Annotated in this window: 44 protein-coding genes and 2 tRNA genes (1 of these 46 running past the window's edge); 21 read left to right on the forward strand and 25 right to left on the reverse strand. The window is 39.4% G+C overall.

Annotated elements, in window-relative coordinates; translation table 11 throughout:
* A partial coding sequence (locus P1K33_RS00005; RefSeq protein ID WP_284650737.1) for an OmpA family protein occupies positions 1–425 on the forward strand: 425 nt, incomplete at its 5' end.
* Between the two features lie 68 nt (positions 426–493).
* On the opposite strand, the gene P1K33_RS00010 is transcribed toward P1K33_RS00005, so the two are convergent.
* From P1K33_RS00010 to P1K33_RS00040, 7 genes are all read right to left on the reverse strand, one after another.
* A complete protein-coding gene (locus P1K33_RS00010) occupies positions 494–1576 on the reverse strand; it encodes a PA0069 family radical SAM protein (RefSeq protein WP_284650738.1) in 1083 nt (360 codons plus the stop codon).
* Positions 1577–1777: 201 nt separating this feature from the next.
* The gene (locus tag P1K33_RS00015) at positions 1778–2455 is read right to left on the reverse strand and encodes a hypothetical protein (RefSeq protein WP_284650740.1); all 678 of its coding nucleotides are present in this window, start codon (positions 2453–2455) and stop codon (positions 1778–1780) included.
* A complete protein-coding gene (locus tag P1K33_RS00020; RefSeq protein ID WP_284650742.1) occupies positions 2433–3455 on the reverse strand; it encodes an adenylate/guanylate cyclase domain-containing protein in 1023 nt (340 codons plus the stop codon). The genes P1K33_RS00015 and P1K33_RS00020 overlap by 23 nt, the downstream gene beginning before the upstream one ends.
* A 6-nt stretch (positions 3456–3461) precedes the next feature.
* Entirely contained in the window at positions 3462–3962 is a 501-nt protein-coding gene (locus P1K33_RS00025; protein ID WP_284650744.1) for a Pycsar system effector family protein, read from the reverse strand.
* A 101-nt stretch (positions 3963–4063) separates the two neighbouring features.
* Complete coding sequence (locus tag P1K33_RS00030; protein ID WP_284650746.1) at positions 4064–5065, reverse strand: helix-turn-helix transcriptional regulator; 1002 nt, start codon at positions 5063–5065, stop codon at positions 4064–4066.
* 3 nt (positions 5066–5068) lie between these two features.
* A complete protein-coding gene (locus P1K33_RS00035; protein ID WP_284650748.1) occupies positions 5069–7018 on the reverse strand; it encodes a DUF2779 domain-containing protein in 1950 nt (649 codons plus the stop codon).
* Positions 7019–7050: 32 nt separating this feature from the next.
* Positions 7051–7725 (reverse strand): hypothetical protein, encoded by a 675-nt coding sequence (locus P1K33_RS00040; RefSeq protein ID WP_284650750.1) that lies wholly within the window; start codon positions 7723–7725, stop codon positions 7051–7053.
* Between the two features lie 367 nt (positions 7726–8092).
* Here P1K33_RS00040 and P1K33_RS00045 point away from each other — a divergent pair, with 367 nt between their 5' ends.
* Both P1K33_RS00045 and P1K33_RS00050 read left to right on the forward strand, forming a co-directional pair.
* Positions 8093–8332: a helix-turn-helix domain-containing protein gene (locus P1K33_RS00045; protein WP_284650752.1), complete on the forward strand. Its 240-nt coding sequence runs from the start codon at positions 8093–8095 to the stop codon at positions 8330–8332.
* A gap of 18 nt (positions 8333–8350) precedes the next feature.
* Positions 8351–9064 carry a hypothetical protein gene (locus P1K33_RS00050; RefSeq protein ID WP_284650754.1) on the forward strand — a complete coding sequence of 238 codons (714 nt, stop codon included), beginning with the start codon at positions 8351–8353 and terminating at the stop codon, positions 9062–9064.
* Positions 9065–9683: 619 nt separating this feature from the next.
* Here the strand turns inward: P1K33_RS00050 and P1K33_RS00055 are convergent.
* From P1K33_RS00055 to P1K33_RS00065, 3 genes are all read right to left on the reverse strand, one after another.
* Positions 9684–9757: transfer RNA gene (locus P1K33_RS00055), tRNA-Asn, on the reverse strand.
* Positions 9758–9840: 83 nt separating this feature from the next.
* Positions 9841–11187: an RIP metalloprotease RseP gene (gene rseP, locus P1K33_RS00060; protein ID WP_284650756.1), complete on the reverse strand. Its 1347-nt coding sequence runs from the start codon at positions 11185–11187 to the stop codon at positions 9841–9843.
* Between the two features lie 77 nt (positions 11188–11264).
* On the reverse strand, positions 11265–13085 hold the full coding sequence (locus P1K33_RS00065; protein WP_284650759.1) for a M1 family metallopeptidase: 1821 nt from the start codon (positions 13083–13085) through the stop codon (positions 11265–11267).
* 273 nt (positions 13086–13358) lie between these two features.
* On the opposite strand from P1K33_RS00065, the gene serS reads away from it, so the two are divergent.
* The 5 genes from serS to mgtE all read left to right on the forward strand — a co-directional run bounded on the left by serS (position 13359) and on the right by mgtE (position 19109).
* Positions 13359–14630, forward strand: coding sequence for a serine--tRNA ligase (gene serS / locus P1K33_RS00070; RefSeq protein WP_284650761.1), 1272 nt, complete (start codon positions 13359–13361; stop codon positions 14628–14630).
* A gap of 81 nt (positions 14631–14711) precedes the next feature.
* Entirely contained in the window at positions 14712–16490 is a 1779-nt protein-coding gene (locus P1K33_RS00075) for a tetratricopeptide repeat protein (RefSeq protein WP_284650763.1), read from the forward strand.
* 184 nt (positions 16491–16674) lie between these two features.
* On the forward strand, positions 16675–16986 hold the full coding sequence (locus tag P1K33_RS00080; protein WP_284650765.1) for a DUF4286 family protein: 312 nt from the start codon (positions 16675–16677) through the stop codon (positions 16984–16986).
* A 1-nt stretch (position 16987) separates the two neighbouring features.
* Positions 16988–17767 (forward strand): 16S rRNA (adenine(1518)-N(6)/adenine(1519)-N(6))-dimethyltransferase RsmA, encoded by a 780-nt coding sequence (rsmA, locus tag P1K33_RS00085; RefSeq protein WP_284650767.1) that lies wholly within the window; start codon positions 16988–16990, stop codon positions 17765–17767.
* Positions 17757–19109, forward strand: a complete 1353-nt coding sequence (gene mgtE, locus P1K33_RS00090; protein WP_284650769.1) for a magnesium transporter — start codon at positions 17757–17759, stop codon at positions 19107–19109. Before rsmA ends, mgtE begins: the two co-directional genes overlap by 11 nt.
* Before the next feature lie 33 nt (positions 19110–19142).
* On the opposite strand, the gene P1K33_RS00095 is transcribed toward mgtE, so the two are convergent.
* Positions 19143–19222: transfer RNA gene (locus P1K33_RS00095), tRNA-Leu, on the reverse strand.
* 355 nt (positions 19223–19577) lie between these two features.
* On the opposite strand from P1K33_RS00095, the gene P1K33_RS00100 reads away from it, so the two are divergent.
* The 3 genes from P1K33_RS00100 to pth all read left to right on the forward strand — a co-directional run bounded on the left by P1K33_RS00100 (position 19578) and on the right by pth (position 22164).
* Positions 19578–20519 (forward strand): ribose-phosphate pyrophosphokinase, encoded by a 942-nt coding sequence (locus P1K33_RS00100; RefSeq protein ID WP_284650771.1) that lies wholly within the window; start codon positions 19578–19580, stop codon positions 20517–20519.
* A 185-nt stretch (positions 20520–20704) separates the two neighbouring features.
* Positions 20705–21313 carry a 50S ribosomal protein L25/general stress protein Ctc gene (locus P1K33_RS00105; protein WP_284650773.1) on the forward strand — a complete coding sequence of 203 codons (609 nt, stop codon included), beginning with the start codon at positions 20705–20707 and terminating at the stop codon, positions 21311–21313.
* Between the two features lie 284 nt (positions 21314–21597).
* The gene (gene pth / locus P1K33_RS00110; protein WP_284650775.1) at positions 21598–22164 is read left to right on the forward strand and encodes an aminoacyl-tRNA hydrolase; all 567 of its coding nucleotides are present in this window, start codon (positions 21598–21600) and stop codon (positions 22162–22164) included.
* A 50-nt stretch (positions 22165–22214) separates the two neighbouring features.
* Here the strand turns inward: pth and P1K33_RS00115 are convergent, their stop codons facing one another.
* Positions 22215–23486 (reverse strand): zinc-dependent metalloprotease, encoded by a 1272-nt coding sequence (locus tag P1K33_RS00115; RefSeq protein WP_284650777.1) that lies wholly within the window; start codon positions 23484–23486, stop codon positions 22215–22217.
* 119 nt (positions 23487–23605) lie between these two features.
* Positions 23606–26317 carry a zinc-dependent metalloprotease gene (locus tag P1K33_RS00120; RefSeq protein WP_284650779.1) on the reverse strand — a complete coding sequence of 904 codons (2712 nt, stop codon included), beginning with the start codon at positions 26315–26317 and terminating at the stop codon, positions 23606–23608.
* Between the two features lie 259 nt (positions 26318–26576).
* On the opposite strand from P1K33_RS00120, the gene P1K33_RS00125 reads away from it, so the two are divergent.
* From P1K33_RS00125 to P1K33_RS00140, 4 genes are all read left to right on the forward strand, one after another.
* Complete coding sequence (locus P1K33_RS00125) at positions 26577–27506, forward strand: bifunctional riboflavin kinase/FAD synthetase (RefSeq protein ID WP_284651190.1); 930 nt, start codon at positions 26577–26579, stop codon at positions 27504–27506.
* A gap of 114 nt (positions 27507–27620) precedes the next feature.
* Complete coding sequence (locus P1K33_RS00130) at positions 27621–28061, forward strand: hypothetical protein (RefSeq protein ID WP_284650781.1); 441 nt, start codon at positions 27621–27623, stop codon at positions 28059–28061.
* Between the two features lie 78 nt (positions 28062–28139).
* The gene (gene bioB, locus P1K33_RS00135) at positions 28140–29225 is read left to right on the forward strand and encodes a biotin synthase BioB (protein WP_284650783.1); all 1086 of its coding nucleotides are present in this window, start codon (positions 28140–28142) and stop codon (positions 29223–29225) included.
* A 105-nt stretch (positions 29226–29330) separates the two neighbouring features.
* Positions 29331–30191 carry a cupin-like domain-containing protein gene (locus tag P1K33_RS00140; RefSeq protein ID WP_284650785.1) on the forward strand — a complete coding sequence of 287 codons (861 nt, stop codon included), beginning with the start codon at positions 29331–29333 and terminating at the stop codon, positions 30189–30191.
* Positions 30192–30219: 28 nt separating this feature from the next.
* Here the strand turns inward: P1K33_RS00140 and P1K33_RS00145 are convergent, their stop codons facing one another.
* Complete coding sequence (locus P1K33_RS00145; RefSeq protein ID WP_284650787.1) at positions 30220–36168, reverse strand: RemA C-terminal-like gliding motility protein; 5949 nt, start codon at positions 36166–36168, stop codon at positions 30220–30222.
* Positions 36169–36633: 465 nt separating this feature from the next.
* On the opposite strand from P1K33_RS00145, the gene P1K33_RS00150 reads away from it, so the two are divergent.
* Positions 36634–37101 carry a regulatory protein RecX gene (locus P1K33_RS00150; RefSeq protein WP_284650788.1) on the forward strand — a complete coding sequence of 156 codons (468 nt, stop codon included), beginning with the start codon at positions 36634–36636 and terminating at the stop codon, positions 37099–37101.
* 128 nt (positions 37102–37229) lie between these two features.
* Here the strand turns inward: P1K33_RS00150 and P1K33_RS00155 are convergent, their stop codons facing one another.
* From P1K33_RS00155 to P1K33_RS00205, 11 genes are all read right to left on the reverse strand, one after another.
* The gene (locus tag P1K33_RS00155; protein WP_284650790.1) at positions 37230–38435 is read right to left on the reverse strand and encodes a beta-ketoacyl synthase N-terminal-like domain-containing protein; all 1206 of its coding nucleotides are present in this window, start codon (positions 38433–38435) and stop codon (positions 37230–37232) included.
* Positions 38436–38460: 25 nt separating this feature from the next.
* Positions 38461–39732: an adenosylmethionine--8-amino-7-oxononanoate transaminase gene (gene bioA, locus P1K33_RS00160; protein WP_284650792.1), complete on the reverse strand. Its 1272-nt coding sequence runs from the start codon at positions 39730–39732 to the stop codon at positions 38461–38463.
* A 90-nt stretch (positions 39733–39822) separates the two neighbouring features.
* Positions 39823–40461 carry a dethiobiotin synthase gene (gene bioD / locus P1K33_RS00165; RefSeq protein ID WP_284650794.1) on the reverse strand — a complete coding sequence of 213 codons (639 nt, stop codon included), beginning with the start codon at positions 40459–40461 and terminating at the stop codon, positions 39823–39825.
* Between the two features lie 6 nt (positions 40462–40467).
* Positions 40468–41646 carry an aminotransferase class I/II-fold pyridoxal phosphate-dependent enzyme gene (locus tag P1K33_RS00170; protein ID WP_284650796.1) on the reverse strand — a complete coding sequence of 393 codons (1179 nt, stop codon included), beginning with the start codon at positions 41644–41646 and terminating at the stop codon, positions 40468–40470.
* Positions 41647–41816: 170 nt separating this feature from the next.
* On the reverse strand, positions 41817–42098 hold the full coding sequence (locus P1K33_RS00175; protein ID WP_284650798.1) for a F0F1 ATP synthase subunit delta/epsilon: 282 nt from the start codon (positions 42096–42098) through the stop codon (positions 41817–41819).
* A gap of 13 nt (positions 42099–42111) precedes the next feature.
* A complete protein-coding gene (atpD, locus tag P1K33_RS00180) occupies positions 42112–43623 on the reverse strand; it encodes a F0F1 ATP synthase subunit beta (RefSeq protein WP_284650800.1) in 1512 nt (503 codons plus the stop codon).
* Between the two features lie 216 nt (positions 43624–43839).
* Positions 43840–45282 carry an SGNH/GDSL hydrolase family protein gene (locus tag P1K33_RS00185; protein WP_284650802.1) on the reverse strand — a complete coding sequence of 481 codons (1443 nt, stop codon included), beginning with the start codon at positions 45280–45282 and terminating at the stop codon, positions 43840–43842.
* Positions 45283–45310: 28 nt separating this feature from the next.
* Entirely contained in the window at positions 45311–48151 is a 2841-nt protein-coding gene (locus tag P1K33_RS00190; RefSeq protein ID WP_284650804.1) for a TonB-dependent receptor, read from the reverse strand.
* 283 nt (positions 48152–48434) lie between these two features.
* Positions 48435–50282, reverse strand: a complete 1848-nt coding sequence (gene glmS / locus P1K33_RS00195; protein WP_284650806.1) for a glutamine--fructose-6-phosphate transaminase (isomerizing) — start codon at positions 50280–50282, stop codon at positions 48435–48437.
* 11 nt (positions 50283–50293) lie between these two features.
* The gene (gene bamH / locus P1K33_RS00200; protein ID WP_284650808.1) at positions 50294–52075 is read right to left on the reverse strand and encodes a BamH family beta-barrel-assembly machinery protein; all 1782 of its coding nucleotides are present in this window, start codon (positions 52073–52075) and stop codon (positions 50294–50296) included.
* A 21-nt stretch (positions 52076–52096) separates the two neighbouring features.
* Positions 52097–52903, reverse strand: coding sequence for a glycogen/starch synthase (locus tag P1K33_RS00205; protein WP_284650810.1), 807 nt, complete (start codon positions 52901–52903; stop codon positions 52097–52099).
* 106 nt (positions 52904–53009) lie between these two features.
* Here P1K33_RS00205 and panC point away from each other — a divergent pair, with 106 nt between their 5' ends.
* The 5 genes in view from panC to radA are tightly spaced (at most 58 nt apart) and all read left to right on the forward strand, a layout consistent with a single transcriptional unit that may run on beyond the window.
* Positions 53010–53858, forward strand: coding sequence for a pantoate--beta-alanine ligase (gene panC, locus P1K33_RS00210; protein ID WP_284651191.1), 849 nt, complete (start codon positions 53010–53012; stop codon positions 53856–53858).
* A 14-nt stretch (positions 53859–53872) separates the two neighbouring features.
* Positions 53873–54223 carry an aspartate 1-decarboxylase gene (gene panD / locus P1K33_RS00215; RefSeq protein ID WP_284650811.1) on the forward strand — a complete coding sequence of 117 codons (351 nt, stop codon included), beginning with the start codon at positions 53873–53875 and terminating at the stop codon, positions 54221–54223.
* A 4-nt stretch (positions 54224–54227) separates the two neighbouring features.
* Positions 54228–55193: a lysylphosphatidylglycerol synthase transmembrane domain-containing protein gene (locus P1K33_RS00220; protein ID WP_284650812.1), complete on the forward strand. Its 966-nt coding sequence runs from the start codon at positions 54228–54230 to the stop codon at positions 55191–55193.
* Positions 55194–55251: 58 nt separating this feature from the next.
* A complete protein-coding gene (locus P1K33_RS00225; RefSeq protein WP_284650814.1) occupies positions 55252–56511 on the forward strand; it encodes an alpha/beta hydrolase-fold protein in 1260 nt (419 codons plus the stop codon).
* Positions 56512–56522: 11 nt separating this feature from the next.
* Positions 56523–57671: the 5' portion of a DNA repair protein RadA gene (gene radA / locus P1K33_RS00230; RefSeq protein ID WP_284650816.1), read on the forward strand. Its footprint extends 213 nt past the window's final position; the window shows 1149 of its 1362 coding nt (coding positions 1–1149); it begins with the start codon at positions 56523–56525; the stop codon falls past the right edge of the window.

Raw genomic sequence — 57671 nt, forward strand, 5'->3', positions numbered from 1 at the left:
CAGTAAACCCAAGCAAAGGGCCAACGGCGAAAGTAGACGCAGCCTTAAAACCAATCGAGGAGATTATCAAAATCAGCGAAGTGGTATTACAGCCAATCTATTTTGAATACGATAAGAGCAACATCACTCAGGCAGGAGCCTTTGAGTTAGACAAACTGGTTCAGGTGATGAAAAACAACCCGAAAATGGTTATCATGGCCAAATCACATGCGGATAACAGAGGAACGGACAAATACAACGAAAGATTGTCTGACCGAAGAGCCAAATCAACCAGACAATACATCATCTCTAAAGGCATTGATGCATCAAGAATCTCTGCCAAAGGAATGGGTGAATTGGAACCAAAAGTGGATTGTGGAGCGAATTGTACTGAAGAGCAACACGCTCAGAACAGACGTTCAGAATTCCTGATTGTAGCACAGTAATCATTTACTACTAAATATTAAAACCCCCAACTTTTTCAAGTTGGGGGTTTTGGTTTTAATCGTTCCGTTCAAAAAAGCAATTGTAGCTGCCCTCCTTTATACTGCTCATAGAGTGACGTGTTCAAGGCAGGGAACTGCTTTCCGGCAAAGAACTTCTTTCGCGCCAATTGCATTTGCGAACGGATCATCTGCGCCAGTTCACCTTCACCCCGCATGCGGTCGCCCCAGCGGCTGTCGCTCAGGTTTCCACCGTGGCAGGCTGCAATTTGGTTAAGGACTTTATCGGCCCGGTCCGGCATCGCCTTCCGAATCCAGTCGGTAAAGATTTCGCCGATTGCGCCATTCAACCGCACCACGGTATACGCCACCGACAAGGCACCTGCCTCAGACGCTGTTTTGGCAATAGGGAGAATCTCGTGGCTGTTGATTCCGGGAATGATGGGCGCAATCATCACATTGACCGGAATGCCCTTTTCAGAAAGCAGCCTCACGGTTTCAAAACGCTTGGCAATAGTCGCCGTTCGGGGTTCCAGAAGCAGCCTCGTCTTTTCGGTCAGCGAGGTAATCGAAATGTTGACACCCACGAGCTGGTCTTTGGCCAATTCTGAAAGCAGGTCGATATCGCGGGTAATCAATGCGTTTTTCGTGATAATGCCAACAGGATGCCTGTATTTCAGGAATACTTCAAGGCATTGGCGCGTAATTTCAAATTTACGTTCAGCCGGTTGGTAACAATCCGTGTTGCCCGACATGACAATGGTGTGGGCTTTCCAGTTTTTACTTTTGAGTTTTTCTTCCAACAATAACGGCGCGCTTTTCTTCACCAATATCTTGCGCTCAAAATCCAGCCCGGCACTATAACCCCAATATTCATGGCTGTTCCTAGCATAACAATAAATACAGCCATGTTCGCAACCCTGGTACATATTCATGGAATACCCCATGCCCACATCGGGGCTGTCCACTTTGTTGACGATGGTTTTGGGGAAAACTTCAAGATAGCTGGTCCGGTTATCATCTGCCTTGTCGCCCTCCACCGCACAATAGTTCAAAAAGTCATCGAGCATCTCCTGGGATTCTGCAAAAAAGCGGTTGTGCACATTTTTTTGGGCACCTCTTCCTTTAATATAGGGGTTTTGTTCGTTGGTCATAGTGCCTGTAAGTTACCCAATTCCTCTGCCAAATGAAAACGGGAATTGTTAAAAATGAGGGGATGTTGATAAAATTATAGTGAGGGTTTATCGAAGGGTAATAGGCGCTAGAACAGACGTTCTGAATTTGTTATTGTAGTGGAGTAATTGCTTAACTAAAATATATATATTAAAAACCCAACTTTTACAAGTTGAGTTTTTTTATTCTAAATTATGAGCAATTAAATTGTCTCGAATTTTTTTAAGGTTGCTTGTTATTTTTTCTCTTCCAAGACTTTTAATAGTTTCAATTTCTTTTTCATGACAATTTTTTATTTTTTCTCCACTACTACAAGGGCACATTCTATTGCGGGTAAGGTCTGCTTTGTTAAGTATCATTTCCAGAAAAACTAAAATGTTTTCGACAGTCGGGATTCTTAAATCTTCAAGATAATATTGAATTACACCATCTATGTGATGTTTATACTCTGCACCCGCATATACTTTTTCTTCTAACTTGAATAATTGATTAGCAAAATACGTATATACTTTTTCAGCAATAAAGTCCTTAATATTGATTCCAAGCCGACTCATAGCTAAAAGCTTATTATCCGAATCTACACAACATATTCCTTCTTTAGAAATATGCCAATCAATATCACGGGGTGTAATTTCACTACGCTCAAACACAACAGGAACACAATATGGATATGTTTCAGAAACTAATATCCCGATGTTAAAGGTGTTCCAATAATCACCTTTAACATCGCAAATATCTAATTCACCTGAAATTACCCACAACTTATCCTTCTTGATCCAGCCATAAACGAGTTTAGGAAAAGACTCTTTTACCTGAATAAAATCACGCTCAAATTGACTAATCTTCTTCGCTAAATCCATAAAACGGTTTGCTTTTAACTGCAATCGGGGCCAAATTATTTATATTTCGGTCATAAATTGGAGTTGATTTTTGTTTGAGATTTAGAACTCCTTGTAAGTCTGTAGTTATATAATCTTGCTTTTTGAGAAAAGGTAGCCAGGCAAAATCATATTGTGTATAGTTCCAATTTTCTTCTGGAATTCTAAAAATGTATCTGTCACTTTCGTTTTCGGTTCTCTGACATACTGGAACAAAAAATTCATTTAATCCAGGTACTTCATTTTTAACATGGTCACCTACAACAATCCCGTTACTAGGGGCGCTTGACTGCATTTTGCTCGCTAAACTAGTGTGCAAACTACAAGTTGTCACTTCACTTATCTCACCAATACCAGCCATTCCCCAAACTACATCACGGTCATACCCAAGGTCAATACCAATTCTAGTATATATATCTTCTATCCCTTGCTCATTAAATAATTCCTTGAGATCAGTTTTTACGAAATAAGTAAATATTGCTGAAAACTGTAAAGCTCTTTTTACTGCGGTTTCAGGAGATGTGTTTTTATCTCCAAAGTAAACAAATAAGCCATCTCCGTGAAGACGATGAACGTATCCTCCAAAAATTAAACAAGTATGAATGGCCGCACGTTGAATGGTATTAGTAATAATCCAAACAGTTTCAGGTTCATATAGTTTAAAAAGATTAGTAGAACCTTTGATGTCAACGAACATCGACACTATATAATTTTTCTCTATGTGGTCTGTGTGCTTCAGATGTGCATGATCTGGATGAAGACCAAGTTTTTGATCAAAGTTCGGTTTTAATCCTAGCTCAAGAGCAAAGGTTTCCAAACTTGGAAGTAGTCGTTTTTCCGGAACAGATTCGTTAAGGTTTATTGCACTAAATGGTCCATTGAGCCCACTCGCTTTACTTAAGCTATCACTTAGTTTTCTTGATTTAGGGTCAGCTGCCATAGCAGCTTTTACAGTCGAAAGGTAATCGTCATAAATTCTCATTAGTAGTTATTTTAAATTGTTTAATATTAGAATTAATAGGGGTATAAAAAGTATAAATTGAATTGCAAATAAATTACCGGCAATCTTAAGTTTCTTGAATTTTAAAGATAAGCCACAAGCTAACTGATGAACTTGTTTACGTAAGTCTTTAAGCTCGTCTTCTTCAGAAATAGAACTTTCCGATTTTGCACAAAACTCAATATGACTTAGACATGATATAGAACCAAAAAAATGCAGTGAATCAATTCCTGGAGAAAGAAATGGTGTAGCAGCCCGGATTACTATAATCATTATTATAATGCCTAAAAGAATAAGCATCATCATTAAGAAGCACATTAAAGGAGTACGATTTACTATTGAGGGAAGGGCAAAGTATCCTGTGACTAGACCTCCTACAATAAAAGTACTCAGACCTAAGAAAACTGAGCTCTTGTTGTTTACACTATCATAATATTGGTCGTATCGTCCAATGCAAAAATGCAGTCTCTCTTTTTCATTTGTATTCATTTTATTTGTGGTATTAAATATTTAACCCTACAAATAAATTACGAAATGACGCATCGGATATGCGTGCTCAAAAAAAAATGAAAATATTTTTAATTAACTGATTAATATTGACTTGCTGCGCTAAATAGAGAAGCTTTAATTTCATTTACAACTGTAGGTGGTGAGATGATTTTGGCTTGTTCACCATAACTTCTGATTTTTGAATAAAACTCATATGAAGGAATAACTCGAATTTGAATTTTAAATTCTTTAGTATTATCAATCAAAATCTCTTGAGTTGAATGAATCGGTAGTGTTCTTATGTAATTTCCTTGAGAAGGAGTGAAGGAGATAATCACATCGATTGGTTCTTCTTCAGGAACGGTTATCCCAAATGAATATTTAAAATATTCAACAGAATTAAAATTTATAGCCTCGAAGTTTTCTTTGGTAATATTTAGCGATTTAATCCTATCCAATGCTAAAGTCATTATCTTTTCGTATTTTACATTCATACCAACTATATACCACATTTGCTTGTCTTCCTTCAATAATATTGGTTTGAATTCATGAGTTTTGATTTCATCCCCGTCAAATCTTTGATACTCAATCATCAGAAGATTACAATTATGTATGGCGTGAAGTATATCAGGAATTAGCTCAATTCCTTTTAGTGGTAAATGTTTTTCAGTTTCTAAAAAAGTTTCTCGTTCGAAAAGCTCTTTTAAATTGTTTGAAATATTACTACTATCAATAACTTTCTTTATTGCTTTAGTCATTTCTGAAAAAATGGGATAGCCGCTATATTGGCTAATCGTCTTAGCATAAAAAAGCAGCGCAGTTATTTCTCCTTCCTCTAATTCAAGTAATGCAAATATTTCCTTTGGAATGCCATTTGAAAACCATTCTCTAGTTTTCTCATCATATTCAATATTCAGATTTCTTCCGAATATTGTATCATCATCCCTTAACTGATTCAAATCATTCTGAATCGTTCTCAATTTAGTTTCAATTCCGCTATTAACGCATGCTAAATGTATGTCTTTTGCTTTATGTCTACCAGATCGAGCTAACTTTCTTAATATTACTCTATATCTTGGAATTGCTAATTGATTTCTTGCCATGACCTATTTGATTAGTTCCTTAAAATGTTCATATATCATAACCATTGCTAAAGTATCTAATTCACAATATTTCAACAACGCGCTTGTTAATTCGGCAATTTCGGACTCTTCCATATCTGTATATTGCAACTTACCATAAGCAGTTAAAGCTGCTCCACCATTGTCTATGTTTTCTATTTCAGACAATGTGTTTTCAATATCTTCTTCACTCCACCCATCAAAAAGAGAAGGCAGCATTTTATAAGGGTTTTTTACAATGCTGTCTTCTATTTCTAACCAAATATGATTTTCTGAAAAGTTTTTACTTGTAACATCTATTTGATTAAGCGGCTTGGAATATTTTTCTTGAAGAAACTTACTAGAACCTAATGAAGCCGGCAAAACTGCCTTAATAGAATTAGACCCTTTAGTTGAAGGATTGTAATAATAGCGTTTTTCTACATCCCATAAATCAATCATGTCCCTATTGCCTTTCCATACAACGGCACTATCTGATTTGGAATGGGACACACTCTGGATAAACTTTATCAAATCCTCTTTATCTTTCTCATCAGATTCAACAAGTTGAACGTAGATTGCATTTAGAATTGTATTTTCATGATTAGAGTATCTGAAAATAGTTCCATTGTCTTTTCCCAAAGCTAATTTTAGAGCTCTTAAAAATTCGAAATTTGGAAATACTCCCGGAGTATTATTTATATATTCATTAGCATGTTCAATTTTACCATTTTCGTGATAAATATGATGGGAAAACTGAAAAGCTACTTGATCGTAAGGTTTTAACCCTTTATTAAATGGCAAAGCAACTGTGCTTGTTTCAAAATCTATGAAATGGAAAGGGAAGTTCCACTTATTCATTTCGTCTTTTAAACCATCTATATCAACATAGACGGATCTATCATTAATGACTTCTTTTTCTATTTGTAACCATTGTCTATGTGTAGTTGACAATTTATTAGCCTCAATTTTCAACCCTATCATATCTTCTGTTAGTTCATGTTTGAAGTAAACCCCTTCATCAAATAATTTGTTCCCTTTAGTAAAAAAATAAATGTCAAATATATTGGGCTTTGAAAAGTCACTTCCATTCCAATTATGTTGCTTGATAAAACATTCTTTATATCCTGATTTCAAATCATCAACATCGCTTTTAAATTCACATGATTTACAAGTATTGAATGAAGTTTTCCAGTTGGCATATTCATCATTTTGATAAAGTTCTTTAAACTTATTAATGGCTTCTACGAAAGTTAAACTATCGTGATATTTATATTCGTTCGATTCAATATCGGCAATAATTTGGGTTACATTTTTTCTTCCCAGAACTGAATCACCTGTTTCCTCAATAGTACTAACCCTCTTCAAAATACCAGTTCTATTCTCGCCTTTTTTACTGATTCTAAAAAGTTGATTTAATCCATTTATACTCGCTTTCTTTGTTTTATCAGCCATCATAATATAAGATTCAATGTTCCAATGAGGGAAACACAACTGCACAACATATTTTTGAAAAGCTATATCAAAAAGATAGGGTTTCCAACTGCTTACCATACCTCCTCTTTGTCCTATAAAAAGATGTTCGTTATCAGGAGTAAATGATTTCGCTTTGACTTCAATTAATTCAATATCATTTCCTTTCTTTATTAAAATATCTGTTCTGATGAATAAGCCATCTATTAAAAAAGCCGCTTCATAAATTGTTATATTTTCTTCTTTTAAAAGCTCTAGTGTTTGGTCCCATAAAAGTTGATAATCCCAATCATTGCCCTCAATTAATACTCCATTCGGATAATGCATTCTTGCTAATTCTTCAACTTGAAAACCTCCTTCTGCTAATGCTTCCAAAAAGGCATCCGCTTTTTTCGTGTCTGCATATTCTTTTTTATTTGTATAGAAAAGCTTGTTTGGACATTCCAATCCCAGTTTAAATCTTGATTTCGTCAATACTCTCATGTTTTGTTTTGTTATAATAAAAATATTAATACTTAAACATTAGGCCATATTCTCTTAATTTCTAAACACATTGTTTCAATATCTTCCAATGTCTTTTCAATATTCTCAGGAGCTGTAAAAAAACTCTCCGCGAACACATCAACAGACAAGCATAGTTGTGGTAACACGATAATACCTGAATTTTCGAATACTAAATCGAGATACTGATATAGACAGGTTGAAACATATTTTGCCTGCTCTCTATCGAAGATATCTCCCTTAGCAATATGTAACTTCACACCTCCCAGAAAAGCTTGTCCATCAATAAAAACCTTAATGATTAAATCTGCTGAAACGATTATTTCAACATCTGAAACCACAAACGAGTTGACCTTAGGCTTTTTTAAAACTTCGTAAACGTTATCGTTTAAAAAAGAAGGAAGTTTCATTTTAATAAATCGTTCCATTGCTTCAATGGAAACTGCTTTATCACTAATTGCCAATGGCGTTTCTGGATTTCTGCTTTTTAATTCTTGAATACCATCCAAAATTGGTTGAATGTTACCATAATTAGCAATGGCTTTTCGAATTCTAGCCTTAGCTAGGCCATAGCGAGCAACTAAAACCTTGGGAGGATTCTTTTGTTGTTTGACGATACTCCTTTTTTTATTGTCAGTGCTTTTAGAAAATCTCGCCAGTTGATTTATGGATATTTTATACTCAGCCATAATTATGAAATAATTTTAAATCGCGCAAATACACTCCCTTAGTTAACTAAAAAAGAGGCACGACAAATTTTTCCAAAAAAACTACTGTGGTATTTGTTTCATTGAAGTAAAGCTAAAATAAGAAAAAAGTTTATAATCATCTCATTTTGAGATTATAATTCAAATTAATCTCAATTAGCTATTAGCTAGTTCATGTTATGCCAACTCCCACCATATAAGGAGAGCTAAAAATGATTCCACTGTGGAATAAATTTCCTTCAAAATTATTTTGTAGGATAAAACACTTTATTTAGCTTAGCCTTAGATACCACAAAACATAAAGTAATAACCCAAAAGAGCCCAAAGCTCCTTTATAAATTGTTGTATCATGCCCCAAAACTTCCTGACCAAAATCACCGCCAAACGCCTCGAGAAAAACATCTCCCAACGCTATATGGCAGCCCGCCTCAACATTTCCCAAAGCTATTACAACAAACTCGAAAACGGCAAAATCGAAATGACCGTCAACACCATGCTCACCATATCAGAAATCTTAGATATCGACACAACCGAGTTATTTCCAACACCATCAATCATCAATCAAAAATTCGAAACTCATAATTCATAACTCATAACTCTAAAAACCATGGCATCAACTTCTGAAACCGGTCACGCCAAGAACGTGGCCAACTTTGAAACCCTAATCTCTTTTTGTACCGGTTATGGCCCTGCCTACAACCCAACCAATGCAACTCTGACTATTCCTGACCTTCAATCGAAGTTTGACAAAGCGAAAGCAAAAATCAAAGCCGTCAAAGACACCAAAGGACCCTTTGATGTGGCCACCGGCGAAAGACAATTGTTGTTTAAGCCGTTAAAACCCCTTGCCACTCGGGTCATTAATGCAATGGTGGCACAAAACGCAGCAGCACCAAACATCAAAGACGCAAGAACCATAATCAGAAAACTAAACGGCAAAAGAACAGGAGAAACCATAACCCCCGAAGAAAACCAGATATCAGTATCACAGCAAAGTTACGACCGCCTAGTCGACAGCTTCGAACAACTAATAGTGATTACTCAAAACGAACCACTATACAGTCCCAATGAAACAGAGTTGACAGTAGCAGCAATGCAAACGCTACTCACCCAACTTGCAGATAAAAACTCCGCCGTGAGAAACGCCTATGTTCCTTATAGCAATGCCATCATTGCTAGAAATCAAGAACTCTATGACGAAGATAACGCGTTAGTAAATACTGCCTTCGATGTAAAAAATTATGTAAAATCACTCTTTGGCGCCACCTCACCCCAATACCGTCAAATAAGTAGTTTAGTATTCAAACGCCCAAAAGAATAATCGTCCAAAATCAAATACCACAAAAAGCTTTCAGTAGAAAGCTTTTTTTTATTCCGCCCTATTTTTATTGGTGTTATTGAGCCATTGCTTTTCAGTGTTGGGAGAAGGAAAGCAACCCACATAGACGAGCGAAGCGAGCGACTCGGGTTGCGGCGGAAAAGAAAGGCATTGTGCGAAATAGACAATAAAAATCAGGCTTGATTTTTTTGGTTACTTTTTTCATCAAGGAAAAAAGTAATAAGAAATAGTGTTGAAGTACCCGCATGCAGTGTTGGAGAACCCGCTCATAGTGTTAGAGCATCTGCATAGAGCGTTAAAGCATCCGCACGGAGCGTTGAACAACCCGGCGAAAGCGTTGAACACCCCGCCGAGAGCGTTGAAGAATACGCACACAGCGTTGGAGCACCCGCCAAGAGCGTTGAAGCGTCTGCAAGGAGCGTTGAAGCACCAACTAAAAGTTTAAAGCTAATTTCAAACACGCTCACAGACGAACTAAAGTTCGTGTACCTGAAGCCCACCGGGCTTCCTCCTTTTAATTTCAAATCCCTCTTGGGCTCTTCTCGCCCAAAGAACTTATAAATAAAAAAGCCCGATACTTTCGTATCAGGCTTTTTGTTTGCTCCCCCTCTTGGGCTCGAACCAAGGACCCTCTGATTAACAGTCAGATGCTCTAACCAACTGAGCTAAGGAGGAAGATGTTATATCTTTTAAGCGGTTGCAAAGATAGAACGAATTTTATTTTTTGCAAATAAAAACGAATAAAATTTCAAAAAATATTACTTGCCGACAATTGCCTTGTAAATATCATTTCCGTTGGCAAACAATAACAGTGAAATAAGTAGTACAAAGCCAACCAGTTGGGCTCTCTCTAAGAACTTATCACTAGGCTTTCTGCGGGATATCATTTCATACAACAGGAAGATCACGTGACCTCCATCTAAGGCCGGAATCGGTAATAAATTCATTACCCCAAGCATGATGGATAATAAGGCTGTAATGCTCCAAAACGCTTCCCAACTCCAGGTATCCGGGAATACATTATAAATCGCCGCGAAACCACCAACGCCTTTGTAAGCACCGGTACTCGGGTTAAATATCAATTTCAATTGTTTCCAGTAGTTCCCCAATTGCGTAAATCCTTTGTCAATCCCCACCGGAATCGATTCAAAGAATCCAAAAGTCTCCGTACTGAATTTGTAATAGCCGATCTCTTCCAGCTTCTCACCACTGATGGCTGACGGCCCAACACCTATCTTTCCGGCATTGTTAACCACTAAGAGCACAGTTGTTTCTTTTCCGTCACGCAATACCACTGCCGGTATTTTGGTGCCTTTATGCGCTGCAAGAATGCCTTCCAACTGGTCAAAGTATTTCACCGGCTGACCGTTAACCGAAACCACGATGTCTTTTATTTTAAGTTGGGTTTTATTAGGGGAATCATCTGTAAAGCCACCTATCACAAAAGGCAATCTCAAGGAGATCAATCCTTTTTTATCGGCATCAATAAACTTCCCGATAAAGTTATTCGGAATGGTAATGTTTTTCTCCTCACCGTTTCTGTTAATCTGAACCGTTTTAGCGGTCAAAATATCCATATTCACAGAAGGCACAAACTTGGTTACCGCTTTTCCGTCAACAGCCACAATTTTATCTCCCGTTTGAATCCCTGCTTTTTTCAATTCGTCATTGCGAACCCAAACCCCATCCTTTACTTCGCTGTTCGCAATATATTCTTCTCCATAGAAGAAAGTCATTCCAATGTAAATGATAAACGCCAAAATAAAATTCACCGTTACCCCACCAAGCATAATAATCAAACGCTGCCAGGCCGGTTTCGAACGGAATTCCCAAGGCTCCGGGTCCTTTGCCATTTGCTCCGTATCCATGCTTTCATCAATCATCCCTGAGATTTTTACATAACCTCCAAGCGGTAACCATCCGATACCGTATTCGGTTTCGCCGATTTTCTTTTTGAATAAGGAATATTTGATGTCAAAAAACAAGTAGAACTTCTCTACCCTTGTTTTGAATAATTTGGCCGGAATAAAATGCCCCAGTTCGTGAAGTATAATTAGTATTGATAAACTCAGTAAAAACTGAGATAGTTTGATTGCAATTTCCATTTCTTATTTGTCGGTTTCTTTTAAACGCACAAAAGTAAGGTTTTCACCTTACTCGTGCATATAATATTCGTTTTAGATTATTTTTTTATGAATTTTTTATGATAAGTCCCTTCCGTAGTCTGAATTTCCATGTAATGAACCCCCGAAGACAAACTACTCACAGAGAAATCTAAAGTGCTATTCTCGGCTATTTTCTGCCCAAGGCTGTTGTAAATGGTCGCTTTCTCCAAAACCACCGAAGATGGCATCTGGATATGTAACACCGCATCACTCGGATTGGGGTACAAAACAATGGTATTGTCTATATCAAAGCTTTCATTACCCAGAGTCGCATTAGAATCTCTTGAGATAATGTGTTTCTCAGGGTCAAAATCAACACCGGTAATGGTAAAAGGAACATTCATGATAAACTCTTCTCCGTCAAAAGTGTTATCCAAAACCAAATCGGCCTGTTCTCCATTCGAACCATAAACCCTAACCGGAACCGGCATTTCAAAATAAGACACCGAAGCATCCGATTGCGACTGATTCACTACAAATTTGGCTTGACCTGTTCCCCAATTCTGAGCTGTAATCGTATAGGTAGGATAGCCCTGGTCGTAAATCCAATCTTGGAAAAACTCTGTTAAATCCTGTCCGTAAACGGTTTCCATATGCGTTTGAAAATCACTGGTCACTGCATATTTATAAGCTAAATTCGGGTCGGCCAGATAATTTCTCACGCCTTGGAAGAAAGCAGTATCACCCAATTTAAAACGCAGCATTTCCAAAACCATCGCGCCTTTATTATAACTCAAACGGCTGCTGAAAATCCTGCCGACATTGGTAGCCTGAATATCCGTTAAATAAACATTCCCTGTTGGCAATGCCGTGATATTATCAATCATGTTTGATTTTTGGGTAATAAAAGCATCCAGTCCATCCAGATTCTCGATAGTCAGAGCCGCTAAATAAGTAGCAAATCCTTCGTTCAGCCAAATATCATTCCAACTCCCGCAGGTGATTTTATCGCCAAACCATTGGTGCCCCAATTCGTGCGCAATCAATCCGCGACTGAATCCGCCCATAAAGGAAACGGTTGTATGTTCCATTCCGCCACCAAATCCACATTGGGCATGTCCGTACTTTTCGGCATGAAACGGATAGGTTTCAAATAGATTTTCAAAAATATCCATGATCTCCGGAGTTACAGATAACGAAGCAACAGAAGCGGCATAAGTCTCCGGATACAAATAGTTCACAATCGGAAAAGTATTCGGTTCCGTGCCTGCGGTTTGTGTAAACACCTGATAATTGCTTACCGCTATCGCTACCAAATAAGCCGGTATCGGATAGTTGTGGTGAAAATGAGTGGTTTTGTTAGCGCCAACAGTTACCGGTGCTTCCGGTTCAACGCCATTGCCCACACTTACGTATTGTGAGGGTGCTGTGATATAAATATCGATGCTCTCTACTTTATCATTCAAATCCTGTTTGCATGGCCACCAATCTCTGGCGCCAAAAGGCTCAGACAAGGTCCAGATAATGTTAGCGCCGTTATGCGTTGTTCTGGTAAAGGCATTTTCTCCGGTTGCAGGAGCACCAGAATAATTGATTTCTACCGTGGCAAAACTATCGGCGGTCAACGTACTTGGCAACGTGATAACCAATTCGTCATTGGCATTTTGAACAAAAGTCAAATTGGTTGCGCCTTGTTTTACCGAACTCACATTCAATTGATCTGTCAAATCAAAAGTAACGGTAGTCATATTGCTCAATGCCTTGAAAGTAGTTGTCACTTTACCAGTAATGAAATAGACTCCCGGATTTACCGTGAACTCCAGTTTATGATAAGTAACGTCATAATTTAACGTATTCGGATTGGCCTGAAAATCGATCAACTGTGACGCAGATTTCATTTCTGATTCGGCTATTTGTTCTATTTCTGACAGCCGCTGCTGGGCAAAAACAGAAGAAATTGTAAGGAAAAATATTAAAAAATAATGCTTTTTCATGGCAAGTGGTAGTTTTTTTGCGAATATAGCAATTATTGAATGATGTGACTGTCAAAAAAATGATAAATTACCGAGCATCATTTTGATTCTGATTCTTTTACAAAAAGGAAGTTTTTCAGCATCCGAAAGGTTTTATCAAACATTTCATTAAATTTGCGTGCTTATAAAGAAAATGACATGTTACAAATCAGTTACATCAGAGAGAACAAAGAAAAAGTGATTACCGCTTTGGCCAAAAAGCACATGGATGCTAAAGCCATCGTTGAGGAAGTAATCCAATTAGACGAAAACAGAAGAAGCACTCAGGTTGCTCTTGACAATACTTTAGCCGAAGCCAATAAATTATCGGCCGCTATTGGCGAAATGATGAAATCCGGTGAAAAAGCAAAAGCCGAAATCCTAAAACAAAAAACAAGTCAACTCAAAGAAACCAGCAAGGAATTGTCTGAGAAATTAGAAGCCTTTGCTACTGAATTGACACAAAAAATGTATTTGTTACCAAACCTTCCAGCCGATATCGTTCCGGAAGGAAAAACACCTGAGGAAAACCTCAACGTTTTCCAGGAAGGCGATATTCCGGTATTGCACGAAGGTGCGCAGCCACACTGGGAATTGGTTAAAAAATATGACATCATCGATTTCGAATTGGGTGTGAAAATCACCGGTGCCGGATTTCCGGTTTACAAGGGAAAAGGAGCTAAATTACAACGTGCTTTGATTTCCTATTTTTTAGATAAAAATACAGCCGCAGGCTACGAGGAAGTTCAGGTGCCCCATTTGGTAAACGAAGCTTCAGGTTATGGAACCGGACAATTGCCTGACAAAGAAGGGCAAATGTACCACGTAGGCATTGACGATTTATACCTAATCCCAACGGCCGAAGTTCCGGTAACCAATTTATTCCGCGATGTGATTTTACAGGAAAACGAATTGCCTGTTTTATGTACGGGTTACACACCGTGTTTCCGTCGTGAAGCAGGTTCTTATGGCGCACACGTTCGTGGTTTGAACCGTTTGCACCAATTTGACAAAGTAGAAATCGTTCGCATCGAACATCCGGATAAGTCATATGAAGCACTTGACGGCATGGTGGAACACGTGAAAAACATCCTAAAAGAATTGAAATTGCCTTACAGGGTATTGCGCCTTTGTGGTGGTGATATGGGGTTTGCTTCGGCATTGACCTATGACTTTGAAGTGTTTTCAACCGCTCAGGACCGATGGTTGGAAATCTCTTCGGTGTCTAACTTTGAGACATTCCAGGCCAATCGTTTGAAATTGCGTTTCAAAGGAAAAGACGGAAAAACCCAATTGGCGCACACTTTGAACGGAAGTTCATTGGCTTTGCCAAGAGTTTTAGCCGGAATCATCGAAAATTACCAAACACCGGAAGGTATCGTAATCCCAGAAGTATTGCGCCCTTACACCGGTTTTGACATCATTAACTAAATAAGTTAATCTTTAGCAAACGATGTACTAATTTGGCACAAAAAGTGTTACTTTAGTACATTGTTCGTTTTAATGTTAGACATGAAAAAATTACTCTCTATCCTGTTCATATTCGTTTCGCTTTGGGCCAATGCCCAGAACGAGCAGTTGGCCAATAATTATTTCGACCGTGGCGAATTTGAAAAAGCCTTAGTGAGTTATGAAGAATTGCTCAAAGCACAGGCCGGAAATTCCAATTATTTCCAGAGAGTGGTTGAATGTTACCAGCAGTTGCAACAGTTTGACAAAGCCGAAAAAGCCATCCAGGAAAGACTCGACAAATACAGACAGAGCAACCTGTTGATCGAATTGGGTTTCAATTACCAATTGCAGAAAAACCAGGATAAAGCCGAGAAATATTATGAGCAGGCCATAGACAAAATCAAAAAGAACGCCAACGAAGCTTATGGCATTGCTTATACTTTTGAAAAAAAAGCATTGTTTGACAAAGCGCTTTTGGCCTATAAAACCGCTATTGAAACCGATTCCAGATTGAGTTTTAACTTCCAGATGGCGATGCTTTACGGTCAGAAAGGCGAAACCGATCTGATGATTGAAACCTACTTACTTGAAGCCAGTCAAAACCCGCAAAACCTTCCGATTATCCAAAATCAACTGTCCCGATTCATGACCGAAGACAGCGATGTGGCTTTTAATGATGCACTGAAAAAGGCATTGCTTGTCAGAGCCCAGAAAACACAGGACGTCTTTTGGAATGATTTTCTGAGTTGGTATTTTGTACAGCTTAAAGAATATGGTAAAGCCTTTGTCCAACAAAAAGCCATCTATAAAAGAAACCCGGAATCTTTTGGGAATATTGTCAATTTGGGTGAAATGGCCATAGCCGATAACGATCAGGAATCTGCCAAAGAGATTTTGACTTTTGTCTTAGACAATACTAACGATTTAGAGCTGTTGATTCAGGCAAATTCCTATTTGATGGAAATGAAAATCAATCATGCCACCGACAAGGATTATGCGGCCATCACCGAAGAATTAGACAAACTCATTAAGGAATTTGGCGTAAGCCCCTATACTTTATCACTGCTCGAATTGGAAGCCAAGTTTACCGCATTTAACCTCAACAATCCAGAGAAAGCCAAAGTGATTTTGAAAAACGCGATGGAAATGCCTATCAATCGTTACCAGACCGCCGAACTCAAAATGCAGTTGGCCGATATCCTTTTGCTCGAAGAAAAATTCAATCAGGCTTTGATTTATTATTCACAGGTGAGTGAAGACATGGCCGGTGATGTGGTTGGTCAGGAAGCCAATCTGAAAACCGCCAAAACCAGTTATTTCAAGACTGATTTCGAATGGGCAACACACCAGTTAAAAGTATTGAAATCGGCCTCATCCCAATTGATTGCCAATGATGCTTTGGATTTATTCCTGATGATTAGCGATAACACCGTTGAAGATTCAACCCAGGTCGCTTTGAAGAAATTTGCCCGTGCTGATTTTCTTTTGTATCAAAACAAAAAAGCAGAATCTTTAGCGCAATTTGAATTGATTTTAAAAGAGCACAAAGGCGAAGAAATTGAACCGGTAACGCAGTTGCGCATTGGAAAAATTCATGAAAAAAAGGGTGATTTTGTCAAAGCTTTGGAAAGTTATGCCGCTATTATCACCAATCACAAGGAAAGCATTTACATAGACGAAGCGCTTTATTATTCGGCAGAGATTTACAACAGTAACTTAAGTGATCCTGAAAAGGCAAAGCCGCTTTATGAAGAAGTCATCTTCAAGCACGAAGACAGTATTTACTTTGTCGACTCGCGGAACAAATACCGAAAACTGCGCGGCGACACCAATCTTTAGAAATGGGTTATTTAGAAAATAGATGGATTAGGATCATTGTGAGTCTTTTTATAGGAGGAGCAATTTCGGAGCTTATCCACATATCTACAGGTGATCCGAACAGGCCAATGACCACTAACCTTTCTATTTTATACGCCGCAATAGTTTACATAACATTCTCAATTACGATTAAAAAAAACAAGAAATGATACTTTATAACGTTACGATAAACATACACGAAAGCGTTCACGACCAATGGATGAAATGGATGCAGGAAAAACACATTAAAGAAGTTTTGGCTACCGGAAAATTTTCATCGGCACGAATGGTCAGAGTTTTGGTCGAGGAAGAAATGGGCGGCACAACCTACTCCATTCAATACACCACAGACTCCAAAGAAACATTACAAAAGTATTACGACGAAGATGCGCCAAGGCTTCGCGAAGAAGGACATCGGCTTTTTGGTGACAAAATGTTGGCGTTTAGAACAGAATTGGAATTGATAAGCGATCATTAAGATGGACAAAGTAAAAGCCAAAAAACACCTCGGTCAGCATTTCTTAACCGATGAAAGCATTGCCAAAGACATCGCCGACACGCTGAATCTTGAAGGCTACCACAACGTATTGGAAATTGGACCGGGTATGGGTGTGTTGACCAAATATCTTTTGGAACGACCAGCCACGACTTATGTTATTGAAATTGATACCGAATCTGTGGAATATTTGAATGCGCATTACCCAAAGCTGCACGGAAAAATCATCTCTAAAGATTTCCTGAAATACAATATCAACGAGGTTTTTGAAGGCAAACCTTTTGCCATTACCGGAAACTTCCCTTATAACATTTCGTCCCAGATTGTTTTCAAGTGTTTGGAATTGCGCGAGCAGGTTCCGGAATTTTCGGGGATGTTCCAAAAGGAAGTAGCCGAAAGAATCTGTTCTAAAAAAGGAAGCAAGGTTTATGGCATTCTTTCTGTTTTAGTCCAGGCTTTCTATGATGCTGAGTATTTGTTTACCGTTCACGAACATGTTTTCAATCCGCCGCCAAAAGTGAAATCAGGAGTTTTACGCTTGCGCAGAAAGGCTGATTTCCATTTGCCCTGCAACGAAAAGTTGTTTTTCAGCGTGGTCAAAACCGGATTCCAACAGCGCAGAAAAACACTCAGAAACAGTCTAAAATCTTTTAACCTTTCGGATAATTTAAAAGAAGATACTATCTTTGACCTCCGTCCCGAACAATTGACTGTTGAACAGTTCATAGAACTCACTCAAAAAATAGAAGCCAATGCAGTTTAAAATCAGCAAAGAACTCTTAACGCAAATTGAGCAACTCATCCACGACAAAAACGACCAGGAGTTGGAAGTATTGTTGAATGACATGCACCATGCCGATATTGCGGAGATTTTTGAGGAACTGGAAACTGCCGAAGCCACTTATATCTTTAAAATCCTTGACAGTGAAATCACCGCCGAAATCCTTCCCGAACTGGAAGATGATTTGCGTGAAAAAATCCTTCAGGGTCTTTCTGCCAAAGAGATTGCAGAAGAATTAGATGAATTAGACACCGATGACGCTGCGGATATCATCGCCGAACTTTCGCAAAGCAAAAAAGAAGAGGTAATCTCGGAGCTGGAAGACATTGAACACGCCAAAGACATTGTTGATTTGTTGCGTTATGATGAAGACACTGCCGGAGGTTTGATGGGAAAAGAGTTGGTGAAAGTCAATGAGAACTGGAACGTACTGACTTGTGTAAAAGAAATGCGAATCCAGGCGGAACACGTGACCCGTGTGCATTCGATTTATGTAGTCGATGATGAAAACCGATTAAAAGGAAGATTATCACTCAAAGATTTATTGACGACTTCTACCAAAACGCCAATCAGCGAAGTATATATCAAAAAAGTAGATTCCGTTAGAGTTGACACTGCCAATACCGAAGTCGCCCGCATCATGCAGAAATATGACCTGGAAGCCATTCCGGTGGTAGATGAAATGGGCAGATTGATGGGTAGGATTACCATTGATGATATCGTAGACGTGATCAAAGAAGAAGCCGACAAAGATTACCAGTTGGCTGCGGGTATCTCACAAGACGTTGAGGCCGATGACAGCATTTTGGACTTGACCCGTGCGCGTTTGCCATGGTTAGTCCTGGCACTTTGTGGTGGTTTTATCAGCGTTAGGGTTTTGGGATTGTTTGAAGGCGCGATGACCAATCATGGAAATTTGTTCTTCTTCACACCGCTTATTGCTGCGATGGCCGGAAATGTCGGCGTACAATCTTCAGCGATTATTGTACAAGGTTTGGCCAATCAATCCATCAGCGGTTCGCTTTGGAATCGTTTGATAAAAGAAGTGTCTTTGAGTTTGCTCAACGGAATCATATTGGCCGCCATCTTGTTTGTCGGAAGCCATTTCCTTTTGAACGTCCAATTGATTATTGGGGAAATTGTGACTATTGCCTTGATTTCGGTAATTATCATTGCCTCGCTTATCGGAACTTTTGTCCCATTATTACTTCACCGATTTAAAATTGATCCTGCTTTGGCTACCGGACCATTCATTACTACGAGTAATGATATCTGCGGGATTTTGATTTATTTCTCGATTGCCAAATTGATTTTAGGGTTTTAAAAACAAAAAACCTCCCATTGCTGAGAGGTTTTGTACCCGGAGTGGGAATCGAACCCACACTCCTAAGAACACGAGTTTGAGTCGTGCGCGTCTACCAATTCCGCCATCCGGGCATTTCCTTTTGGATTTTGCTATTTAATTTTTTGAAAAAATTAATTAAATAAGTCGCCATCCGGGCAGATTTCGATGTAGATTTTAAAACCAATTTCTAAAAAGAAAAGTGTTTTAATGACATCGAACAACAAGATATCCTTGTTTTGTGGGTGCAAATGTAAATAAATTTTCTTCAAACAATCAAAAAAATAGTTAAAAATATCCTTCAGAGTCGGATTTAATTTCTAAATTTGCACCTCGGTAAAACGAACAACTACTAAGTAACTACACCCGAGGCAATTAATACATGAAAACTAAGACCAAAGTCAAAGCCGAATTGTATGGAGCGCAGCGGAATAAAAACAACTAATTATAATGTCGCATTTAGAACCCGAAGCAAAGATATTTGCCTGTTCACAAAGCGTCCATCTGGCCGAACAAATAGCTACTAACTATGGGATTCCGCTGGGGAAAGTTACGTTCTCAAAATATAGTGATGGCGAGTTTCAACCTTCTTTTGAAGAATCAATAAGAGGATTACGCGTTTTTATTGTCTGCTCTACATTTCCGAGCGCCGACAATTTAATGGAGCTTTTGTTAATGATTGATGCAGCGAAAAGAGCATCAGCCAGACACATTACTCCGGTGATTCCTTACTTTGGTTGGGCAAGACAAGACAGAAAAGACAAGCCAAGAGTTCCGATTGGAGCCAAATTAGTTGCCAAATTATTGGAAACTGCCGGCGCCACTCGAATCATGACGATGGATTTACATGCAGATCAGATTCAAGGTTTTTTTGAAAAACCGGTGGATCACTTGTTTGCCTCGACTATCTTTTTGCCGTATGTAAAAAGCCTGCAGTTAGACAATTTAACGATTGCTTCTCCTGATATGGGCGGTTCAAAAAGAGCGTATGCTTATTCTAAGTTTTTAGAATCAGACGTAGTCATTTGTTACAAACAAAGAAAAGCGGCCAATGTAATTGATACAATGGAATTGATTGGTGAAGTAAAAGGCAGAAATGTGATTTTGGTAGACGATATGATCGACACCGGAGGCACATTAGCCAAAGCGGCCGATTTGATGATGGAAAAAGGCGCGATAAGCGTAAGAGCAATTTGTACGCATGCTATCCTTTCGGGAGAAGCGTATGAGAAAATAGAGAACTCTAAATTACTGGAATTGATCGTAACCGATTCTATTCCGTTAAAGAAAGCGTCAAACAAAATAAAAGTGGTGAGTTGTGCGCCGCTGTTTGCAGAAGTAATGCACATGGTGCAACACAACAATTCCATCAGTGGAAAGTTTTTAATGTAGCCGTCAGCTTTTAGCTATAAGCCGTTAGAATTAAATTAAAACTGATGATTGCGTAAGGGATTGCAGCAAGTATCATGTACTGCGGAAAGCCCGACCTGAAAGGGAACGCCCAAATAAATAAGCTAAAGGCTAATTGCTGACAGCTCAAAAAAGTATTTTTTATTTATTAACTATATATTTTTACAATGAAATCGATTACGATTAAAGGACAAGAAAGAGAAAGCGTAGGCAAAAAAGCTACTAAAGCCTTACGTGATGCTGGAATGGTCCCTTGCGTTATTTACGGAGGAACTACACCACAGCATTTTGCAGCAGAAGAAAAAGCATTCAAAAACTTGGTTTACACTCCAAACGCACACACCGTTGTAGTTGATTTGGCTGGAAAAACAACCAATGTTATTCTTCAGGACATTCAGTTTCACCCGGTGTCTGACAAAATTTTACACATTGACTTCTTTCAATTAAATGAAAGCAAAGAAATCATGATGGAAGTTCCTGTTAAAATTACAGGTACCTCTCCAGGTGTATTGTTAGGTGGTGATTTACGTTTAAACTTAAGAAGATTAAAAGTGAAAGCTTTACCAAAAAATCTTCCTGATTATGTTGAAGCTAACATCTCTGAATTGCAAATGGGTAACAAATTATATGTGACCAAATTGGAAGCTAAAAACTTCAAATTGATGCACCCGGACAATACTGTGGTAGCTCAAGTGAAGATTTCACGTGCAGCTATGAAAGCAGCTCAAGAGGCAGCAAAAGCAGCAAAAGCTCCGGCAAAAGGAAAGAAAAAATAATTTTCAATTCTTTACATACAAAAGCATCGGTTCACGCCGGTGCTTTTTTGTTTTAATCAGGAGCGAAAGGCTTGGGCATTCTTGGTTTCCATATTCCCGCTTTTCGCGCTACGCGGTAGCCACTTCAATCGGGGCTAAATGATAAGCAAAAGGCACTTTATAAACTTTTGGAAACAAATTTTCAAATTAACTCATTTTCAAATTTTCAAATTAGCTACTTTTGCCTCATGAAATGGTTAACACAACTCTTTAGCAAAACTCCTAAAGTTGATAACATTGATTCTATGAAAAAATTCCTCATCGTCGGACTAGGAAATATTGGTGCCGAATATGTAAATACACGACACAATATCGGGTTCAAAGTATTGGATTATATCGCCCAAAAAGAAAGCCTGACCTTTGAAACGGCCAAGCTTGGCGCCATAACCGAATACAGCATCAAAGGAAGAAAACTGATCCTTTTGAAACCAAACACTTATATGAATCTGAGCGGTAAAGCCGTTCAGTATTGGATGGAAAAGGAAAACATTGCCAAAGAAAATGTTTTGGTCATTACCGATGATTTGAATTTGCCTTTTGGTACCATCAGAATCAAAGCCAAAGGAAGCGATGGCGGGCACAACGGTTTGAAAAACATCCAGCTGATTTTAAACACTACCGAATATCCGCGTTTTCGTTTTGGCATCAGTGACGAGTTTAAAAAAGGCCAACAGGTTGATTATGTTTTGGGCGAATGGCACGAAGCGGAAAAAGTAAAACTGATGGAGCGCTTTGTGATTGCCAAAGAAATTGTGGAATCTTTTGCCTTGGCCGGTTTAGCCAATACCATGAACAGCTTTAACGGAAAATAAAAAAGCCTCACGATTGTAAGGCTTTTTTATTGATTCAAAGAACAATGAAATTACTCGATAACTAATTTTTTAGTCACTATCATTCCGTTGTCGCTTTTGATATTGATAAAATAGATTCCGCTCGTTGTTTCCTCTAAACTGATGGTTTGAACCAAAGCAGAAGCCAATTCAAAATTATTGTCATAAACCACTTTACCGGTAACATCAAATACTTCTACCGAATAACTATTGGTCAATGCCGCAAACTCGATAGTAAAGCTACCTTTGTTTGGATTTGGATAAATTTTGAAAGTATTAGCAAAAACTTCATTATTAGCCAAAGCTGTGGTGCTAAATTGACTTGAAATAGAATTGTAATAAGCTCTCATTCTGTTTTCCTGACCTAAAGTAAACATATACATACATGGGTCATCTACATAATCCATATAGTTCATGGTAAGCGCAACTTCACTCACGTTACAACCCGCAACTTCACCTGCAGCCGGACAGCCATATGACTCTTCAAATACTTCCGGAGTATCACAAACACGGTCTCCCGTAGTAGCACAGTTAGGATTGGTTCCACAGGTGCCTGCATTAAAAGTATGTCGTAAGTTAAAGAAATGGCCTAACTCATGCGTAAGTGTTCTTCCTAAGTTAAACGGAGCAGTTGGGTTATAACCGGTACAACCACTTCCGGAACCAAAACAAAATCTATTGATAACAACCGTGTGACCGGCACTTGGAGAACCTCCAAGGGGTGAATACCCTAAAATGGAGTTCCCTTCATCTCTGACAACCAAATTCATATAACCTGCCCAGGTAGCATCTGAATCAGCACCTGATAAAAAGTCGGTTCCAAAAGTTACCGCTACTGTTCCGTTTGTTAAACCGGTTCCTGCAGGGTGATTTTGAGTTGCCAGTTCAAACTGAACGCCTAAATTACCAACAGTCACTCCAGGGTAAAAAGGAGCATCATTATTGGTGAAGTTGGAGATGTCAGCATTGGCAGCATTATAATCCGCATTCAAAGTGTTGATTTGTGTTTGCGCCAAATTTCTCAAACAAGTTTTAACTGCAGCTGTAGCTGCGCCTGCTGAAGGAAAGTGAACGGCAACCGGAATTCTAATCACCTGAACATCCTGAGTAGCATTGCTGTTTCTGTTAAGGCTTGTTGCCATTCTTTGAAGTTCAATTTCAAAATTGGCTTGTTGTTGAAGATACTGCTGTCTTGCAGCCGGATCATTCATTACCTGTTGCATGTATGCTTCCATGCCACAAGTTCTCTGTTGGGCAAAACTCACTTGGCATACCAATAACAGAAAAAGTAATTTTAATTTCATTTGATTATAGTTTTTTTTTAAATAGGGCGTAAATTTAATAATTGTAAAGTATTATTCGATAAAAAAAGGAGAAAATTATAAAACTTTCTCCTTCTTATCTTTTGATTCTTAATGTTTTGTTATTCTACGGCAATTCGTTTTACTACTTTTCTGTTGCCATCAGTAACAGTCAATAAATAAATTCCTGCCTGAGCGTCATTCAATTGAATACTTTCGTTAAAGACACCTTGGTTAGCATAACTATTTTCAAATATTTTTCTGCCTCTGATATCATAAACCTCAATCTTAGTTTCATCTGCAATCGGATTATCATACTGAACCGTAAAGTTTCCGTTATTTGGATTTGGATACACGGTCAAATCATTAATGCTGAATTCTTCGCTACCCAATGTGCACCCAAAGTTAATTCCCCATGAAGTAATGCTTCCTGAGTCACCAACATAAAAATCTGTAGCGGTTAATGTCCAGGTTCCATTAGATGGCTTGCCGTTAAAAGCAGACAATCCCTGAACCGGACTGTAAGTTCCTGTTGTTGGGCTGGCACAAACCGGCGCCGGTGAACCATCTGCAAAAGTGATGTCCATTCCTGATCTTTGCGGATTGTTACAAGTTCTGTTCCACAATACAATTTCTGTACCATCAGGGTGTTTTAGTTTCACCACTAAATCTCCAATCCAGGTATGATTAGAAGCGAAAGAGGCTTTCATATTGTTAATCGTAACATTGGTTGCCATATTTAAAGTACGTACTGTTGCAGCACCAGGACTATTTGCCCCAAGGCCGTCAGCAATGGCTGTTCCGGGAGATTCTGATGCGCCGACACAGTCGTATCCTAAAGTAATGTTTTTTGAAACCGCATAAAATATATTTCCAACTGCCTCAACCAGAATTCTGCAATTCAATGTTGCAGTACTTGGCATAGTTATCGTTTCAGAACCGTCATTTGGTGTATTCGCCACTAATGTTGTGAAATTAGCACCACCGTCTGTTGAAATTAAGATATTGACATTGGCAGTATTGATTCCGTTTGCCGTTGTTCCTGCCACACTCCAGGTTAACGTTTGTGAAGAACCTAATCCCCATGAAACGCTGGTACTTGGATTGGTAATGGCAAAAGCAGCTCCGGTATTAACCACAGTAACTGTTTTTCCACCAGTATTGGTTTGACCACCACCGAGTACGTTATCTCTAACCGTCATTACAAAATTTAATGATCTTGCCACTGTAGAAACGGTTTCCCAAGTCGTGGTTAAATTACCGTTCAATACGTCTGAAAATTGCGGCATATATCTAACCGGGCTAAGACTCGGAAGAAAAGACCTGAAGTTAGGACCGTCTGTTTTAGTTGGCGAAGGTAAACAATCAACCGGACCAACTACAGTAGCATCATTATTTTGCTCCCAGCAATAAGTCAATACTTCCCCTGCTGTTCCTGTTCCTGAACCGGTCAATTTGAAAGCTGTACCAATAGGAATACTGAAATTTCCACTCGCCAATACTGTTGGTCTTGGATTGGTTGTTACTAAACTCGTGCTTACCGGACAAGTTTTAGTCCCTAAATTCACTTGGATTTGGTTAATGCTTCTATAGGTAAAATAGTCATCTGAATTGGGCTGAACATTTAAATTGGCAGGTGAAGCAACACCCGCATAAGCCATAATGGTGGAACCACTACCCGGCTCAACATTTACTGTGTTGTTTTCAGCTGTCCAGGTAAAAGTATGATTGGCTCCCATTTGGTGACCCATTTCATGCGCTACATAATCGATGTCAAAAGTATCTCCCTCAGGAGCATTATTACTTGGAGAAGTATATGCGCTTCCTTTATTTTTATCTAAAGTATTTGCGGCATCATCATCAACACAAACACAACCGATACAACCTGCATTTCCGCCACCGCCTGAAGCACCAAACAAATGTCCGATGTCATAGGCCCCGTTCCCGATTCCTACTGTATTGGTTAAGGTGTTTTGCAATTGGATGTTCCATCCATTAGCATTGTTAGTATTTGCAGGATTCGTTCCAACACTAGCGGCTGAATAGGGATCAGTTGTAGCATTGGTGAAAATCACCAAATCATTATTGGCAATAATCAATAATTTCACGGCCAAATCTCTTTCGAATACCCCGTTACAACGTGTCATCGTGGCATTCATCCCTGCTAAAGCGCCCGCCACTGTTCCTCCAAAATAGGTCGTGTATTCCGCAGTACAAGACAAAGCCAAACGCATGGTTCTGTATACTTGATCATTAGACAAAGTCACATTGCCGTTTCTTTGTAAATCCTGGGTTAATGCCACATCTTGCGTAGAACAATTCAAAGGCAGTTCCCCTGCAATTCTGGTCTTGGAATCAAAAACCACATAAACCGATCTGTCCTTAGTATAGGCTTCAATAAACTCCGAACCAACACCAGCTCTTAAAACCATAGTTTGAATTCCTAACGGAGACAAACTAAAATTCAACGTCGCCGATGGATCGGTAATCCCTTTTCCAACGTACGCTCTGATTTCAGGATATCTTGCCTGTAATTCAGGTTCAAAGTTGGATGATTCCCAAACCATAAATCTTTCTAATTTCCCTTCCACATTAGGAATAGAAACCTCAACTCCCGCAAGACCTGAAGCTTTGTCGTTAACATTCGCCAGCAATTGTTTGAACTGAACCGAATTGAACTGGAATAATTTCTGATTTTCAGAATAAGAAGTCTCTCTGACTTTTTCTGAAGTGATTGATTTATCATCGCTAAATAGTTTCCAAGGAGAATTTGTTTGCGCAAAAGCCTGGCCTATTGAGAAAACGAAAATAAAAAATAAGTAGTGTTTTTTCATGGTGTTTTTTGATAGTTAAAAAAAATGTAGCCAAAGATAATTTATCTTTCAGCAGATTACAAATCACAGGCCTCTTTTTTGAAAGGTTTCCATTTAATTTTAACATAAAGTTACTTATTCCTGTGTTTTTTAACAAACTATCAGTCAGCGTTTTTTAATAATTTTCATAAAAACCAACACTTGATGCATTAAAGACTGAAAAATTATTGTATTTGATTTCTAAAACTTATTTTTGCAGTATTACATTTTTACTCATTTCTTGAAAATAGTCCATTCCATAAAATCTTTTGTTACCAACAAGCCTACCATTATCACCATTGGTACTTTTGATGGTGTTCATCTTGGGCACAGGAAAATATTGGAACAAATTATTGACACCGCTAAATCACAAGATTGCGAAAGTTTGGTGCTGACCTTTTTCCCTCACCCGAGAATGGTACTTCAGGAAGGAACCGAAATGAAGCAACTCAACACGCTGAATGAAAAAATAGCCTTGCTTGAAAATCTTGGCGTTGATCATTTGGTCGTTCATCCTTTTGACAAAGAATTTTCAAGACTTACCGCCGAAGATTTTGTCAAACAGGTCTTGGTTGATACTTTTAAACTCAAAAAAATAATTATTGGTCACGACCATCGCTTTGGCAGAAACAGAACCGCCGACATTAATGACTTAGTAGAATTCGGGAATGCTTTTGGCTTTGAAGTAGAGCAAATTTCAGCTCAGGAAATCAATGAGGTTTCCATTAGTTCCACCAAAATAAGAACCGCACTCAGTGAAGGCAATATCGAATTAGCCAATGACTATTTGGGTTATGATTATTCATTGACCGGAATGGTCTCCAAAGGAAAACAACTGGGCAGAACCATTGGCTATCCAACGGCCAACATCAATCCTGAAGAAGACTATAAACTCATACCGCAAAACGGCGTTTATATTGCCAAAAGTGTGATTGACGGAAAGACGGTTTATGGCATGATGAACATCGGGAATCGTCCAACAGTTGACGGAACCCATCAAACCATCGAAATTAATTTCTTTGATTTCAACCAGGATCTTTATGATCAAAAAATAACCGTTTCTTTTCTTAAACGAATGCGCAACGAACAAAAATTCGATTCTTTAGACGCACTCAAAAACCAATTGGCATTAGACAAGTCAACTGCACTAAATTTTATCAGCCAGCTATAGCTTCTTTGTTTTTATTGAAACATCATTTAGTTTTCTGTTAAATTGTCGCTATTTCAAAGATAATTTCTTAAATTTGAGAGACAATTTTCGATTACTCACTTAAAACTTATCGCTATGAAACTGCCAAAAGAATTAGTAAACGGGATTATAATCTTCGTCGGAATTGCATTCTATTTTTTTATCATGGAACTTTTTGGGTTAGCAGATATCCTATATCTGAGAGCCTTTAACGCAGCATTTGTGTTTTATGGTGTTACCCGAACCCTTAACTCAAACGTAAAAGAAGGAAAAACGGATTATGTCTTCAACCTTCTTTCTGCCGGAATAACGGCTATTATTGGCGTCTTGCTTAGTGTTGCCGGATTGCTGGCCTACATCTATATCCGAGGTGGTAATGCCTATATCGATAGCCTTTCTGAGGAGTTTTTATTTGGCGGAAAACCAACGGCCAATGAATACTGTATCGGTGTTTTATTTGAAGGCATAGCTTCAGCCATAATCATGACTTTTGTAGCGTTGCAATTTTGGAGAAGTAAATTCGCACCAAACAAATAATTTATCTTTTATCCAACAATCTCTTATTGGTACTTAATAACAAATTGACTACTTTTGGTGCAATCTAAAATAGCACCTATGAGTATTACAAAACACAACTGGACTAAAGACGAAATCATTGCTATATACAACAAACCTTTGATGGATTTGCTTTACGAAGCGGCTTCAATCCACAGAGAGCATCACGATCCAAACGTAGTTCAGGTTTCTACTTTACTTTCTATAAAAACAGGTGGTTGTCCTGAAGATTGTGGCTATTGTCCACAGGCAGCGCGTTATCATACCGATATTGAAGGAAACGATTTAATGACGGTTAGTCAGGTAAAAGCGCAGGCCTTAAGAGCCAAATCCAATGGTTCATCAAGAGTTTGCATGGGTGCTGCCTGGCGTAACGTAAAAGACGGAGAAGAGTTTGATCAGGTTTTGGAAATGGTAAGAACCATCAACAAACTCGATATGGAAGTATGCTGTACTTTGGGAATGTTGACCGAAAACCAAGCCCAAAGATTAGCCGAAGCCGGTTTATATGCTTACAATCACAACTTAGATACTTCTGAAGATTATTATAAGGAAGTCATTTCGACCAGAGGTTTTGAAGACCGTCTGCAGACTATCGAAAATGTTCGCAAAACCAATGTAACCGTTTGTAGCGGTGGCATTATAGGAATGGGAGAAAGCATCGAAGACAGAGCCGGAATGCTGGTAGCACTTTCTACCTTAAACCCACAACCGGAATCAGTGCCAATCAATGCCTTAGTGGCCGTTGAAGGAACTCCGATGGAAAACGAAAAACCGGTAGAAATCTGGGAAATGATCCGTATGGTAGCCACTACACGTATCGTTATGCCTGAAACTCAGGTTCGTTTGTCTGCCGGAAGAACCGAAATGTCACGCGAAGGCCAGGCGATGTGTTTCTTTGCCGGAGCGAATTCTATTTTTGCCGGAGATAAATTATTGACGACGCCAAATCCGGATGTGAACGAAGACATGAAAATGTTTGAAACATTGGGATTGATTCCACAAAAACCATTTATCAAAGTGATGCAGCCAACGACTGTTGAAGCAGAAGATTCACAATTCCAATCCTTGGGTGAAAAACCAAAATGGACACGTCCGGGTCACCAGATTGAGCGTAATTTAGAAGCCTCAACCAAAGGAAAATAAAGTTAACGTTTCTTAAAACATACGGCAGTTTAAGCCTTAATTTATAACTTTGCTCTCAGCATTCTTTGCCGAGAGCTTTTTTTATATATTTTACTGGAACAGTCTATGTCACTAACACTAACAGAAATTGAACGCGTAAAAACTATTTCAAAAGAGGATTTTTACCACCACTATGTAAAGAAACAAAAACCGGTCGTCATTGAGACCCTTACAAGTGACTGGCCCGCTTACGAGAAATGGAACCTGGAATACATGAAACAAGTTGCAGGAGACCAAATCGTTCCGCTTTATGACGACCGGCCGGTCAGCCATAAAGATGGTTTTAATGAAGCCCATGCCCGAATGAAAATGAGTGATTATATTGATTTGCTCAACACCAAACCCACAAACTACCGAATCTTTTTGTACAACCTGATGAAGGAAGTCCCGGTATTGAAAAACGATTTTGTCTGGCCCGATATTGGCCTGAATTTGGTCAAACAATTGCCGATGTTATTTTTTGGCGGAGAAAATTCAAAGGTGTTCATGCACTATGACATTGACTATTCCAACATCCTGCATTTCCATTTTCACGGTCAAAAAAGATGTGTACTCTTTGCCCCCGACCAAACGCCTTATTTATACAAGGTTCCACATGCTTTAATTTCGAGGGAAGATATTGATTTTGACAATCCAGATTTTGCCAAATGGCCGGCTTTGAAAAAAGCTCAGGGTTTGGTAGCCGATTTAAAACACGGTGAAATGCTATACATGCCCGAAGGTTATTGGCACTATATGAAATATGTTACACCCGGATTTTCGATGAGTTTGAGAGCTTTTCCAAAAAGTATAACCAATGTTTCCAAAGCAGTGTATAACATATTCATCATGCGAAACTTTGACAACCTGATGCGAAAATGGAAAGGACAGAAATGGATTGATTATAAAAACAATCAGGCGATTGTAAACACGAATAAATACGTATAAAAAGAGGCTCATTTCTGAGCCTCTTTTTTTAATTTGTTAATACTTTTTTGGTCACTATCGCACCGCTTTCCAATTTAACCTTAACGATTAATGATTGTTGGCTCAGTGATATATTAGTTGCTGTAAAATCATTGCTGTTGATGCCTTTTGATTGGAACAACTGTCTTCCCAATATATCATAAACAATTACCTCATCTATGGTTTCCACATAGGATTTGATACTCACTTCTCCGTGATTCGTTGCAACGATAACGCTATTGCTCAACTCAAAATCAGGATTACCTAATGCTGCATCGGTATAGCGCAATAAAAATCTGTTTTCATATTTCCCGCTTCCGGTGGTAAAAGTATAAGGAGAAGCTTTTAAATCATGGATAATATTCATCTCTAAATCCTGTAGATAAATATTGGTTGACTCTTCATTTAAGATTCCTTCTTTTTGGTCAATGCTGATGCTGAATTCACCCGCAACCGAACTGAAATAACCTATCGGTACTATATCCGATTCATCAAAAGTCGGTCTGGCCTGAATTTTATATTTTTCATTGGCCGCCAATGAATAGAAGCTCAGATAATTATTGGTTTGATTTACTCTGGCGTCATAAGCCCAGTCAAAATCCAAAGTGGTATTGTCAAAATAACCCACCAATAACTGCCCAAACAATCCATCTGCATTTCTCAGGTTCAACCAAATTCTGGTGTTTGTCATCGAAGGTTGGGCTGAAGCCGATCTGAAGAATTGGGTATTGGTATAACCTTTATCTCTCATGGCGTTGTTAAACGTCAAAGTATTATTCCCTTGTGCTTCCACAAAAAATCCTTGTCCTGAAGCAATATAACCTGTAGGGACCGAACTTCCGGTATAACTGGCTCTTGTTCCTCCGGTCATATTATAAACCGCATAATCATCGCTAATGAAATTGTATAAATCTGGTCCCGGATTAGTTATTAAAACATCATCTACGTGTGTCCAGAAATACAAACTACCCGATGTTTTTGCACCATTTGTTGTAATAAAGGTATTAGCAAAAATGGCTGACGGATATGGATTACCAATCAAATTAAAATCATCGGCTGTATTACCGGCATTGCCGCTTTCTACAATTGATGGCGAAATAACACCATTGTTCACTTTACCCGAAAACGTAACCGAAGTAGTTGCTGACGGACTAAAAGTCAAACTGGTTGGCCCCATAATCGCATAACCTTTTCCATTGGTCATTGTTCCGGTATAAGCCTGCCATGCCCAAGGTGCAAAATCGTCAAAACTATCTGCTACGCCAGGATTGGTAACTGTTCCGTAATAATCAACCGTATTCGTATCTGAAAAATTCGCTGTGTTGAATTCAAACGAATAATCGGTTCTCCAGTCCGGGAAAGTAGTTGTAATACTAGCCGCGTCAACCGGCGAAGACCAATAGGTATAATCATACAATTCAAATGGCGCTGTAGTTCTGATTACCTGCGTTGTTCCATTATTGGTTACCACACCGTCATCTTCAATCATGACTAACGAACCGTTGTTTTGTACCGTTAAATTTCCTGTGGCACTTACGGTCAAATCATTTTTAATAGACACATAGTTATTGGCTTTGATGTCTAAGGTAAATCCACCGTTAACGGTTACGCTACAAGCTTCAAAACTACCATTCACCGAAGTATCATAATTACCGTTGATGATTACAGCTTTATCCAGGGTTGGCGCTCCATTTGACCAGGCAGTTCCATTCCATGTTGTTGACTGGCCAGCTGTTATCATCACTGCATTAGAGGCTGCATAACAACTAACCGTATTTTCCCTGATTTGGCAATAATACTGATAGCCAACCAAAGTAGAAATATCTGAAATATCCAATGTGGCTGTAGCGGTTCCGGTATAAATGGCATTATCGCTCAAGGCAGTCCATGTTGCTGTATTAGGCGCAACTGCATACCATTGGTAAACCAATTCCTTAGTATCTCCAACGGCATTATAGCCTTCTGTTCCGGCAACGGTTAATGTCGTTCCTTTACAGGTTGGTGTATATGTTGGATGCGTTGTAACCACCGGTAAATTACCCACTAAGTTGAAATAACCCAAATCAGAACAGTTTTCATCACTGATAAAGGTCCAGTCAGCGGCATTAAAAGTAGTGGTTGGTCCGGTTGCCGTAGTCAATCTTCTGATGGTATAACCTACTTCATTTGGCCCGATGACAACATCAATAGCGGTAGTCGTATTTTTTCTTAATTCGATTCGGTCATTCGCATTAAAACCGGTTCCAATTTGTTCTCCGGATAATGTTAATCCTGTACAAAGTGTAGCCGATGCGTCAGCTGCAACCAGATAAGTACTTCTCGCCGGAATCGTTCCCATCAAATCCAAAACGGTAATTGGCGCACCTGAATCCGTATATCTCGCCAAACGATAATCGAGAGTCGTTAAATTGATCGCCGATAAAGTTGGGTTGTATAATTCTATAATACCACTCGAACCGGCAAATGAATCATAAACTTCCGAAATGATGATATCGGTAAAGGCTGTTGTGGCACCTTCACAATTCATGTTGGCATTAGTGATTACCGTAAATGCATTGGATGCTGTACAACCTTGTGAATTGGTTGTAACCAAACTTCCGGTAGTGGCACCACTCGGGATGGTTATTTTAATTTGCGTGGAAGAAACCTGGGTCACCGGTGTTACCGAAACACTATTCAATGTCACTGTCGCTCCTGTCAAATTGTTGGCCGAAGCCGTAACGGTCACTTCTGTCCCAACCGGTCCTGAAGTTGGTGTGATTGTATTAGCTGTTGCCAAACAAACCCCATTTCCTTCTACTGCAAAAGTATATGGGCTTTCACCTCCGGTAGCATCATCGTGGACTATGGTAATTGTCCCGGTTCTTAGTCCAACATATTGCGGATTAAAAGTAATCGTGAAATCAACATAGTTGGTTCCGCTGAAAGGAATATTGCTATATGGTGCGCTTGACGTCACCGTAAATTCTGATGGATTGGATGATGTAATGCTGGTCACGTTCAACGCCAAAGTTCCAATGTTTTCTATTCGGAAAGATTTGGTTTGGTTAGAACCAAGATTGGTTGCCGCAAATTGTGTATTATCTAAAGAATCGGGCGTAACATCACCTGAAAGAATTGATGGATTGGATCCGATAATCCCTTTGACATTAATCTCAGGTGTTGGAGCTACTGCTATTCCGGTAAAGTTAATCACATACGATGGCTCATCGGCATCATTGCTGGTAATGGTTATCGAACCGGTAAATGTTCCTGCTCCTGATGGTGCAAAACGAATGATAAAGGTTTTGGTTCCCAAGGCAGTAATCGTAGTTCCCGAATAAGCTGTTTGTATTGAATAAGGCGGATTTCCGGTGATGCTTCCCGTCGCTCCTAAAGTCAAGGTATTTTGCCCTGTATTCTGAATGGTAAAAGTAACGTCATTGTTTGTCCCGGTCAACACCGTTCCAAAATCATAAGTACTTCCCGTTAAATAGTTCGTCGAACTTTGCGTTATATTGATTTCCTGATCTCTTCTTCCGCCTGAAAAATGATTTGTTGCGGGTAAAGTAGTTGCGCCGGTAATTGTTAATGTGCTACTTCCTAAATTTGCGCCATTATTCAACCATGCCGTTCCATTCCATTGGTTAGCAAAACTGGAGGTTTCTGTACCGTTAACATCTCCCGCCAAATAAGTTCCGGTGAAAGTATAAGTAGGCGAAGTAAAAGTTCCTGATGTGGTAACCGCCCAATATCTCGAAATAAAATGCGTAGTGGCATCCATATTCGGATGTTTTGCATCGTTTACCGACATCCCTAAATAAGCTGTCGTAAAACTTCCAGCGGTAAAGTTAATTTGGGCAGGACTGTATTCCTGAGTAACAGTCTTGTCCCCAATCGGGTAAACGTATGGCGTTCCTGTTACGGAAATCCTTCTTCTCAACACACCACCAAAGGCGTTGTCCGCAATAATATAATTTGTAGCTCCTGCATTGTTAATGGTGCCTTCGGTAGTCATAGTATAACTCGCCAAATCAACAATCCCTGCTGTTAAGTTCAAACTCACTGCCTGGTTTAAAGTCAAATTCGAACCCATCACACAAGCAATCGATCCCGAAGTTCTGTTTACGGTTAGCGTGGCCAGATTCAAATCGGTTACAAATTTTACAGTTCCGATACTTCCCGTTCCACCATTTAAAGTCATAATAGAACTGGTACTTCCTTTAAAACCTCCTGTACCGCTGATTAAGCTGTCTACTCCGGCAGTTCCTATAATTAACGTATTTCCGTTAAGGTCAATCACGTCACTCGAAGAACCAAAAACAATGGCATTTCCATTGGTCGGTGCCGAAATCGTCACGCTGTTTAATAATTGTACTGTAGTTCCGTTAGCCGTTACCACATAAGGAATTACCAATGGTACCGTAGTAGAAGAAACGGTTTGAATCCCAGGAGAAGCTTTGGTAAACCAAATGGCTCTGTTGTTTCCGTTAAAAGTTCCGGTATTGCTAAAGTTTCCGGCAGTTTTGATATCATCACCAACATTAACCCCTAAAGTCAAAGTTCCGGCATTGGTTACATTTCCGGGAACGGTTAAAGCGCCTACGGTTGAAGTTCCGCTAAAACTCAAAGACGAACCACTGTCAATCGTCAAACTTCCGTTGATGGCTCTTGGTCCGGTTGCAGCATTGTAATAATTGAAAGCGGTATTGTTCGAAATCTGAACATTATTTGGGTAACCCGGTGTAACACCTATGGTTGCGGTATCTGAAGTCCATTCCGTAGAACGGTTATAAGCACCACCAGAGTTGTATTTTAACAAAGACGAAGGACCATAAATAGGCGCATTGGTATTGATATAACCATTGGTATTGATTTGTAAAGTACCGTTAACGGTCAACGCACTGGCGGCTGCACAATTCAACACCTGACTTACGGTCAAGGTTCCTGCTACAGGACCAACAGCTGCATTGATTTGTGCTCCGGTACCCTGAACAGTCACGTTATACGGACCTCCGGTAACAGGCCAAATTTTATTGGTTACCGCATACAATCCCGCACTTTCGTTGAGGGTTAAGGTAGTAGTGGTACCGCTATAGGCCAGGTTGTTAGTTCCCACAACGCTTCCACCGTTGTTGATCTGGATATTTCCGGTAACGTTGGTCGTACCGTTGTTGGTATAAGTATTTGAAATGGTCAATGAACCTCCGCCGGTATTCACGGCCGTTGTGGTTCCTGCATCTCGGGTAACCGCTGTGGTCACTGTTACCGCATGATTGACCACTGCATTCTGTGCACTGGTTGGCACTACGCCACCAATCCAGGTTGCCCCAGTATTCCAATCACCCGCCTGGGCAGTAGTAATGGCAGATAAAGCTGTGGTACCATTTAAAACAACATTGACAATACTTGGTGAAGCCGCCTCGTCAAAACCGCCCGTTCCCCCGGTTGCTGTACCTCCATAACCATAGAGTCTGAAAGTAGTTGCTGTTGTAATATTGGTTAAACCTGAAATTGTAATGGTATTGCCAGTTGTTAAAGACGCGGCCATTCCAGTTACTGCTCCTAAATTCGCTGCATAACCATCAATTGAAGATCTCAAAGCTACGCTCGATGGACCTGTACCAGATCTCTCCCATTGAAAAACAAATGACGTTGGTGTAAAATTATAACCTGCATTAGGTGTTACTGTAAACTGAATATAGTCATTACCAGCTATAGCTTCCGCCAAAGTACTGTTTGTAGAATTACCTGTATTCCACCAATTGCTTCCCCCAAACCTATGTGCGTTTAACGCTGGAGTAACTCCCGCCCCAAAAGACAAACTCGCTGATGAAATATTTGCATCGTTGGCAACACTGGGTTCTGTGGTTTCAGTCCCTCCATTTCCATTAGTATTCCACTGCAACAGCTGTCCATATGAGCTAGAGGAATTCAACAATAAAACAAAAAAGGCAACTTGTAATAATCTAAATTTCATAAATTGATATCAAATAGTTTCATAGTCATCCGTCTCATTTTGTGCTGAAAATTCACATTTTGGCACACAAAAAAAGGTCAAGACATTTTGAGGTAGAAAAAAGGGCTTACAAAACTACATCTAAATTACTAAATAACAAGGTGTTTACCTTAAGAAATCGTTAAGTTATCACCAATTTTTTGAACAATTTAAGGTATTGCTTTCAATTTGAAAGTTTAAGGGCTTGTTGCGAAAGCTAAATCTTACAATCACTACAACATTAGCTTTACATTGCTTACATTTCCTGTGGGTTTTAATCTCCAAAACAAATCGCATTTTGTACTGATTTTCAATTGTTTAAATCTTTTAAAAACAAAACACACATAATTCGCTGACTGTAGTGGTAAAGCACCTTTTCGTTTTTCGCTTTCTGCTTTTTGCCTGTCGTTAAAATTCCTTACTTTTACCCTAATCTGCCAGCAGCCCATGACCGAAAAATTAACCCTTCCCGAAGCCCAACTCAAGTTGGAATATTACTGTTCCTATCAGGAGCGCTGCCATCAGGAAGTGGTGGATAAATTATACCAACTCGGGATGAAAGGTGACGAAATCGACACTATAGTCGTTCATTTACTCCAACATAATTTTCTCAACGAAGAGCGTTTTGCCCGTGCTTTTGCCCGCGGCAAACACCGTATCAAACTCTGGGGCAAAATCAGGATTGTCAACGAATTAAAGCAAAGACATATTTCGGCACCCAATATCAAAGCGGCACTGACTGAAATCTCCGAGGAAACCTATCAGGACACCTTCGACCAACTCGCCGAAAGGCATTGGAACAGCCTGACCGAAAGAAAAGGCCAAAAAAAGAATAAGAAATTCTGCGACTACTTATTGCGCCGAGGTTGGGAAAGTCATTTGGTGTATGAAAAAATGAAAGCGCTGGAAAAATAGTTATGAATTATGAGTTATAAGTTATGAGTTTTTTTAAATTATAACTGAAGCTAACAATGTAAAGAGCATAGTTAATAAACGAAAGTTCAAGATGTCGTTTTATGATTTTAACTCATAACTCATAACTTCTAAGACTTACTTAGCAACACACTCACCGCATTTCCGCCAAAACCAACCGCATTGATCAATACTTTTCGAATCGCTTTTCGTGGATTCGGTTCGGCCTTATACGGAATTCCGATAAAGGTTTGGTGTTGCATCATTAGCAAGGCCAGTTCGATATTCAACATGCCTGAAGCTCCGAAAGTGTGCCCGATTTTCCATTTGTTGGTGGTGAGCATTGGCAGGGTTGAACCACCCGAGACCGAAGGTCGAACTGACGAAGTAAATATTTTTTGTATCGCTTTGTATTCGGAAGTATCGCCTTTTAAGGTTCCCGGAGCGTGCATTACTATCGCATCAATTTCATCCAAAGCCGTATTTTGTAATGCCATCGCCATCGATTTCTGAAAACACTTCGCATCTTCCGAAATGGAAATGTTGTGCTCCAAATCATCCGTTGCATAGCCAATTCCGGTGATGTAACCCAAAGCGTTTTGGCTTTCGCCCAATTCTAAACAGGCAACTGAAGCGGCTTCGCCCAAAACCATAGTGTTCTTGGTTTTAGTAAAATCGAAAGCTCTGCATGGCCAATCGCCAAGCTCAGGCTGAAAGTCTTTTGGATTAGCATAAATCTTCAACGCCTGCATTTGTGCCAACGTAAATGCGGTCAATGGCGCTTCACTTCCACCAACTAAAAACTTTGTCGCCAATCCCGATTGCAGCCAAGCCACCGCATTTAAAACTGCATGCAAAGCCGTCGAACAGGTAATGGAATGCGAAATTTCGGGTCCGGCACTTTTTAAATCATGCGCCACCCAGGTAGATATATTTCCCAATGTTGTTGTTGGTGAGGTCAGCGTGGCGGTCTTTCCCGTTTCTAAAAATTCCTGATGGTATTTTTCAAACAATTGCGTTGCCCCGCGGGACGAACCGATATTAATTCCGAAGTCGTCACCTTGCTGCCAACCTGCCATTTCGATTGCTTGACGCGAAGCCAAAATGGTCATTAGAACCGTTTCATCCAAAGCCTTATACTTAATATCTTCTTTGCGCAATGCATCAATCTCTGTTCTGATTTCTGCAGGAATAGTGGCTACAAACCGGCTTTTTCCGTTGAATTCCCTGGTAGAAATTAAAGTTTTTGGCGAAAGATAGTTAGCCCATATCGCTTCAGGTGTTTTTCCCAAAGGAGAAATGGAGGCAAGAGAAGTTATGGCAATTTTGGTTTTCAAACGAGTATTTTCTTGTTGGGCAAAATTAAATCATTTCAACGGCTTTGGCTACGATGTCGTAGACTTTTTCGAGTTGTTCCTCCGAAATAATATACGGTGGCAAAATATAAACGATATTCCCAACCGGTCGCAGGATTACACCGTGTTCGATAAAGAAATTATAGAGTTTGGTTCGCATCGAACCGTAATAACTTTCGGCACCATCGGTTTGAATCTCCAAAGCGAAAATGACACCGAGCACTCGAGTGGTTTTGACTTTTGGATGACTATTCATTTTTTGGGCGAAAGCCAGATGTTGGGCATGAATTCGGGTGATATTCTTTTGCATTTCAGCAGTTTCCAACAAATTGATACTCGCCAAAGCCGCGGCGCAACCCGTTGGATTCGCGGTAAAGGTATGGCCATGAAACAAGGCTTTATTCACATCATCGCTATAAAATCCATCAAAGACTTCCTGGGCAAAAGTGGTAATCGCCATCGGAATCGTTCCGCCGGTCAAGGCTTTTGACAAACACATGATATCGGGTTTGTTGACCAAATAATCCGTTGCAAAAGTTTTGCCTGTTTTTCCAAAACCTGTCATGACTTCGTCGGCTATGGTGAATACATTGTTTCGCTGACAAATTGCAATTAATTTATCCAACACTTCGGCTTCATACATCACCATTCCGGCCGCGCCTTGTACCAAAGGTTCAAAAATGAATGCGGCAAACTCTTTGGTGGCAACCAAATCTTCCAACGCTTTTAAACTTCGCGCTTCATCCCCAACCGTTGGCACCGGAATGCGAACCACTTCGAGCAACGAACCCTGAAAGGCTTCGGTATAAAAAGTAATGCCACTCGCCGCCATTGCGCCAAACGTATCGCCGTGAAACGCGTCTTCGAATGCAATGACTTTGGTGCGTTTTTCGCCTTTGTTGTAATAGTATTGCAAAGCGCCTTTCAGAGCCACTTCCACCGCGGTCGAACCATTATCGGAATAGAAGATTTTCTTTTGGTTGGATGGCAAAATGGAGATTAGTTTCTCCGACAATTCAACGGCTTTGTTATGGGTAAAACCACCAAATAATACATGCTCTAAGGTTGTCAATTGCTCATATATCGCATCAGCAATCACTTTGTTGGAATGTCCAAATGGATTGACCCACCAGGACGCAATCGCATCGATGAATTCCTTGCCGTTGTCGTCCCAAAGCAAAGCGCCTTCGCCTTTGACAATCGCGGGCAATAAGCCCATCGTTTTGTGTTGGGTATAAGGATGCCAGTTGTATAATTGGTCTTTTTCTGAAAGTGTCATTTTTTTGTTGTAAAAGAAAAAAGAAAATAGAATATAGAGCATAGACAAAAGGCTATTACCAAAACTATTCTATGTTCTATATTCTATGTTCTATGTTCTTAAATTTAAAAGATTCTCCCGAAATTTATCCGCGTAATAGGAAACTACATTCGCATCAAAATAAGGTTCTTGGTCAATTCTTCCTATGAACGCTACTCCGGTTTTATTCAAAATGATTTCCTCTGTGGCTTTGTTTTCATCGCCGGAGAAAATGATTCCGGCCACTTTTATTTTTCGGTTTTGCAACGCTTCGATGGTCAGTAACGTATGATTGATACTGCCCAGATAATGGCGTGAAACCACAATTACTTTATAGTCTTTTTGGATCAAATCGACCACGCATTCTGAATCGTTCAACGGAACTAAAACGCCGCCTGCGCCTTCAATCACCAAATGATTTTTCTCCCGATAGCTATCGGGATTGGTTTCTACAATTTTACTTATATTGATTCGCACGCCGTCTTTGGCTGCTGCCAAATGCGGACTCGCGGGTGTGTTGAGCGCATAAGCGTTAGGATGGAAAATCGTTTTGTTGTTAGAGACTAGTTCTTTGACTTTATCGGTATCGCCAAAGTCTAAATCACCCGCTTGTATTGGTTTCCAATAATCGGCTTCGAGTGCTTCGGTAACGATAGCTGAAGCGACTGTTTTCCCAACATCGGTGCCGATTCCTGTGATAAAAATTTTCATAGATTTTTATTTGAACACAAAAGTACTCAACAATTCCAAGACATTGGAGATTTCGGCTTCGGAATTGTAACTGTGAAGGCAAAAACGAAGGCGTTCCTGTCCTTCGGGAACCGTTGGCGACAAAATAGGTTTGACATCAAAGCCTTTATCCTGAAGTTGGGCTGCAATATTTTTCACGGTGGCATTTCCCGGAATAATGGCGCATTGTATCGCCGATTTGCTATAGACAAACATCGGTTTTAAACCCAAACGCAGCTTCTCCTGGTTAAAGAAAAGAATATTGTTTTTTAATGCTTGAAGTGCTTCCTTTTCTGCTGCTAAATGTTGGTATGCCAATAAAATAGTCGCTACGGAATGAGGCGATAAACCTGTGGTATAAATAAAACTCCTCGCGAAGTTGACCAGATAACTTTTTAATTCGGCGCTGCCTAAAATGGCCGCACCGTGACAACCCAGCCCTTTTCCGAAAGTCATGATTCGGGCAAAGACTTTGTTTTGCAATCCTGCATTTTGGACAACGCCTTCGCCTTGTTCACCAAAAACCCCTAAGGCATGGGCTTCATCAATGACCAGATAAGCGTTTTGTTTTTCTGCCAAAGCAACGAGTTCTTCCAGGTTTGGTGAATCGCCATCCATTGAGAACACAGATTCGGTGACAATATAAATGGTGAATTGCTTCGCCTGTTCGCATTCGCTCGAGTGTGAATGGTGAATTGTGAATTTTGTGATTAGTTTCTCCAGTTCTTCCAAATCGTTGTGCTGGAATTTGTAGCTCTTTGCATTGCTCATTTGGATACCATCGCGGATGGAAGCATGACAAAGTTCGTCATACAAAATCACATCGTTGCGCTGTGGCACAGCGCTAAAAAATCCCACATTGGCATCATAGCCTGAATTGAAAATCAACGCGGATTCCGATTGGTGAAATTGGGCAATGAACGCTTCGGTGACCGAATACAAATCATGGTTTCCTGAAATCAAACGCGAACCGGTGGCGCCGTTGCTTTTGATATTGTGGTCTAAAAGGTATTGGTGCGTTTGACTAAAGATTATTTCACTATGGGCAAAACCGATATAATCGTTGGAAGCAAAATCGACCCAATCCTTAGCCACAGGCAATTGGCGCAAAGCATTATTGGCTTGACGTTGTTCGAGTTTGGCTTGTAGTGATTTTGGGAGTTTCATCACTACAAATATAGTAAAGCAGAATGATTTTTAGCCCGGATTGAAGCAAGCTACCTTGTAGCGCGGAAAGCCGGACACGAACTCCTAAAGAGCAAACTGGCGAAGCAAAAAGATTCCCATAAAAAAAGCCCAACATTACTGCTGGGCTTTCTGGTCTATGCTGAATCGGATTAGTCGGCTAATACGATTACTTTATTGTCTTTCATTTCAATAGTTCCTGAATTGATTTCCAAAGTGTAGTTTTGGTCGTTTACTTTGGTAAACTTCTCCGCCACTTCTTTGCCAATTTTAAAACTGTTGGCAGCGATTTTCACGGTACCTTGTTTTAAAATAGAAACTATCGGCGCGTGGTTGTTCAGGATTTGGAACGAACCATCAACACCCGGTAAAGAAACCGAAGTTACTTCGCCTTTGAATAATGTAGCTTCCGGTGATACTATTTCTAAAATCATACTTTTATTTATATTACGCTTCCGCTAACATTTTTTGTCCAGCTTCGATAGCATCTTCGATAGTTCCTTTCAAGTTGAAAGCAGCTTCAGGAAGGTGATCAAGCTCTCCATCAATAATCATGTTAAATCCTTTGATGGTATCTTTGATATCAACCAATACTCCAGGAATACCGGTAAACTGCTCCGCTACGTGGAATGGTTGAGACAAGAAACGTTGTACACGACGAGCTCTTGATACCGAAAGTTTATCTTCTTCAGACAACTCTTCCATACCTAAGATCGCGATGATATCTTGTAATTGTTTGTATTTCTGTAAAATCTCTTTTACTCTTTGTGCACAGTTGTAGTGCTCGTCTCCTAAGATTTGAGCCGTAAGGATTCTTGAAGTAGAATCTAACGGATCCACCGCAGGATAGATACCTAACTCAGCAATTTTACGAGACAATACCGTTGTTGCATCTAAGTGAGCAAAGGTAGTTGCCGGCGCCGGGTCAGTTAAGTCATCCGCAGGTACGTAAACCGCCTGTACAGAAGTAATAGATCCTTTGTTGGTTGAAGTAATACGCTCTTGCATCGCACCCATTTCAGTTGCCAATGTTGGTTGGTAACCTACCGCAGATGGCATACGCCCTAATAACGCTGATACCTCAGAACCTGCTTGTGTAAAACGGAAGATGTTATCCACGAAGAACAATACATCTTTCCCTTGGTCAGAACCAGCACCATCACGGAAATACTCAGCGATAGAAAGACCTGATAATGCTACACGGGCACGAGCTCCAGGTGGCTCATTCATTTGTCCGAATACGAAAGTCGCTTTTGACTCTCTCATTCCGATTTTGTCTACTTTAGATAAATCCCATCCTCCATTTTCCATAGAGTGCATGAAATCGTCACCATATTTAATAATGCCTGACTCTAACATCTCACGAAGCAAGTCATTTCCTTCACGGGTTCTTTCTCCTACTCCTGCGAATACAGAAAGACCACCGTGACCTTTGGCGATATTGTTAATCAATTCCTGAATCAATACGGTTTTACCTACTCCGGCACCACCAAATAATCCAATTTTACCCCCTTTTGCATAAGGCTCGATCAAGTCGATTACTTTAATACCGGTGAATAAAACTTCTGTAGAGGTTGATAAATCTTCAAATTTCGGAGCTGGTCTGTGGATAGAAATACCGTCTTTACCTTCTTTTGGCAAATCCCCTAATCCATCGATAGCATCTCCAATTACGTTGAACAAACGTCCGTAAACATCTGCACCGATTGGCATTTGAATTGGTGCACCAGTAGCGTTAACCTCTGTTCCTCTGCTCAAACCGTCGGTTGAGTCCATGGAGATTGTACGAACTGTGTTCTCACCAATATGTGATTGAACTTCAAGAACTAATTTTGAACCATTTGCGTTAATGATTTCTAATGAGTCGTAAATTTTTGGCAACTCAACATCTTTAGTATCAAATACTACGTCAACTACCGGACCGATGATTTGCGAAACTTTTCCTATTGCTTTAGACATTGTTTATGTATTTATTAAATAGCTGTTTAGGTTTGAAAAAAACACCTCTTTTTTCAGAGCGCAAAGGTAAATTTTCTATTTTAAAAAATCAATATTTGAAAGGAGTTTTTTTCTTTATTTTTTGATGAATCAGCAATTAAACACAAACTAAGCCTGTAACAAAACAAAAAACCACCTGATTTCTCAAGTGGTTTTGGGAATATATAATTGGTTAGATTAAAAATTCAATGGGTCTTGCGGGTATAAAATACGATACAATCCAACATTTACACCTCTAAAGTTTGAACCGTATGTTTCATTAATCGCCGCCAGGAATTTATTTGCAATTAAGGCATATCCTCTCGGGCTCGGGTGAACACCATCAAGAGAAAAAGTTCCTCCTGTTACATAAGCTGAAGTCATGGTGTAATTATTCGCCACGATTCCTCCAGGAGCCGTTAATTGTGTCATTATTGCTTTGGCATCAACAAAAGCCAATCCATTATTAGTAGCAGCGCCTTGAATCGTTACGTTGTAAGCATCAGTGGCTGTTCTCACTTCGATTATCTCATCTTTAGACAATACCCATTTGTCTGCCAGCGGTACTGAAACGCCATTCACTTGCAAAGGATTTCCTCCTACCGTAGTTCCGATAAAAGCTCTGGCAGGCAAGACAACTAAGTCTTCGCTGGTTGCATGTCTGTAGGATGGAATTCCAAAACCTGATAAATTGGTCAGATACTCATCAACTATAACCACTGCATTTGTGTTTGAAGCGGTGAAATTAATGGTTCTTCTTGCTACTTCAGCGGCTGTTAATAATCCATTTGCCTGGGCAAACAACAAACCGTTATTATAAGGTGCATAACCTGAGTTTAATTGAGCGGCAGTAGCCGCATTAAGCGGTACAGGGTTATAAGGTACCGTAGTAAAATAAGGTAGCGAACTAACATAAGGAAGGTTAGCTACTACTCCTTTTCTGCCACCGGTTGCAAGAGCCGAAGCCAAGGCATTATAGGCTGCATCAAAAGTAGCTACAGGTGTAATTGGGTTGGTTCCATCCCCTCCGGAAGTCGCGTAACCTAACACATCATTTCCACCAATCCATAAGGAGAAGAACGTTGGGTTTTGAGAAACCGCATCTTCCAGAACAGTAGCTGCAGCTGAAGAAGCAAATCGCCCGAAATAAGGATTTGCAGTAGCATATCCGGAAACCCCAAGATGTATTGCTTTGGCACCCGGAATTCCCATATTATTAAACGGTCCGGTTAAATGTGCGCTAATATCCGTCGTAGATACTCCTGAAACCGGTGTTGGTGTGCTATTGGCCGGATTGAACCATAGCCTTACGCCAAGTCCGGGAACCTGTACTCCTCCTGAAGAAAATCCTCCGATGTCATCGTTCATAAACGGAGTAGTAAATTCGCCTCCTCCGGCTAACGCAAATTGCGTTGCCATAATATTCGGATAGGAATTCATTTGTCCTGTTTTAAATAAGGCACCATCACTATATCCAGCAGCGAACGAATCTCCCAAAGCTACATACTTTGAGAAATCTGCTGTTCCTGCAGTCAATGGCGATCCGTCTGTTGAATTAGGGTCAACGACTTTTTCGTCATCACTATTACATGCTACAAAGGTCAATGATACCAATAGCAGCCATTTGAAATTTTTTATCATAACTATATATAATTTATAATTGGTTGGATTATGGATTAATGGTTAAAGACACGAAATATTGTTGACCTATCAATCCAGGCCCTAAAAGTTGTCTGTATTCTTTTCCGCCAATGTTAGTTGCGCCCACTTTTAAAACTGATTTTAAACTTGGTACACCATAACTGATTTGGGCATCAATAACCGTTGCTGCATCAATCATTCCGTCTGCGAAAGTTGATTCCCAGTAATATTCATCGCTCCATCTTCCACTAACGTTGAATCCGAAGTTTTTGAATAAATTGTCATTGCTTAATGAAGCTTTAACTCTGTGCTTAGGCGTATTGAATCCTGCCTCAAAACTTGGGTCTTTGGCTTGGTCAAAATCAAATTGAGCATAGTTATAATTTGCAGATACTTCGAAGTTTTTTGGTAATTTTTTAGCCAATCCCACACCAAAACCTAATGATTTGATTTCGATATCTGTATTGGTATACAATTGGAACGCTCTTGTGTTTCCTGTTGCCAAGGCATCCACAGATTGTGCGCCCGGATCTGCTGGACCTAAAGCTGGGTTTGGTGCATCCTGGGCAGTTCCATACAATGGTGCAACTACTGTTAAATTCCCGATAAAATCATTGTAAATGTTATAGTAACCATTGATATCCCAGGTGTAGCCATTTTCTTCTCCTCTATATCCCAATTCAATTGCTCTTACGGTTTCCGGTTTTACCAAGTCAACATCGGTTCTTACCAACAATGCTGATGCTGCAATAGGATCTGTAGGTGCTAATGCCGAAAAGGCTTGCACAGATTGTAGCGTATACGAATTATAGTAAGCATTGTTTCCATTAATTGTTGTTGATGTGCCACCAACTAAGGCTTGTCCTAATGGAGAAGTTACCGGTAGTGTTTCCTCGTATCTTGTCAAGTTGTCTGGCGCAGAACCTAAAAGAATTGCATTACCAACATTGAATCCGATGTATTGATCCTGGGTAGTTGGGTTACGGAAACCTGTTTGGTATGATCCTCTTAAAATATGATTTCTGGCTTTTCCGGCAGTTAATACCCAAGATAACCTTGGAGAATAGCTTCCATCAAAATTCTCTGATTTGTCATATCGGACAGAACCTGCCAACTTCAATCGGTCATCCAATATTTTTTTCTGAACCTGAGTATACACTCCGTATTCATCATATTTAATTCCGCCAAACTCAGGCGTATCGGTATAAATTCTTCCATAAGAATTCAAATCGTATCTTCTGTAAGAACCTCCGAGTTGAATTTCGGCTACCTTGATTAAATCTCTAAAGTTATAATTGGCATCTGAATGGTAAATTTTTGAGTTGTCTACCAATTTAGAACCCGTTAATACATTAGAATCTGAAGTTACCTGATTGAATGCATTTTGGAATTCAGGAGTTCCCGGCAAAAATCTTCCGGTATCTGCTGTTGCTCTTGCTGCAGCATGTGCCTGAGTTGGTGTAGCCCCTAATAATGTAGACTGCACGTAAGCTCCGGCATATTGTCCGAACCAGGTTGAATCCGGTTTCCATGCTCTGTTAATATTAAGTCCGGTAAATAACATATCATAAGATCTACCACCATCTTCTGTGGTAAAATATCCTCTTACGAAAAAGTTCTTACCCATAAATTCCAATTTGTGCTGTTGCATTTCGAAACCATTTAAATAATAACGATTTGCCCCCTGATACACTGAATTTCCAAATCCGAATTTACTTTGCCAAACGATTTCAAACTTTTCATTTCCAAAAGGTCTCACATGCAATGAGAAGTCAACTTTAGCATTTTTAACTTTATTATCTGTCAAATCAACCTCATTGTAACCTGTTCTTGATACGTTTTCATTAGGCAATATGTTCAATGCTGAAGCCGGAAGTAATCCTAATCCAACAAGGGTTTGACCTACACTTTTGATATTGGTTGAAGCCTCATCTCCATAAACATTCATACCATTATAATTGTGATGGCTTCTGTCTCTGCCTTCAACGGTTTTATCGTCGTAATCTGTTGCCCACCATTCGGTACCATGCATATAGGTGAAATTGGCTTTACCGGCAATATATTTATTAAATGCTTTAGCCGCTCTTATACCATAATCATAGTAATCATTTGAACCGGCTGCTTTTTGGCTGGTTGAACCATATTTTACATAAGCTGTAATTCCTTCATACTTGAAAGGACTTTTACTGTTCATAAACAAAATACCATTAAAGGCATTGGCACCATAAAGCGCCGAAGATGCTCCAGGCAAAAGCTCCACATTGGCAACATCTATATCAGAAACCCCAATAAGGTTACCCAATACAAAGTTCAATAAAGGTGAAGAGTTATCCATTCCATCAACCAATTGCATAAAACGCGTATTGGCCACTGTTGCAAATCCACGAGTGTTGATAGACTTAAAGGACATACTACTGGTGTTCATCTGAACCTCTTTAAGGTTTTCCAGTCCATCGTAGAAAGTTGGTGATGCTGTTTTCTTAATGTCTCTGATGGTCATTCTCTCAATCGTTACCGGAGATTCTCTGACTTTCTCAGGGGTTCTCGATGCAGAAACTACAATTTCATCTAATTGCGTTTCTTGTTCGGATAACGAAACACTTACGTTTTGATTGTTGGACGTTACACTTACTTTTGAGCTCCCAAAACCTACGCTTGACACTTCAATGTCAAATGGTGGTTTTTTAGAAGTTGTCAGGGTGAAATTTCCATCACTGTCTGTAACTGTTCCTCCGCTTTCGCCAGCAACTTTGACGTTGGCTCCCGGAATTGGTTGATTTTTACTGTCTTTAACCGAGCCGGATATTGACGTTTGCGAATAAGTAATGCCGCAAAAAAACAATGAAAGGATAAATAAATAAATCTTCATTTGGTTTTAAATTTTGTTGGTTTATGTAGCCAAAGTACAAATATTTTTTTTACATTTTTAAAAAACCCGCTTCCATTTTATCAATAACTTATTAATAAGTTCGATTATTGACAATTCAATAATATTTGCCTTTTTTAAGGTTTTATTAACTTTTTGACGGTATTGCTAAAAAAAATACTATGCATACATACAAAATAGCGCTTCTATTAAATTAATCACAAATAATGAGCAAAAAAAAAGCGAGAATAAATCTCGCTTTTTGGTATATTTTGTAGTAAAAAAATTATTCTACCGTTACTGATTTTGCCAAATTTCTTGGTTGGTCAACATTACAACCTCTCATTACCGCAATATGGTAAGACAATAATTGCAATGGAATTGTGGTAATTAGCGGTGATAAAGCGTCTGAAGTTTCAGGGATTTCAATCACATGATCTGCCAGCTCTTTTACTTGTGTATCACCTTTGGTTACCACAGCAATAATTTTACCGCTTCTTGATTTTATTTCCTGGATATTGCTCACCACTTTATCATAGTGTCCTTGTTTTGGTGCAATAACCACAACCGGCATTTGCTCATCGATGAGGGCAATCGGACCGTGTTTCATTTCCGCTGCCGGATAACCTTCTGCGTGGATGTATGATATCTCTTTTAATTTCAGCGCACCTTCTAAAGCTACCGGAAAATTATAACCTCTTCCCAGGTAAAGACAGTTTGGAGCATCTTTAAATATAGCCGCAATTTCTTTGGCTTTATCATTAGTCTCCAATGCTTCTGCCACTTTCTCCGGAATCACTTCTAATTCCTGTAAGTATCTGTGGAAGTCAGAATTTGAGAGCGTTCCTTTGGCTTTTGCTAAACGAAGTGCAATCATGGTTAAAACCGTAATCTGAGTGGTAAATGCTTTGGTAGAAGCTACTCCGATTTCCGGTCCGGCATGGGTATAAGCTCCGGCATGCGTTTCTCTGGAAATAGAAGAACCCACAACGTTACAAACCCCAAATACAAAAGCGCCTTTCTCTTTAGCTAATTTAATCGCAGCCAAAGTATCTGCTGTTTCTCCTGATTGTGAAATCGCGATAACGACATCCGATGAATTGATAATTGGGTTTCTGTATCTGAATTCAGAGGCATACTCCACTTCAACCGGAATTCTGGTAAACTCTTCAAAAATATATTCTGCCACTAATCCGGCGTGCCATGAAGTTCCGCAGGCAACAATAAGGATTCTTTGTGCATGAAGGAATTTTTCCAGATTGTCTTCAACACCGGCCATTTGGATAATGCCCTGATTGGCCAATAATCTTCCTCTGTAAGTATCTTTGATAACGTTTGGTTGCTCGTAGATTTCTTTCAACATGAAATGATCATAACCACCTTTTTCAATTTGCTCCAAATTCATCTGGAGTTCTTGAATATAAGGATCAACCAAAGAGTCATCTTTAATTTTTCTGATTTTTAACGGCTTGTTCAATCTGACAATCGCCATTTCTTCATCTTCTAAATAAATTGCATTAGAAGTATATTCGATAAACGGTGAAGCATCTGAAGCCACAAAAAATTCGTCTTTCCCTACGCCAATCGCTAAAGGACTCCCTAATCTTGCCGCTACAATTTCATCCGGTTTTTCTTTGTCAAAAACACAAATAGCATACGCTCCAACCACCTGGTTTAGTGCTATCTGAACAGCTTTCCCCAGTTTGATGTTTTCTTTTTTCTTAACCTCTTCAATCAAATTGATTAAAACCTCTGTATCGGTATCAGAAGTGAATGTGTATCCTCTTTTAAGCAACTCCTTTTTTAATGGCTCATAATTTTCAATGATTCCATTGTGGATGATTACTAAATTCCCTGAATTGGAAACATGTGGATGTGAGTTTATATCATTGGGAACACCATGCGTTGCCCAACGTGTATGACCTATTCCTATAGTTGCTTTTGAAGCAGCTAAATCTTTTGCCTTTTCTTCAAGATCGGAAACTTTTCCTTTGGTTTTGGATATTTTTAAATCCTTGCCATCGCAAAGCATTATCCCGGCGCTGTCATAGCCACGGTATTCTAATCTTTTTAACCCTTTAATTACTATTGGATACGCTTCACGATATCCGATATAGCCAACAATTCCACACATAACTTTACGTTTTAATCAGGTTTTGTATAATAAATGTCAAATTTTATTCTGTCTGCATAATGCAGATCGCCAACCGGTAAATTGGTTCCATACAAAATGGTTCCCAATGGATTCAAAACCGACATGCTTGGCGCACCATTTGAATTACTGTTTGCCGTTTTCAATTTAGAAAAAGCAACATTATTTATGTTTTCAGTTACCGAAAGGCCCAATCTCACATTGGTTGAATCTTTCATAATCAGGTTCCTGATGTGATTTGTAATCCTGATCCTGTATTTAACACCTCTGGCCGGAGTAGCTGCATCTCTTTCAATGATCCCTCCGTGAATTATTTTACTGTATTTTGGAATTGCTGAATTCGTAGTATAATCAAAACTATAATCCACCAATATGCTTTTATTATTCAAATCATATAAGAAGATACGATTCGGTTCGTGCGCACCAGCCATAGCATCTCTATCAATCGTAAATGAAAGCTGTGCATCATTAATCATCCATCGCTCTTTGGTAGAATGGTCTGTCAACGAATTATCTACCAAAGGATATCTTAAATCATCTAATTCATCTGAGACACCATTTGGAGTAAATACTTTTACATACAAAGGATCTCCTTCTGCATCATTAATATAATTTGTACTTCCCTCTGGTTCTGCTTTGCGAATGTATTTGTAGGCATCCGCCTGTCCGAATAAATCTATGATTGACATCGCACCTTCTCCACCTCTTAAATACAACCTGCTTGCCTCGGCAGTACTATTAGCCGCAGCCAAATAAGTTCCGTTTTCCGTAATATTGTTAATCAAACTCACTGAGTTTCCAGTTAAATTCAGCACGAATGTTTTGTCTACTCTCGTAAAGGTTGGATTGCCTTGTGCATCATCTTCCCCTTTTTTATCTTCATTGTAGTAAATGGTAATTTTTCCGCTTCTGAAATCAAGCATCGCCATCTGTCCTGTTGTGCCGTCTGTCTTAAAATACAATCCCCTGAAAAAGTTTTTAAACACATTATTGTTTACCAATTGCGCACTGTTAGAAGGGTTTAAAATCAAATCAGCAAAAACCGCATTATTCAGGTGCAATCGCATGGAAGGAGCTTTTCTGGTCACTTCGTTATCATCTATAGTTCCATCTTCATCCTCATCGACAGTCAATATTTTTTCCCTTTTGTCAAAAAAGAATTGGTCGTTTTCGTCTACATTGGTTGAATTATTCAATCGCCCCTCAATTCTATTGGCGTTAATCTGAGCATCCATATCCGTATAAAAAAGCTGACGTTCTCCCAATGATTGATTTGGATCTAAATCTCTCAAATAATAATTAGACCTGTAAATATTCAATTGAAATTTAGAATTTTCCGGGCCATAAATAGAGTCCAAAGTGTACACTTTATTGTCATCGGCATCCAGTTCGTCTTCTAAAGTTTTGAAATAAGGAATGTCCAAAATCACACTGTCAATTTCTGTCGGATCAACATCGTAATCTTCAGGATCAACATTATTAAATTCAGGAGCCAATGTTGCCAATTCTACCTGAGTAACAAAATTAGCCTGTGTTTTACCATATACCGGATTATCATAAATCCCTAATGGGTTAATCGGTAAATTATTACTGGAAATCGGTCCTAATTTTTGATTGTAGGCTTGTATGCTGGCATCGGAGTATTTTAGAAAACCAAAGTGGTCGTCTCCGACGATATTTGTCCCTAATTCATTAAAATCTTTGTCACAGGAAGCAAGCATTAATAAGGCAATAAGCCCAAAGAAAATCTGTTTTAAGTATGATTTTTTAAACATAAATCTGAATAATTATTTTTTTTAAGGAAGCATTGTCTTGTAGAAGTTTGTATATGCTTCTGAGAATTTGTCTTTCGAGGCGAAAGGTAAAAAAGGTTTTCCTGAAGATTCTATAAATTTTGTTAAACTTGACGACAGGTTTTCAGAGGCAATTATTACCGCATCTGAATGTTGGATTGACGACTTGATAAGGTTTTCATAGTTAGGCAATTCCAAATCCTGAATAGCATCCTGCGGAATGTTATCAAACTTAATTTTGTTGATCATTTCGGTATCTAACGTTCCATCGAATGACTGACTGTAAACCGAGGTCACAATCTTAGTGTCTGAAAACAACGCTTCGTGCTTGTAATAATGCTTCATGTAAACCGGAAGCAAACCTGCCATCCAGCCATGAACGTGAATAATATCGGGAACCCAATTTAATTTCTTAACCGTTTCAACCACCCCTTTGGCAAAGAAAATAGCTCTTTCGTCATTGTCCGGATACATCACACCGTCTTCATCACTGAAAGTCGCTTTTCTCTTGAAATATTCATCATTATCAATAAAATAAACCTGTATTCTCTCTTTCGGGATGGATGCTACTTTGATAATCAAAGGCATATCCAAATCATTTACGACTAAATTCATTCCCGACAATCTGATAACCTCATGTAATTGATGCCTTCTTTCGTTGATATTCCCATATCTTGGCATAAAAATTCTTATTTGCCCTCCCTGATCATTAACCATTTTAGGGACGTCATACGACATTAAAGAAACCTCATTTTCAGCCAGATAAGGCACCACTTCAGATGATACATACAATATCCTCTTATCTTCCATAATCTATTTTACTTTATTTATTGGCAATAAAAAACAGGCAAAAGTACAAAAATTTATGCAGTTATTTATGAAAATAGTAAGTTTGCAACTCATTTACCGAAAGCCAATGCTCATTTTTAACAATCAAAATGAATTAGTCTCTTATTTAGCTTCTGTTTCAAACGCAGCGACTTCCATTGGTTTTGTGCCTACGATGGGTGCGCTCCACAAAGGACATTTGTCGCTACTGTCTGAAGCGGTTGCCAACAATTCGATTACGGTCATCAGCATTTTTGTCAATCCGACGCAGTTCAACAACGCGGAAGATTTGGCCAAATATCCGCGAACGCTCGAGGCCGACATTGAAAAAATAAAAACAGTTTCCGATAAGATTATCGTCTATGCGCCAAGCGTGGAAGACATTTACAAAGGCAACACCGTTTCCCAGCATTTTGATTTTGATGGTTTGGAAAACCAAATGGAAGGTAAATTCCGTCCGGGTCATTTTGATGGTGTCGGAACGATTGTCAAAAGGCTTTTTGAAATTGTAAGACCCACCAATGCCTACTTTGGCGAAAAGGATTTTCAGCAATTGCAGATTGTCAAAAAAATGACCGAAAAAGAGCAATTGCCGGTCAATGTAATTGGCTGTCCAATCTTCAGGGAAACCAATGGATTGGCCATGAGTTCGCGCAACGAAAGGCTATCGGAATCGGAAAGAAAAGAAGCAGCAATCATTTACAAAACCATTTCACAAGCCAAAAAATTATTCGCCATCAAATCGGCTGCCGAAGTGACTGATTGGGTTAAGAAAACCTTTAAAAAAAATCCCAACTTTACCCTGGAATATTTCCAGATAGCTGACGAAGCGACTTTACTCCCTTGTGTCCGAAAAAATAAAACCAAAAAATATCGCGCATTTATTGCGGTTTTTGTCAACAATGTCAGATTGATTGACACCATTTCACTAAATTAATTTAACTTTGCCCCATGCAAATTGAAGTAGTAAAATCAAAAATCCATCGTGTAAAAGTAACCGGTGCCGACCTAAATTACGTGGGAAGCATTACCATTGATGAAACTCTAATGGAAGCTTCCAACCTGATTGAAGGCGAAAAAGTGTCTATCGTAAATGTCAATAACGGCGAGCGTTTTGACACTTATGTCATCAAAGGAATCAAAAATTCCGGGGACATTACACTCAATGGACCGGCTGCCCGAAAAGTACACAAAGGCGACATCATCATCATCATGTCTTATGCCTTGATGGATTTTGAAGAAGCCAAAACCTTCAAACCCTGGTTGGTTTTTCCAAATGAAAAAGATAATTCTCTGACCTAATCACTTGAAAAAACAAATTACCAAATGGCTGACTATTCTTATTCCTCTTTTCATAGGAATCGGAATTATCTATTATCAATACACCACGCTCAAACCCGATGAAATTGACAAAATAAAAATCAGTTTCCAAAAAGCCAATTACTCTTATATTTTATTGTCACTGTTGGTCGCTTGTGTTGGCTATTGGTCAAGAGCCTATCGCTGGAAATTTGCACTCAACCATTTGGGCTATCAAACCAAATTTTATAATAATTTCTTTACTGTCAGCGTTTCCTATTTGGTCAATTTAACCGTGCCGCGTTCAGGTGAAATATCCCGTGCCGCATTGTTGAAAAAATACGAAAACGTTCCTTTTGACAAAGCTTTCGGAACAATCGTAGCCGAAAGAATTGTCGATTTACTGATTTTCCTGTTGTTTGTTTTTATTGGACTAATTTCTCAGTTTGATGAAATTTATAAGTTTTTGGTAAGCAAAAATGTTTCACTGCAATTGCTGATTTATTATGGAATTGCCGCGATAATTTTGGGCATAACTTTCTTATTGATTTGGATTTATGCCGAATGGCCAATCATCTTAAAACTAAAGAAAAAACTATCCGGATTGATTGAAGGCATGATGACCATTTTAAAAATGAAGTCCAAATGGAAATACCTTTTTCATTCCTTTTTCATTTGGATTACTTACCTAACAATGTTCTATGTCGCCATTTTTGCCCTGCCTGAAACTTCAGAAATCAGTTTCGACATCGTGATTATGGGGTTTATTTTTGGTAGTTTGGCAGTTGGTTTTTCCAATGGCGGATTGGGCGCTTATCCGTTTTCCATTGCCCTGATTTTCTCTCTTTACGGCATCTCAAATGATATTGGAACTGCCTTTGGCTGGCTGGTTTGGACCTCGCAAACCATTTTAGCGATTGTCCTCGGTTTGATTTCCTATGTTTTACTTCCGGTGTTAAATAGAAATAAATAATTTACTATCTTGCTAATCATTTTAGCAACGACTTCTATTTAACCAAAAATCAATCTCTATGAAACAACTGTTTTTACTATTGCTGTTTGTTTGCTCCGGTAACATTTTTGCTCAAAGAACAATTACAGATACTATAACGTCCCAAAAACTGAATGAAGATCGCGAAATCAGAATTGGCCTTCCGCCATCTTATGATAAAAACAAGTCTCAAAAATATCCGTTATTGATTCTTTTTGATGGCGATTTCCTATTTGACGCTTTTCAGGGCGCCTTGAGTTATGGTTACTATTGGGACGATTTGCCTGAAGTAATTGTCGTTGGCATCAGCCAAAATAAAAACAACGAACGCGAAAGCGATTGTACTTTCGATGAGACAACCGGTTTGCCATCCGAAAAAGGAGCCGATTTTTTTGAATTCATCGGCATGGAATTGATTCCGAGCATCCAGAAAAACTTCCGTTGCGCGCCATTTAGAATCGCTGCAGGATTAGATACCACGGCTGCTTTTTTGAATTGTTATCTGTATAAAGACCAACCGATATTCAATGCGTTTATCTCCATGAGTCCTGAGCTTCCGGCCGGAATGGAAGAACAAATCCCGGAACGTTTGGCGGCTGTGCAACAAACGACTTTCTATTACCACTGTACTGCGGAAGGGGACAACAAAAAAATGGTCGCCCGAATCAAAGCTTTGGATGATGCGGCAAAAATCATAAAAAACCCAAAGCTCAATTATCTGTATGAAGAGTTCAAGGGCGCTTCGCATTATTCATTGGTTTTACACGCCATTCCGAGTGCCTTGTACCAAATTTTCTCTGTATACCAACCGATTTCAAGTGTGGAATTCCAGGAAAAAATTGCCGTATTACCTTCAGGTTATGTAAAATATTTGACGGACAAATATGATGTACTTGAAAATTCTTTGGGATTGAAACTCCAAATCAGGATTAATGATTTCAAAGCGATTGAGGCGGCGATTCTAAAAAACAAAGCCTATCCTGAATTTGACCAATTGTCACAGTTGGCCAGAAAAAATTATCCAAAATCAATGCTAGCCGATTACCATTTGGGACAGATGTATGAAAAAATGGGCGACACAAAGAGAGCTATCAAAAGCTATCAAACCGCCTTTCAAAAAGAGGAAATCGGTGACTTGACCAAAGACATGATGCTCGAAAGATCTGATGCCTTGAAAGGAGCGGAAAAAGCCAAAAAAGATGTCCCTGCAGAAGAAGTTCCGGCTTCAGATGTTCCGGCAGAAACACCGGCGGATACACCTCCGGCAGAAACACCAACCGAAGAAAAGAAATCAGAATAAACACAGCCTAAATGTCGAAACTCAAAACTACTTTTTTTTGTCAAAATTGTGGTACCCAATATGCCAAATGGCAAGGCCAATGTAATTCCTGCAAAGAATGGAATACCATAGCTGAAGAGATTATCCAGAAAGAAGAAAAGTCGGGTTGGAAACCTGCCTCGACTGATTCCAAAAGAGTTTCAAAACCGCTACGGATCAAAGAAATTGATTCGACTCAGGAAGTGCGAATGGACACTACTGATGGCGAATTGAATCGTGTACTCGGTGGCGGAATCGTTCCGGGTTCGTTAATCCTTTTAGGCGGTGAACCAGGCATCGGAAAGAGTACATTGCTGTTGCAGATTTCTTTAAAATTACCTTATAAAACCTTATATGTTTCGGGCGAAGAAAGTCAGAAACAAATCAAAATGCGCGCGGAAAGAATCAATCCGAACAGCGACAATTGCTATATTTTAACCGAAACCAAAACCCAAAACATATTCCGCCATATTGTAGAAACCGAACCCGATATTGTCATCATCGATTCGATTCAAACTTTGCATACAGACTATATAGAATCCACCGCCGGAAGTATTTCTCAAATTCGGGAAACCACCGCCGAGCTGATCAAATTTGCCAAGGAAACCAATATCCCGGTGATCTTAATTGGTCACATTACCAAAGACGGTAACATTGCCGGACCTAAAATTTTGGAGCATATGGTCGATACCGTTTTGCAGTTTGAAGGCGATAGAAACCATGTTTACAGGATTCTTCGTTCGCTCAAAAATCGTTTTGGTTCAACCGCCGAATTGGGTATTTACGAAATGCAGGGTTCGGGTTTAAGAGAAGTTTCCAATCCGTCTGAGATTTTGATTTCGCACCGCGAAGAAGAATTATCCGGAACTGCGATTGCTTCTACTTTAGAAGGCATGCGACCCTTGATGATCGAAATCCAGGCCTTGGTTTCTACCGCAGTTTATGGAACGCCACAAAGAAGTACGACAGGCTATAATGCCAAACGACTCAATATGATTTTGGCCGTACTGGAAAAGCGCGCCGGTTTCCGATTGGGCACCAAAGACGTTTTCCTGAATGTGACCGGAGGCATTTCTGTGGATGATCCCGCGATTGATTTGGCTGTTGTGGCCGCTATTTTATCTTCCAATGAAGACATTGCT

The sequence above is a fragment of the Flavobacterium terrisoli genome, assembly GCF_030167905.1.
Lineage (GTDB): Bacteria > Bacteroidota > Bacteroidia > Flavobacteriales > Flavobacteriaceae > Flavobacterium > Flavobacterium terrisoli.

Excerpts from the sequence above, each read along its gene's own strand:
- P1K33_RS00115 (WP_284650777.1), bottom strand. The coding sequence starts at position 23,486 with ATGAAATTAAAATTACTTTTTCTGTTATTGGTATGCCAAGTGAGTTTT.
- rseP (WP_284650756.1), bottom strand. The coding sequence starts at position 11,187 with ATGGAAATTGCAATCAAACTATCTCAGTTTTTACTGAGTTTATCAATA.
- P1K33_RS00020 (WP_284650742.1), bottom strand. The coding sequence starts at position 3,455 with ATGAGAATTTATGACGATTACCTTTCGACTGTAAAAGCTGCTATGGCA.
- P1K33_RS00185 (WP_284650802.1), bottom strand. The coding sequence starts at position 45,282 with ATGATAAAAAATTTCAAATGGCTGCTATTGGTATCATTGACCTTTGTA.
- P1K33_RS00015 (WP_284650740.1), bottom strand. The coding sequence starts at position 2,455 with ATGGATTTAGCGAAGAAGATTAGTCAATTTGAGCGTGATTTTATTCAG.
- P1K33_RS00045 (WP_284650752.1), top strand. The coding sequence starts at position 8,093 with ATGCCCCAAAACTTCCTGACCAAAATCACCGCCAAACGCCTCGAGAAA.
- P1K33_RS00170 (WP_284650796.1), bottom strand. The coding sequence starts at position 41,646 with ATGAAACTCCCAAAATCACTACAAGCCAAACTCGAACAACGTCAAGCC.
- P1K33_RS00145 (WP_284650787.1), bottom strand. The coding sequence starts at position 36,168 with ATGAAATTTAGATTATTACAAGTTGCCTTTTTTGTTTTATTGTTGAAT.
- P1K33_RS00100 (WP_284650771.1), top strand. The coding sequence starts at position 19,578 with ATGTCGCATTTAGAACCCGAAGCAAAGATATTTGCCTGTTCACAAAGC.
- panD (WP_284650811.1), top strand. The coding sequence starts at position 53,873 with ATGCAAATTGAAGTAGTAAAATCAAAAATCCATCGTGTAAAAGTAACC.
- bioD (WP_284650794.1), bottom strand. The coding sequence starts at position 40,461 with ATGAAAATTTTTATCACAGGAATCGGCACCGATGTTGGGAAAACAGTC.
- P1K33_RS00140 (WP_284650785.1), top strand. The coding sequence starts at position 29,331 with ATGTCACTAACACTAACAGAAATTGAACGCGTAAAAACTATTTCAAAA.
- mgtE (WP_284650769.1), top strand. The coding sequence starts at position 17,757 with ATGCAGTTTAAAATCAGCAAAGAACTCTTAACGCAAATTGAGCAACTC.
- P1K33_RS00040 (WP_284650750.1), bottom strand. The coding sequence starts at position 7,725 with ATGGCTGAGTATAAAATATCCATAAATCAACTGGCGAGATTTTCTAAA.
- P1K33_RS00105 (WP_284650773.1), top strand. The coding sequence starts at position 20,705 with ATGAAATCGATTACGATTAAAGGACAAGAAAGAGAAAGCGTAGGCAAA.
- P1K33_RS00010 (WP_284650738.1), bottom strand. The coding sequence starts at position 1,576 with ATGACCAACGAACAAAACCCCTATATTAAAGGAAGAGGTGCCCAAAAA.
- bioA (WP_284650792.1), bottom strand. The coding sequence starts at position 39,732 with ATGACACTTTCAGAAAAAGACCAATTATACAACTGGCATCCTTATACC.
- glmS (WP_284650806.1), bottom strand. The coding sequence starts at position 50,282 with ATGTGTGGAATTGTTGGCTATATCGGATATCGTGAAGCGTATCCAATA.
- P1K33_RS00190 (WP_284650804.1), bottom strand. The coding sequence starts at position 48,151 with ATGAAGATTTATTTATTTATCCTTTCATTGTTTTTTTGCGGCATTACT.
- P1K33_RS00030 (WP_284650746.1), bottom strand. The coding sequence starts at position 5,065 with ATGGCAAGAAATCAATTAGCAATTCCAAGATATAGAGTAATATTAAGA.
- P1K33_RS00175 (WP_284650798.1), bottom strand. The coding sequence starts at position 42,098 with ATGATTTTAGAAATAGTATCACCGGAAGCTACATTATTCAAAGGCGAA.
- P1K33_RS00080 (WP_284650765.1), top strand. The coding sequence starts at position 16,675 with ATGATACTTTATAACGTTACGATAAACATACACGAAAGCGTTCACGAC.
- P1K33_RS00120 (WP_284650779.1), bottom strand. The coding sequence starts at position 26,317 with ATGAAAAAACACTACTTATTTTTTATTTTCGTTTTCTCAATAGGCCAG.
- P1K33_RS00205 (WP_284650810.1), bottom strand. The coding sequence starts at position 52,903 with ATGGAAGATAAGAGGATATTGTATGTATCATCTGAAGTGGTGCCTTAT.
- P1K33_RS00065 (WP_284650759.1), bottom strand. The coding sequence starts at position 13,085 with ATGAAATCTGCGTCACAGTTGATCGATTTTCAGGCCAATCCGAATACG.
- rsmA (WP_284650767.1), top strand. The coding sequence starts at position 16,988 with ATGGACAAAGTAAAAGCCAAAAAACACCTCGGTCAGCATTTCTTAACC.
- atpD (WP_284650800.1), bottom strand. The coding sequence starts at position 43,623 with ATGTCTAAAGCAATAGGAAAAGTTTCGCAAATCATCGGTCCGGTAGTT.
- P1K33_RS00075 (WP_284650763.1), top strand. The coding sequence starts at position 14,712 with ATGAAAAAATTACTCTCTATCCTGTTCATATTCGTTTCGCTTTGGGCC.
- P1K33_RS00225 (WP_284650814.1), top strand. The coding sequence starts at position 55,252 with ATGAAACAACTGTTTTTACTATTGCTGTTTGTTTGCTCCGGTAACATT.
- P1K33_RS00050 (WP_284650754.1), top strand. The coding sequence starts at position 8,351 with ATGGCATCAACTTCTGAAACCGGTCACGCCAAGAACGTGGCCAACTTT.
- panC (WP_284651191.1), top strand. The coding sequence starts at position 53,010 with ATGCTCATTTTTAACAATCAAAATGAATTAGTCTCTTATTTAGCTTCT.
- P1K33_RS00150 (WP_284650788.1), top strand. The coding sequence starts at position 36,634 with ATGACCGAAAAATTAACCCTTCCCGAAGCCCAACTCAAGTTGGAATAT.
- P1K33_RS00025 (WP_284650744.1), bottom strand. The coding sequence starts at position 3,962 with ATGAATACAAATGAAAAAGAGAGACTGCATTTTTGCATTGGACGATAC.
- P1K33_RS00130 (WP_284650781.1), top strand. The coding sequence starts at position 27,621 with ATGAAACTGCCAAAAGAATTAGTAAACGGGATTATAATCTTCGTCGGA.
- P1K33_RS00035 (WP_284650748.1), bottom strand. The coding sequence starts at position 7,018 with ATGAGAGTATTGACGAAATCAAGATTTAAACTGGGATTGGAATGTCCA.
- serS (WP_284650761.1), top strand. The coding sequence starts at position 13,359 with ATGTTACAAATCAGTTACATCAGAGAGAACAAAGAAAAAGTGATTACC.
- bamH (WP_284650808.1), bottom strand. The coding sequence starts at position 52,075 with ATGTTTAAAAAATCATACTTAAAACAGATTTTCTTTGGGCTTATTGCC.
- pth (WP_284650775.1), top strand. The coding sequence starts at position 21,598 with ATGAAAAAATTCCTCATCGTCGGACTAGGAAATATTGGTGCCGAATAT.
- bioB (WP_284650783.1), top strand. The coding sequence starts at position 28,140 with ATGAGTATTACAAAACACAACTGGACTAAAGACGAAATCATTGCTATA.